Genomic DNA, 54975 nt, shown 5'->3' with positions numbered 1-54975 from the left:
TGTGGTGGTACAGCACGAAAGTGGGGGTGATCGACCTGAAGAATGAGTCGATCACCATGGGTAAAGGATGTTAAAAAGTGTTCACCATGTCTGCGAACACCTGTCTACCATGTCCCCGGACTGTACACCCCAGAGGGGCGAGGGAACCAGGACGGTGCACTCCCTCTTCTTTCGAGAAATCGAGGTAACCAGAACTCTCTCCCTTTTAGGGAAAGAACACTCCCCCTGAATTCTCCCTCTCCCTTTTAGGGAGAGGGCCGGGGTGAGGGTCAGTCCTTTATGGGCGGTAAACCTTAATATTCTTAAAGCCCTGCTCGCTCAGATACAGAGCCTGCAGGCGGCTCATCACGCCACGCTCGCACCACAGCAGGTAAGTTTTGCTCTGGTCGAGATCGCCGAACTTAGTGCTCAGCTTGTAGAACGGCAGCGCCACAACCTCAACGCCTTCCAGCGCGAAAGGTTTCTCGTCCACTTCGTCGTTGGAGCGAATATCCAGCAATACCTCGTTGGCGCCAAACGCATTAACCGTTTCGACTTCCACGACGTCCTGCTTCGTCTGGGTCGCAATATCGCGAATATCGATATTGGTCGCCTCTGCAACCACGCGGTCCAGAATCGAGAAGTCAAACTTCTGCTCTTCTTCCTCAATCTTCGCCTTCACAGCTTTCACGGTCGGGCTTTTCGAGATCACGCCGCAGTATTCTGGCATGGTGCGAGCGAAATCAGCGGTACCGATTTCACGGGCCAGATCGATAATGTGCTCTTTGTCGTGAGAGATCAGCGGACGCAGGATCAGCGTATCGGAAACGTTGTCGATCAGGCGCAGGTTGGTCAGCGTCTGGCTGGACACCTGGCCTAACGCTTCGCCGGTCACCAGTGCCTGAACGCCATAGCGCTCGGCAACCTGAGAGGCGGCGCGCACAAACATACGTTTCAGCACCACGCCCATCTGCCCGTCTTCCACTTTCTCCAGGATCTCGCCGACCACTGGCTCAAAGTTAATGGCAACAAAACGCACACGGTGAGAGCTGCCGAAGCGGTTCCACAGATAATGTGCCACCTGCTTCACGCCGATTTCATGAGCAGCGCCGCCCAGGTTGAAGAAGCAATAATGCACGCGGCAGCCGCGACGCATCAGCATGTAGCTGGACACACCGGAGTCGAAACCTCCGGAAATCAGCGACAGTACGTCTTCCTGAGTCCCGATTGGGAAACCGCCGATGCCTTCGTAACGGCCTTTAACCAGCAGCAGGCGATCGTTTTCGATCTCAAGATTAACCGTCACGTCCGGATCGTTGAGCTTAACGCGCGCGGATTCGATGTGCTGATTCAGGCCGCCGCCAACGTAGCGCTCAACTTCAATGGAGCTAAATTCGTGTTTGCCACGGCGTTTTACGCGCACGCAGAAGCTCTTACCTTCCAGCTTGTCGCGGTACAGCTCCAGCGCCTGCTCAAAGATATTGTGCATGTCGGTGTACGGCACATCTTCAACTTCAAGAATGTGGTGGATACCCGGAATGCGGGTCAGCGCTTCACGAATGGCAATACGCTGGTTTTCATCTTTGGCGCGAACTTCAATGTTGTCCCAGTGGCGAACAACCGCCAGGCTCTCATCGTAGTGTTTTAAAACGTTACGAATATTCCCGGTGAGCATCTTAATAAAGCGTATGCGCACAGATTGGCTCTTGATGGTGATTTCCGGGAACAATTTAATGATAAACTTCATGGCGGTAAGGGTTCGTTTAGTCAGCCGGGCTGGCTGCGCAGCACGCGGGCATAGAAAGAAGTACTTGCAGCGGCGTCATGCCACCTGCATCCGAGGCGCGCAAGTATATCACCATCCCACAAAGACTGCGCACCTTAACCGACTTGCACGAGCTAGCTTGATAATCACATTGACTCCGCTACCATGTCGGCGTCGAATTAAAACAGAGTCAGACATTCACCATGCCGAAAAAAACCGAATCTCCGGCCAGCTTCGAAACCGCACTGGTCGAACTGGAGCAAATAGTTACTCGTCTGGAAAGCGGCGATCTTGCCCTTGAAGAGGCGTTAAACGAATTTGAGCGCGGCGTGCAGCTGGCTCGCCAGGGACAAGTGAAACTCCAGCAGGCAGAGCAGCGCGTACAGATCTTACTGAGCGACAGCGAAGACGCCCCTCTGACTCCCTTTACCCCGGACGCCGAGTAATATGGATTTTAATCAACAGCTTCAGGCCCACGTTGTGCGGGTTAACGACGCTATTGCGCGCTTTCTGGCGCCGCTGCCGTTTCAGAACAGTCCACTGGTTGAAGCGATGCACTATGGCGCACTATTAGGCGGTAAACGCCTGCGCCCATTCCTGGTGTACGCCACCGGCGAAATGTTTGGCGTCGCCGACGAAGCGCTCGACGCGCCTGCTGCGGCAGTGGAATGCATTCACGCCTACTCCCTGATTCACGATGATTTACCGGCTATGGATAACGACGATTTACGTCGTGGGCAGCCGACCTGCCACATAAAATTTGGCGAAGAGAACGCCATTCTGGCCGGAGACGCCCTGCAAACGCTGGCGTTTTCTATACTGAGTGATGCGCCAATGCCCGGCGTTGATATTGCCGATCGCTTAGCCATGGTTTCGGAATTAGCCACCGCCAGCGGTGTGGCAGGTATGTGTGGCGGCCAGGCGCTGGATTTAGAAGCCGAAGGCAAGCAAGTTGACCTGGCTTCCCTGGAACGCATTCACCGTCATAAAACCGGGGCATTGATTCGCGCCGCCGTTCGCCTGGGCGCGCTGAGCGCCGGTGAAGCAGGCCGAAAAGCTCTGCCAATTCTGGACCGCTATGCTGCAAGCATCGGCCTCGCTTTCCAGGTTCAGGATGACATCCTGGACGTTGTCGGCGATACCGCTACGATAGGCAAACGCCAGGGTGCCGACCAGCAGTTAGGCAAAAGTACCTATCCGGCGCTGCTGGGACTTGAACAGGCGCAGGCAAAAGCGCAGGATCTCTATCAGGAAGCACTGCAGGCTCTGGCCGAACTTGCCGAGCTGTCGCTGGACACGGCGGCACTGGAAGCGTTAGCCAACTACATTATCCACCGTGATAAATAACGTATAACAACGATGAGTTTAGATTTCTGATGAGTTTTGATATCGCCAAATACCCGACCCTCGCTCTGGTGGATGCCAGCCCGGATCTGCGAGTGCTGCCTAAAGAGAGCTTACCTAAGCTTTGCGATGAGCTGCGCCGTTACCTGCTCGACAGCGTAAGCCGCTCCAGCGGGCACTTTGCCTCCGGCCTCGGCACGGTCGAACTGACCGTGGCGCTGCACTACGTCTATAACACGCCGTTCGATCAACTCATCTGGGACGTCGGCCACCAGGCCTACCCGCACAAAATTCTGACTGGGCGCCGCGATAAAATTGGCACCATTCGCCAGAAAGGCGGCCTGCATCCGTTCCCATGGCGCGCGGAAAGCGAGTACGACGTGCTGAGCGTGGGCCACTCTTCCACCTCCATTAGCGCGGGTATCGGGATCGCCGTTGCCGCTGAAAAGGAAGGGAAAGACCGGAAAACCGTTTGCGTGATTGGCGATGGCGCAATTACCGCCGGGATGGCCTTCGAAGCGATGAACCATGCCGGCGATATCCGCCCGGACATGCTGGTGGTGCTTAACGACAATGAAATGTCGATTTCCGAGAACGTCGGCGCGCTGAACAACCATCTGGCGCAGCTGCTTTCCGGCAAGCTTTATTCGACACTGCGCGAAGGTGGCAAGAAAGTCTTCTCCGGCGTGCCGCCGATTAAAGAGCTGCTGAAGCGTACCGAAGAACACATCAAAGGCATGGTGGTGCCTGGCACGCTGTTTGAAGAGCTAGGCTTTAACTACATCGGGCCAATTGATGGCCACGACGTGATTGGTCTGGTCAATACGCTGAAGAACATGCGCAGCCTGAAAGGCCCGCAGTTCCTGCATATCATGACTAAAAAAGGACGCGGCTACGCGCCAGCGGAAAAAGATCCGATCAGCTTCCACGCGGTGCCTAAGTTCGATCCGCAGAGCGGGACGCTGCCGAAAAGCACCGGAGGCCTGCCAAGTTACTCGAAGATTTTCGGCAACTGGCTGTGCGAAACCGCAGCCCACGATGACAAGCTGATGGCAATTACACCTGCCATGCGTGAAGGCTCCGGCATGGTGGAATTCTCGCGCGAGTATCCTGACCAGTACTTTGATGTGGCGATTGCCGAGCAGCACGCAGTGACCTTCGCGGCGGGCCTGGCGATTGGTGGCTATAAGCCAGTGGTTGCGATCTATTCCACCTTCCTGCAGCGCGCTTACGACCAGGTGATTCATGACGTAGCGATTCAGAAGCTACCGGTGATGTTTGCCATCGATCGCGCAGGCATTGTCGGCGCTGACGGCCAGACGCACCAGGGCGCTTTTGATATCTCCTTCCTGCGCTGCATCCCGGACATGGTTATCATGACGCCAAGCGACGAAAACGAATGCCGCCAGATGCTGCACACGGGTTACCACTACAGCGCAGGCCCAAGCGCCGTGCGTTACCCGCGTGGGACCGGAACAGGCGCAGAGCTGGAACCGCTCGTGGAGCTGCCGATAGGTAAAGGCGTTGTGAAACGCGAAGGCGAAAAAATTGCGCTGCTCAACTTCGGCACTTTGCTGCCGGAAGCCGCAGCGGTAGCCGAAGCGCTGAATGCCACGCTGGTCGATATGCGTTTTGTTAAGCCACTGGATGAAGCCCTGATTCTGGAACTTGCCGCCAGCCACGACTCTCTGGTGACGATTGAAGAGAACGCCATTATGGGCGGGGCCGGGAGCGGCGTAAACGAAGTGCTGATGGCTCACCGTAAACCGGTTCCGGTGCTTAACCTCGGCCTGCCTGATTTCTTCATTCCTCAGGGCACCCAGGAAGAAGCACGTGAGGCGATTGGCCTTGATGCGGCCGGGATCGAAGCTAAGATTCGGAGCTGGGTGGATTAACTTCATCCGTACACTAAATAATTCAACCCACAGCACAACGGCAAGTGAGCATATCCCGATGAGCTTACTCAGGTAAGCGATTCGGGTATGAGAGCGCCGCCAACAACGCAGTGGTTTGAAGGATGACGTGTACGGCCTGCTATGCTTAATAGATATTCCTACATAGCAGGAGCGATATCATGCAATACAATCCTTTAGGTACCACCGACCTTAACGTCTCCCGCCTTTGCCTCGGCTGTATGACCTTTGGCGAACCGGACCGCGGCAGCCATGCCTGGACGCTTCCCGAAGAGAGCAGCCGGGAAATAATCCGCCGCGCGCTGGTAAACGGCATCAATTTCTTCGACACCTCAAACAACTACTCCGACGGCAGCAGCGAAGAGATTTTAGGCCGCGCGCTGCGCGACTTCGCTCGCCGCCAGGACGTTGTGGTTGCCACTAAGGTTTACAACAAAGTTGGCGATCTGCCTCAGGGCCTCTCCCGCCCACAGATCCTGCGTTCGATCGACGAAAGCCTGACACGACTCGGCACCGACTACGTCGATTTGCTACAAATCCACCGCTGGGACTACAGCACGCCTATTGAAGAGACGCTAGAGGCACTTAACGACGTGGTTAAGGCCGGGAAAGCACGTTATATCGGCGCCTCTTCAATGCGCAGCGATCAGTTTGCTCAGGCCCTGGCTTTGCAGTCTCAGGCAGGCTGGGCAAGATTCGTTACCATGCAGGCTCACTACAACCTGATTTACCGTGAAGAAGAGCTGGAGATGCTCCCGCTGTGCTACAAAGAAAAAATTGCGGTGATCCCCTGGAGCCCGCTCGCACGCGGCAAACTGACTCGTCCATGGGGAGATACCACAGCAAGATCTGTCTCGGATGAAGTGGGCAAATCGCTGTACCAGACCAATAACGAAAACGACGCGCTTATCGCCGAGCGGCTGGCAAATATCGCCGCAGATAAGGGCGTTTCACGCGCGCAGGTAGCGCTGGCCTGGCTGCTTAGCAAACCGGGTATTGCCGCACCAATTATTGGCCCATCAAGGCAGGAACAGCTGGACGACCTGCTTGGTGCGGTAGATTTAACGTTGAAACCCGAGGAGATTGCCGAGCTGGAGACGCCGTATCAACGGCATCCGGTGGCGGGATATAAATAATCGCCCTCGCAGGTTCACTCTTTCGACTTTGGGTTTTGCTCCCTCTCCCTTTTAGGGAGAGGGTTGGGGTGAGGGTCATGACCAGCTACCAGGAAAAGTGATCGTAACCCTTCATCTCCAGCGTCACCGGCTTCCCTTCACGGGTAAACTGCAGCCCTTCAGAGGAAGAAACAATCTGCCCGATACAGGTATAAGGCACGCCCAGATTGCCGATAGCCACTTCCAGCGCCCCACGATTTAGCTCCGGCACGGTGAAGCACAGCTCATAGTCTTCGCCGCCGGACATCGCCCATTTCAGCGCCTGCTCTGGCTCAACGTGCTCGCGCAACGCTTCGGAATACGGCAGCAAATCGAGATCGATACGTGCCCCGCAGTCGCTGGCCTTCAGGATATGACCGAGATCGGAAATCAACCCGTCTGAAAGATCGATGGCACTGTTGGCCAGATCGCGCAGCGCCTGCCCGTGTAAAACACGCGGCGTTGGGCGCAGGTGCCGCTTAAGCAGATAATCCGCATGCTGTGTATTCGCAACATGCAGGCGCTTCTGCAGAATTGCCAGACCAGCCGCGCTGTCGCCCGGCGTGCCGGTGACATAGATCCAGTCCCCTGCTTTTGCACCGCTGCGCTTCAGCGCCCGGCCAGCCGGTATCATGCCGTGAATACCCAGCGTCAAAGAGAGCGGGCCACGGGTTGTGTCGCCGCCAATCAGCTGCATATCGTAATAATCCAGCTGTTCAAACAGGCTGTCGCTGAATGCCTCCAGCCACGCTTCATCCACTTCCGGGAGCGTGATCGCCAGCGTCAGCCAGGCCGGATCTGCGCCCATTGCGGCCAGATCGCTTAAATTCACCGCCAGCGCTTTGTAGCCCAAATCACGCGGGTCGATATCCGGCAGGAAGTGATTACCGCTCACCAGCGTATCGGTGCTGATCGCCAGCAGTTGTTTTTCGGGTACCGACAGCAACGCACAGTCGTCGCCAATACCGGCTTCCACATCACGACGAGAACTTGTAACGCGATCGAAGTAACGGGCAATCAGGGAAAACTCACCGCATGCCATGCGTGATACCTCAGGAATGTCAGTTGCAGGAAAAAAGAAGGCCGGGAAAACCCGGCCAGGAGATTACTTCTTGTGGGGACGAATAGCGGGAGCAGCTTTGTCGAGAACGCCGTTAACGAACTTATGGCTGTCTTCGGCACCGAAGGTTTTTGCCAGCTCAATCGCTTCGTTGATGGCCACTTTGTACGGCACATCATCACGTTTGGACAGTTCAAACAGCGCAATGCGCAGTACCGCTTTTTCCACCTGGCCCAGCTCTTCAAGCAGACGGGACAGGTAAGGCTTCATCAGCCCATCCAGATACGCGCTGTTGGTAGCCACGCCGCTCAGCAGCTCGCGGAAATAGACAACGTCAACGTCTTTGACGTCCTGTTCCGCCAGGAACTGGTATTCAACATCAGCGATGTCGTTTTTAGACAACTGCCAGGAGTAGAGCGCCTGGACGGCACACTCACGGGCGCGGCGACGAGCAGCAGGTTTCACGGATTTCCCCTTACAAAAATCAGGCCTTGATGGCTTTCAATACATTAATCATTTCAAGCGCGGTCAGTGCAGCTTCTGCACCTTTGTTACCGGCTTTGGTGCCAGCACGTTCGATGGCTTGTTCAATGCTTTCAGTGGTCAGCACGCCGAAGGCAACGGGAATACCGCTGTCCTGGCCTACGCTTAACAGACCGTTGCTGGCACCGCCGGCAACGTATTCGAAGTGTGCAGTGCCTCCGCGAATCACGGTACCCAGCGCGATAACAGCATCGTATTTACCGGTTTTAGCCAGTGCATCAGCGGCCAGCGGCAGCTCGTAAGCGCCCGGCACCCAAACTACGGTGATGTTTTTGTCTTTCACCTGACCAATGCGTTTCAGGGCGTCGATAGCACCTTCCAGCAGGCTGTCATTGATGAAGTTGTTAAAACGCGCGATGGTGATGGCGACGCGAGCGTCAGGAGTAGCAACAGCAGCTTCAATAATGTTCATAATCTTCCTTTACGGGTTCTGTTTAGCCCCGCAGGGGGGCGGATTTTATCATAATCTTTTCGTGACTGCTTACGTTTTACTGGCGTCCGTAAATGGGCGTCAAATGCAGGCACAAATCGGGGCCAACCTGGCGGACTTCGCTAAAACTGAACGCCGGCGCATCAGCAAGTTTTTCAAGGCCAGGAAGCTCGCACAAACCGCGGGCATCATTGCCTAATAATTTAGGTGCGACATAGACAATCAGCTCATCCACCAGGCCTGCCTGCAACAGCGCCCCGGCAAGCGTTGCCCCGGCCTCAACCCAGACAGAATTCACCTGGCGTTTGCCAAGCTGCATCATTAACACGACCAAATCAAGATGCCCATTATGTTCAGGCACCAGCAGTTGCTCGACGTCCTCCGGCCAGGATTGTTCATCCGCCTGGCTGCGGGCAAGCCAGGTTTGCCCCGGATTGGCAATAATTTGGTGCTGTGGCGTTACCCGGTTTTGACGATCCAGCACAATGCGAATCGGCTGACGTAAATCCTGTTGGGAATAAATAGCCTGGCTGGCGCTATCCAGCTCATCCCAGCGAACCGTTAATGACGGGTTATCTGCCAATACGGTCGCGTCGCTGGAAAGAATCGCGGCACTTTGCGCACGCTGGCGCTGCACATCGCGACGCGCCTGGGGAGAGGTAATCCATTTACTCTCTCCGCTTGCCATCGCGGTACGGCCGTCCAGCGAAGCACCAAGCTTAAGCTGGATAAATGGAAAACCCGTGCGCATACGCTTGAGGAACCCGCGGTTCAGCGCTTCAGCTTCGTTCATCATCAGGCCGTGGCTGACTTCAATGCCCGCCTGCTGCAAGCGGTAAAGGCCCCGGCCGGCAACCTGCGGGTTAGGATCCTGCATGGCGGCCACCACGCGAGAAACGCCTGCGGCAATCAAGGCATCACAGCACGGTGGCGTGCGGCCATGGTGGCTGCAGGGTTCGAGCGTGACATAGGCCGTTGCGCCCCGGGCCTGTTCGCCTGCCATGCGCAAAGCGTGAACTTCCGCATGAGGTTCCCCGGCGCGAAAGTGGAACCCTTCCCCCACAATATTGCCGTCTTTAACTATCACGCAGCCGACATTCGGGTTCGGTGCAGTGGTAAAACGCCCGCGCTTAGCCAGCTCAAGCGCTCGAGCCATAAACTGTTCATCAAGGGACATCGGCATTAATCCTGTAAACGGGCGATTTCTTCACCAAATTCTTTGATATCTTCAAAGCTACGGTAGACCGAAGCAAAGCGAATATAGGCGACTTTATCCAGCTTTTTGAGCTGCTCCATCACCAGGTTACCGATGAGTTTACTCGGGATTTCGCGTTCGCCGGTTGCTCGAAGGTGCGACTTAATATGGCTGATGGCCATTTCCACGTCGTCAGAATTGACCGGACGTTTTTCCAGCGCTTTCAGGATGCCGCTGCGCAGTTTGTCTTCGTTAAACGGCTCGCGCACCTCATTACTCTTCACCACTCTCGGCATCACCAGCTCCGCAACCTCGAAAGTCGTGAAGCGTTCGTGACAGACCAGACACTGGCGCCGACGGCGTACGGAGGAACCTTCACCCACCAGGCGAGAGTCAATAACTTTGGTGTCCACGGCGAAACAGAATGGGCAATGCATAGCGTTTCCTGCTGGGATTATAAAGATGAACAATAGTTTACCGCGAAGTTGCGGGAGTACAAAGACAGCGCCGACACTGCAACATCAAATATGACTTTTCAAGCGCGAAGAACTACGCTTAAATCAGCGAACCTTAGCAAGGAAAAACTAACCATGACAAAGACTTACTTAAGAATTATCCTGGTTTCAAGCCTGATAAGCCTGACCGCTTGTGCCCAGCAAACTGAAGTGCGTCAGATGCGCAGTCAAATTGGTTCGTTAAATCAGGAAATGACTAAACTTAGCCAGCAAACGGTGAAGCTGACCCAGCAGAATGCCCTGAACGCGAAGTCGACCAGCGGCGTTTATCTGCTACCGGGTTCAAACACGGCAGCGCGCCTCAACAGCCAGATAGGTAACCTGAAAATGTCGCTGACAAACGTTGCGGCTGAAGCCAACGGCACCCGCGCCACGCTGCTGATTCAGGGAGAATCCAACGATCCGCTGCCGGCATTTAGCGGCAAAGTAGAATGGGGGCAGATCCAGGGCACCACCGACAGTTTCCAGGAAGTTAACGTGCAAACGCAGTCCATAGACGCCCCGGCCAGCATTCTCGCCCCAAGCGACGTGTCGATTCCGCTTCGCCTGTCCGGCATCACGCCCGACCAATTAGGGTTTGTGCGCGTTCATGATATCCAGCCAGTTTCTTCCGCGCAGCCAGCACCCGCGCAATAATTCTTTCGCCCCCTTGTCCGGCGCTCGCTTCAACCACAGCTTCGCTTCTTACCCTCCCCCTGTCCCTCTCCCTAAAAGGGAGAGGGCATAAATCATCGGCAGTTTTCCCCCTCTCCCTCCGGGAGAGGGTCGGGGTGAGGGCTGAAGTCACCCCACTCATCCGCAAAAATGTGAAAGCAAAAGATGACTAAGAGACATTTTCCGGCGAGGCGCGCCTGTCACACTCTTTCACACCCCCCGCACAATATGTGAAGCAAACCCCCTGTTATCATCTCGTCTTTATAGTGATCCATATCACACTTACATGTAACAACTGGGCATACGTTTGCGTAATTTGTCGAAGCAGGTACAATCACGCCGTTTTTAATGTGCGCAAACGTGAACGCAATCGATTACGCATATGAGAAGAATGTGAAATAGAACATATTTTTGTGAGCAGGGATTTCTATAATAGTCGCGCTGCAAAGGTCCTTCCCTGAGACCGGCGGCCAGGGATGACATCTCACATCCGCATCGCACCAAAATTACGTAAACAGTGGCTAAAAATATGAAAAAAATTATTCTGGCAGCCGGCACCGTTCTGGCGCTTTCCAGCTCTTTCTCTGCCAGCGCAGAAGAAGCAAAAAACAGCGAATACCTCTCCGACTGGTGGCACCAGAGCGTTAACGTTGTCGGCAGCTATCACACCCGGTTCGGGCCGCAGCTGCGCAACGATACCTACCTGGAATATGAAGCGTTCGCCAAAAAAGACTGGTTCGATTTCTACGGCTATATGGATGCGCCAGTCTTCTTCGGCGGCAACACCCAGGCGAAAGGGATCTGGAACCACGGCTCCCCACTGTTTATGGAAATCGAACCTCGCTTCTCCATCGACAAGCTGACCGGGACCGATCTGAGCTTTGGTCCGTTCAAAGAGTGGTACTTCGCGAACAACTATATCTACGATATGGGCCGTAACGCGACGGGTCGCCAAAGCACCTGGTACATGGGTCTGGGTACCGACATCGATACCGGCCTGCCAATGAGCCTGTCGATGAACGTGTATGCCAAATACCAGTGGCAGAACTACAAAGCGAGCAACGAAAACGAGTGGGATGGCTACCGCTTCAAGGTGAAATACTTCGTGCCGATTACTTCCCTGTGGGGCGGTAAGCTGAGCTATATCGGTTTCACCAACGTTGACTGGGACTCTGACCTGGGCAACGAGCAGTACCGTACCAATAACTCCGTTGCGTCCAGCCACATCCTGTCGCTGAACTACGATCACCTGCACTACTCCTTCGTGGCCCGTTACTTCCATAACGGCGGCCAGTGGAAAGATGGCGAGCAGCCGTTCTTCATGAACGAACGCGTGAAGTCGACCGGCTTCGGCTACTACGTGGTTGTCGGTTACAACTTCTAATCGCCACCACTTGTAAAAAACCGGCCCGCTGGCCGGTTTTTTTATTTCTCAGGCAGGTAACCTTTGGCCTTCTGAAGGGCAATAAAAGCCTGCAGAGAACGATCGTGTCGCTCCTGAAACACATTTCCTGTTAAATGAATATCCCGGCAGCGATCCAGCCTGAAGCTACGATAATCATTCCGAGCCTCGCACCAGGCCACCAGCAGCCAGACCTCTCCCCAAAATGACAGCCCCAGAGGGTGAATATCCCGCTCCGTCAATTCCCCTTTTTCATCCTCATACAGCAAATGAACAACCTGGCATTTGTCGATGGCGGAATGAAACAGATCGAACCGGGCTTTCACCTGCGGAAACTTGTTAAAATTAGGCGAAATTATACGGCTACGTTCGGCAACCCGACGCTTTTCCGGGGTGAGCACAGCGAGAAGCTTCTCATGCACGGACTCGGCAGATTTCGCCAGCGTTTCTCCGCTCCAGGTTTGCACCATTCTTAACGCCGCAATCACCGCCTCCACCTCTCCGGTCGTCAGCATCAGCGGTGGAAGATCGTACCCGGCCAGCAGGCGATAGCCGCAGCCCGCCTCCCCTTCTATCGGCACGCCGGAGAGAGAAAGATCCTGAATGTCGCGGTAGACAGTCCGCTCTGAGACTTCCAGCCGTTCGGCAAGCTGTGCAGCCGTCGTCAGGCGCCTGCCGCGTAGGATTTGCACTATCTGAAATAATCGATCGGCTCTTCGGCTCATGGATGTTCCGGAAAAAATAAGGCCTGCCCGAGCGGCAGGCTTTAGCGTCAGTATTGAGGCTTAAACAGGCTGATGCAACCCAACGCGATTGCCTTCGCTGTCGATCATTAACGCAATCGTGCCGATATCATAGGGCAGCACCTGAGGACCAAAGTCCAGCCGGCCTCCCGCCATCTCTACCTGCTGTAATGCTTTAACAATATCGGGCGTATAAAGATAAATCACCGCGCCTGTCGCAGAAGGCACAAACCGCTCCCCTTTCACTAAAGAACCACCGGTGGCCGGTTGGTTATACGAAAATACAGCATTCTCCACGCCGGCTATCGTTTCGCGACGAAATTCAGCGTTCAGTACTCGTTGGTAAAAAGCGACCGCTCGCGCCATATCGGTAACGGGGATCTCAAACCAGTTGATGAGTGTGCTCATTGTTTTTCTCCTGTGTTGTCAGTAACCAGGAGTCTACTGGCCCCCTCCTGACACCATACTGTCAGGAGAAAAACACCGGACGAAAAAAAACCGCAGCTCGAAGGCTGCGGTTTTATCAAACGCTTAACGCTATTACGGCAGAATAGACGGCTGATCCGCCCCTTCTTTCTCTACCTTTTGCTGCAGCATGTGCTCGCGCTTCATGCCCAGTTTCAACGCCAGCGCAGAGGCGACGTAGATAGAAGACACGGTACCGATGGTGACACCGATAAGCATCGTCAGGGAGAAGCCTTTCAGCAGCGCCCCACCGAACAGATACAGCATCAGGATAACCACTAAGGTGGTACCGGATGTGATCAAGGTCCTTTGCAGCGTCTGGGTCAGGGAGACGTTAAAGATCTCGTAAGGCGTCCCGCGGCGGATCTTGCGGAAGTTTTCACGAATACGGTCCGAAACCACGATGCTGTCGTTCAGCGAGTAGCCGATAACCGACATCAACGACGCGACGATGGTCAGGTCAATCTCAATGTGGAACAGCGACAGCACGCCCATGGTAATTACCACGTCGTGCGCCAGCTTGATAACCACACCGGCAGCCAGACGCCACTCGAAGCGGAACCCAACGTACACCAGAATCGACAACAGCGCGACGAGCAGCGCCATCGCACCGTTTTGAGCCAGATCCGCACCCACGCTTGGGCCGACAAACTCAATACGCTTCACTGCCGCATTCTGACTGGTCGCTTCGTTAATCACGCTCACAACCTTGCTGCCGAGCACCTGGCCGCCGGTTTCGCCTTTAGCAGGCGGCATGCGCACCATGATGTCACGGCTGCTGCCAAAGTTCTGCACCAGCGGCTCTTCAAAGCCCGCCTTCTGCAGCGCGGCGCGCATGGTGTCCAGCTCGGCTGGTTTTTCCAGCCCGATTTCGATAACCGTACCGCCGGTAAAGTCCAGGCCCCAGTTGAAGCCTTTCACGCCGATAATCGCGACGGAAAGGATCAGCAGGATGCCGGAGATGCCGAAGGCCCAGTTGTCCCAGCGCATAAAGTCATAGACTTTACGGCCGTGGTTCAATTGTTCAACAGTATATTCCTGTGCCACAACGCACTCCTTAGATAGACAGCTTGTTGATGCGTTTGCCGCCGTACAACAGGTTCACGATGGCACGGGTGCCGACGATTGCGGTAAACATCGAGGTCGCAACGCCAATACCGGTGGTAATAGCAAACCCTTTGATCGCCCCGGTGCCCACGGCATACAGGATGATAACTTTGATAAGCGTGGTGATGTTGGCATCGAAAATGGAGCTGAACGCGCCTTTGTAGCCTTCATCAATTGCCTGCTGTACCGAACGTCCGTTTCGCAGTTCTTCTTTGATACGTTCGTTAATCAGTACGTTGGCATCCACCGCTACCGCAAGGGTTAAGACGACACCCGCAATACCCGGCATGGTCAGCGTAGCCCCCGGCAGCAGGGACATGATCCCCACAATCAGCACCAGGTTAGCCAGCAGCGCAGAGGTCGCAATCAGGCCAAACTTCTTATAGAAGAAGACCATGAAGATGATGGAGACCACCAGACCCGCCAGGCACGCTTCCAGGCCCTGCTTGATGTTTTCCAGGCCCAGGGTTGGACCGATGGTACGTTCTTCAACAATCTGAATCGGCGCAATCAGCGCACCAGCACGCAGCAGCAGAGAAAGCTGGCGAGCTTCATTCGGGTTGCTGATCCCGGTGATGCGGAAGCTGTTACCCAGGCGAGACTGAATGTTCGCCACGTTGATAACTTCTTCTTCTTTCATCAGGACGGAACGGCCATTCGCGTCTTTCTTACCGCTGTCCTTGTACTCCACAAAGAGGGTTGCCATCGGCTTGCCGATGTTGTCTTTAGTGAAGTTAGACATGATGTTACCGCCAGCGCTGTCCAGGGAAATGTTTACCTGAGGCTGGTTGTATTCATCCATGCTGGACGTGGAGTCAGTGATGTGGTCCCCGGTCAGAATCACGCGCTTGTACAGCACAACCGGCTGACCTTCGCGAGTCTGCTTCACTTCGGAGTCACCCGGCACGCGGCCAGAGGCTGCCGCAGAGGCATCCACGTTGGTGTTCACCAGGCGGAATTCCAGCGTAGCGGTTGCCCCCAGAATTTCTTTGGCACGCGCGGTGTCCTGAATACCCGGCAGCTCAACCACGATACGGTCAGCACCCTGACGCTGCACCAGTGGTTCGGCGACGCCAAGCTGGTTGACACGGTTACGCAGGATGTTGATGTTCTGCTGAACCGCGTACTCACGCGCTTCGCTCAGGCGAGCATCGCTCATCACGGCACGCAGCGTATTGCTCCCCTGGTTGGAGAACACCAGATCGCGATGGCGGGAGGAGAGGTAATCTCTTGCTGAGTCGCGCGCGCTTGAATCACGGAAGACGATGTCTACGCCGTAATTGTCGGCTTTACGCACGTTGGTGTAAGCAATGCCCTTGTCACGCAGGTCGCTGCGCAGGCCATCGATATTTTGTTCCTGGAGCTTGCCCAGCGCTGTGTCCATATCGACTTCCATCAGGAAGTGGACGCCGCCGCGCAGGTCAAGGCCGAGCTTCATCGGGTTCGCACCGATAGTCGACATCCAGCGAGGGGTAGCAGGAGCAAGGTTAAGCGCCACGACATAGTTGTCGCCCATCACGCTCATCAACGCTTCACGCGCGCGGAGCTGGGTATCGGTAGAGTCGAAGCGAGCGAGAATAGCGCCCTCTTCCAGCGCCACAGACTTAGCGGTGATATTTTCTTGTTTTAAGGTGTTTTCGACCTGGATCAGCGTTTGTTCACTGGCGGCGGCACCGCGCACGCCAGTTAACTGAACTGCCGGATCCTCACCATACAGGTTGGGAAGCGCATACAGCAGGCCAATCGCCAGTACGGCGATCAGCATGATGTACTTCCACAAAGGATAACGGTTTAACACGTGTAGTTCCCTTAGGGAAAACGAAAATTACAGCGCCTTCATGGTGCCTTTCGGCAGAACGGCAGCTACGAAATCACGTTTGATAACCACTTCGGTGGTATCGTTCAGCGCGATAGCAACATAGCCAGTTTCAGCTACTTTGGTCACGCGGCCAACCAGGCCACCGTTGGTCAGCACTTCATCACCCTTGGAGATGGAGTCCATCAGTTTTTTATGCTCTTTGGTACGCTTTTGCTGCGGACGCAGGATCATAAAATAGAAAATCAGGCCAAACACCACCAGCATAAGAATCAAAGAGTACGGGCTACCCTGCGATGGAGCACCTGTTGCAGCTACCGCATCAGAAATGAAAAAGCTCATTAAAATTCCCTCATTATTAAATTAATCAACGTTCAAAGGTGGAACCGGCTTACCTGTCCGCTCGTAAAAATCCGTCACGAAGTGGTCTAATTTACCCTCTTCAATGGCCTGACGTAAACCAGCCATTAAACGCTGGTAATAGCGCAGGTTATGAATGGTATTAAGACGCGCGCCCAGTATTTCGTTGCAACGGTCAAGATGATGCAAGTAGGCACGTGAATAATTGCGACACGTATAGCAATCACACTCGGCATCGAGCGGGGCGGTGTCATCTTTATGCTTAGCATTGCGGATTTTCACTACGCCGTCCGTCACGAACAGGTGACCGTTACGCGCATTACGAGTTGGCATGACGCAGTCGAACATATCGATACCGCGACGTACCCCTTCAACCAGGTCTTCCGGTTTACCTACGCCCATCAGGTAACGTGGTTTGTCGGCAGGGATTTGCGGGCAAACGTGCTCCAGAATACGGTGCATGTCTTCCTTCGGCTCGCCTACCGCCAGGCCGCCGACAGCGTAGCCATCAAAGCCAATCTCTACCAGACCTTTTACCGAGATATCTCGTAAATCTTCGTAAACACTGCCCTGGATAATGCCAAACAGCGCATTTTTATTTCCAAGGGAATCAAAGCGATCGCGGCTACGCTGCGCCCAACGCAGGGACATTTCCATGGAGCGTTTCGCGTAATCCCAGTCCGCCGGGTACGGCGTACATTCGTCGAAGATCATGACGATATCGGACCCCAGATCGTACTGAATTTCCATGGATTTTTCAGGATCGAGGAAAATAGGATCGCCGTTGATCGGGTTGCGGAAATGTACGCCCGCTTCGGTGATCTTACGGATATCGCCCAGGCTGAATACCTGGAAACCACCGGAGTCCGTCAGGATTGGGCCTTTCCACTGCATAAAATCATGCAGGTCGCCGTGCAGTTTCATGATTTCCTGGCCAGGACGAAGCCATAAATGGAAGGTATTGCCCAGGATAATCTGCGCGCCCGTGGCTTCAACTTCTTCCGGCGTCATCCCTTTCACGGTGCCGTAAGTACCCACCGGCATAAAGGCCGGGGTTTCGACGGTGCCACGTTCAAAGACCAGGCGACCGCGTCGTGCGCGTCCGTCGGTGGTATCTAATTCAAATTTCACATTTCCTCCAGCACCAGAGAAACAGTCTGGTGAGTCAATTAACGCCGTGGGCGGTGCTCACGGCGGAATAAGCGGGGGTGGGTTACCCTCACCCCGGCCCTCTCCCTGGAAGGGAGAGGGAGAATACTTTCTCTGTTACCCAATACTCTCACGAGGGAGAGAGGATACATCCCTTATTATCCCCTTTCCCCGCGGGGAGAGGGCCAGGGTGAGGGGCAATCACGCCCCCGGGCGTTCGTTTATCGCCTGCGGATTACAGGTAATGAACATCGCATCGCCGTAGCTAAAGAAGCGATATTCCGCTTTCACCGCTTCGTGGTAAGCGTGCATTGTGTTTTTATAACCGGCAAACGCGGAGACCAGCATAATCAGCGTAGATTCTGGCAGGTGGAAGTTCGTCACCAGCGCGTCGATCACTTTGTACTGATAGCCCGGATAGATAAAGATTTGGGTATCGCCGAAGAACGGCTCGATCAGGTCGTTCTGCGCGGCCTGAGCGGCGCTTTCCAGGGATCGTACCGACGTAGTTCCGACCGCAATAACGCGATTGCCACGCGCTTTACAGGCCAGCACTGCATCCACAACGTCCTGGGGCACTTCGGCATACTCAGAGTGCATGATGTGGTCTTCGATGCTGTCCACGCGCACCGGCTGGAACGTCCCCGCCCCGACGTGCAGCGTGACGAACGCCATATCGACACCTTTATTGCGCAGTTTTTCCAGCAGCGGCTCGTCAAAGTGCAGACCTGCTGTCGGCGCAGCAACCGCCCCCGGCTTCTGGCTATAAACCGTTTGATAAAGCTCGCGGTCGGCTTCTTCATCCGGGCGGTCGATGTACGGTGGTAGCGGCATATGGCCGATGTTATTTAAGATATCCAGTACGGCGCGCTCGTCGTTAAACTCGACCTCAAACAGCGCATCGTGGCGCGCAACCATGGTGGCGTGTACGCTTTCATCATCGCCCAACAGCAGCTCGGCGCCGGGTTTTGGCGCTTTAGAGGCGCGAATATGTGCCAGAATGCGTTTATCATCCAGCATACGCTCGACCAGTACTTCAATTTTCCCGCCGCTGGCTTTACGGCCAAACAGGCGAGCCGGGATTACGCGGGTGTTATTGAACACCAGCAGGTCGCCGGGGTTGAGCTTGTCGAGCAAATCGGTGAAAGTGCCATGCGCCAATGCGCCCGTCGGCCCGTCAAGTGACAGCAAGCGGCAGCTGCTGCGCTCGGCTTGCGGATAATGAGCAATCAGGGATTCAGGCAGTTCAAAGGAAAAATCAGCAACGCGCATGGTATAGCACTCAGACTTAAAAACAGGCGGCTTAGTCTAGTGGCAGGGGGCTTTCCCTGCAACACGTTTACCCTGCTCAGGCCGTTTTAACGCCATAAATGGAATAACTATTCGATGAATTTTCTCGCCCACCTGCATTTGGCACATCTGGCCCAAAGTTCACTGCTGGGAAATTTGCTGGCGGATTTCGTGCGCGGCAGCCCGGACGACAGCTTTTCGCCCGAGGTCGTGGCCGGCATTTATATGCACCGCAGAGTCGATGTCCTGACGGACGGACTGCCGGAGGTGGCTCTAGCCCGCGGCTGGTTCAGCCCAGAGACGCGGCGAGTTTCGCCGATTTCTCTGGATGTCATGTGGGACCACTTCCTGTCGCGCCACTGGCATAAGGTTTGCCCGGATATCGGGCTCGAGGATTTTATCGCCTATGCTCGCGGGCAGATTGTGCCCAGGCTTAACGACACGCCGCCGCGCTTCATTAATCTTAATAACTATTTATGGCGTGAACGCTGGCTGGAGCGTTATCAGGATATGGATTTTATTGCTAACGTTCTCAATGGGATGGCGAGCCGTAGACCAAAACTTGATGCCCTGCGAGCCTCCTGGCACGATCTCGACGCCCATTATGACCAGTTGGAGGAGTTGTTCTGGCAGTTCTACCCACGCATGATGGTGATGGCGGAACAAAAAAGTTTGTGATCGTTCCCGGTTCACGTTAGAACAACTTGCCCTTTTCGAAAAAAGGGCTATCTTGGTTATCGGCATCAAGATATGCGTCTTTTTGATAGCCAAAACCTATCTGATTGATTGGCAAGATGCCATTGAGCTACATGGAATGGAGCCCCTATACTCCCCCCGTTGCGTTAACATTCACTTTAACAAAATTAACAGGAGTACATATGGTCCTGGTTACTCGTCCAGCCCCTGACTTTACCGCTGCTGCCGTTCTGGGCAATGGCGAAATCGTTGAAAACTTCAACTTCAAAAAACACACCAACGGTAAAGCCACCGTTGTGTTCTTCTGGCCGATGGACTTCACCTTCGTTTGCCCGTCTGAACTGATCGCGTTCGACAAGCGTTACGAAGAATTCCAGAAACGTGGCGTAGAAGTCGTTGGTGTATCTTTTGACTCCGAGTTCGTTCACAACGCATGGCGTAAAACCCCGGTTGATAAAGGCGGCATCGGCGAAGTGAAATACGCGATGGTTGCTGATATCAAACGTGAAATCCAGCAAGCCTACGGCATCGAACACCCGGAAGCGGGCGTTGCGCTGCGCGGTTCCTTCCTGATCGACAAAGCCGGTATCGTTCGCCACCAGGTGGTTAACGATCTGCCGCTGGGTCGTAACATCGACGAAATGCTGCGTATGGTTGACGCGCTGCAGTTCCACGAAGAGCACGGCGAAGTGTGCCCGGCTCAGTGGGAAAAAGGGAAAGAAGGCATGAACGCGTCTCCGGACGGCGTTGCTAAGTACCTGAGCGAGAACGTTGCTAAGCTGTAATCGCTAAGCAAGTTCGAAGAAAAGGCCGCGATTGCGGCCTTTTTTGTTTTTGTCAGAAGGCGAAGCAGGAACAGCCCATCACGCCCCAGAACGCCGTCTCATCGCCGACGGGAATCGAGGAATTACGCGCCACATCATGCTGATGCCCGTGGACGTTACAGCTCCCGCAGCACTGATGCACCGATGCCATCATCCCCACTTTTGCCGCCGCTGGTGGCGCGGAGCGGTAATGCCCCGGCACGTTCACCACAGGCGACCAGTCAGGCACAACGGGAATGGCTGGCGGTGCCAGAGGCGTAAAGGCTCCGGTGGCATAAACCACTTTTCCATCCACCACGGTCATCACCGATTCAATACCCTTGATAGCCTCTTCCGGCACGCTGAAGTAGTCCTGAGACAGCACAACCAGGTCAGCCAGTTGCCCCGCCTGAATCCGCCCTTTCTTGCCCTGCTCGTTAGAGAACCAGGCGCTGCCTGCGGTCCATAGCTCAAGGGCGACATCGCGGGACATACGGTTACTCTCGTCGTACATCTGCATACCGCCCACAGTGCGCCCGGACACCAGCCAGTAAAGCGCCGTCCACGGGTTGTAGCTGGCCACGCGCGTGGCGTCGGTACCTAACCCCACGGGCACACCTGCCGCGAGCATTTTCGCCACTGGCGGCGTTTGTTTCACCGCCTCAATCCCGTAGCGCTCCGCATAGTATTCGCCCTGGAAAGCCATGCGGTGCTGAACCGCAATCCCACCGCCCAGCGCCTTAACCCGGTCGATATTGCGTTCGGTAATCGTCTCTGCGTGGTCAAACAGCCAGTGCAGACCGTTGAACGGAATATCGCGATTGACCTTTTCGAACACGTCCAGCATGCGGCTAATGGACTCGTTGTAGGTGGCATGCAGCCGGAACGGCCAGCGGTGTTCAACCAGATGGCGCACCACACGCTCCAGCTCCTGTTCCATGCCGTCCGGCAAATCCGGGCGTGGCTGCAGGAAGTCTTCAAAGTCTGCAGCCGAGAACACCAGCATTTCACCGGCTCCGTTGGCGCGGTAGAAGTCGGTGCCTTGCCCCGGCGTCAGCATGTCGGTCCATTTTTCAAAATCTTCCAGCTCATGCTGAGGGCGCTGGGTAAACAGGTTATAGGCAATGCGCACCGTCATCTGCTTTTTACTGTGCAGCTCGTCGATAACCTGGTAATCCTCAGGGTAGTTCTGGAAACCACCGCCCGCGTCAATCGCGCTGGTCACGCCCAGGCGGTTCAGCTCTCGCATAAACTGCCGCGTTGAGTTCACCTGCATCTCCAGCGGCAGTTTCGGCCCTTTTGCCAGCGTGGAATAAAGGATCATCGCGTTAGGCTTCGCCACCAGCATTCCGGTCGGATTCCCGTTGCCGTCACGGACAATCTCGCCACCCGGCGGGTTTGGCGTCTCTTTTGTATAGCCCACCGCTTTCAGCGCGGCGCGGTTGAGCAAAGCTCTGTCGTACAGATGCAGAACGAATACCGGCGTATCGGGCGCGGCCTCGTTAAGTTCTTCGATGGTAGGCATGCGGCGTTCGGCAAACTGGAACTCTGTCCAGCCCCCCACCACGCGTACCCACTGCGGAGACGGCGTGCGCAGCGCCTGTTCTTTTAGCATGCGCAGGGCATCGGCCAGCGAAGGCACGCCTTCCCAGCGCAGCTCAAGGTTGTAGTTCAGCCCGCCGCGAATCAGGTGCAGGTGCGAATCGTTCAGGCCGGGGATCACCGTGTGGCCTTTCAAATCGACGACCTGGCTACCTTCTCCGGCAAAGCTCATCGCATAGGCGGTGCTGCCCGCTGCCAGAATTTTACCGTCTTTAATCGCTACCGCTTCGGCAAGCGGATTCTCTTTATCCAGCGTGTGAAACTGGCCATGAGTTAAAATCAGTGAGGCATGTTGAGACATAATCAGGGACTCCTGAGAAATCATGCTTTTTTTAGCCAACCGGCAAACAGCTTCGTCACCATCGGCATCCAGAGCCAGACCACCAGCGCTACCACGCAGGCATCGTTAAGCAAGTGCCCGGGAAACGTGCCGCGTAAACCTGGGAACAACATGCCCGTCACCCACGGCACAAGGTTAGTACTGGGGAAGATAACCAGCAGCGTGATCAGGAACTGCTTCCACTGCGGCGGGCGTTTCACCGTCGCGCTTTCCGGGGTAAACCAGAAGGCCGTTTCGGTGTGCACCTGCACTTTGTCGTCATCGGCAAGAGAGGATTTGATCTCTGCCACAAGGCGATGGCGTTCAGGGGAGTCAGTCCAGGCATTGAGATGCTCGAGCGTGTCGAAGCGAATCACCACGTTATAGGTGTCGTTCCCGGCCGTGGGGCGAATCACATGCACCCCAAGGTGACCAGGGAAACGAGCGGCGGTCGGCATGATCTTTTCCAGCCATTGTTCGTAGCGAGCGGCCTCGCCTGGCCGGATTGCGTGGGTGATCACCAGAGTAACGGTATTGTTGTCGGCCATGCCGCAATTCCTGAGTCAGAATAGGGAGGAAAAACGGAGCGGCGAACCCGCCCCGAGTGTGATCCATCAGGCTTTACGTTCCGGCGCGCCGTGAACCATCGTATAAGCGTAGTCGACGCCCATGCCGTAAGCCCCGCTGTGCTCACGAACCAGGTTCATCACCGCGTCATAAGTTTCTTTGCGTGACCAGTCGCGCTGGTACTCCAGCAGAACCTGCTGCCAGGTCACCGGCACGGCACCGGCCTGCACCATCCGGTCAATGGCGCGTTCGTGGGCATCCACAGAAGTCCCGCCGGAAGTGTCGGTCACCACATACACTTCAAAGCCTTCTTCCAGCGCCATCAGCGCCGGGAAGGTCAGGCACACTTCGGTCCACAGCGCTGAAATAATCAGTTTTTTACGGCCCGTCGCCTTCACCGCCTCAACAAAGGCTTTATCTTCCCAGGAGTTCATGGAAGTACGCTCAATGGGCTTAATGTCAGGATGAACGGCTAATAATTCAGGCCAGATATAGCCGCTGAAGCTTTTGGTTTCGACGGAGGTATAAATCGTCGGCACTTTAAATATTTTGCCCGCCTTTGCCAGCGCCACGGTGTTATTTTTCAGGGTCTGGCGATCGATATTCGCCACGCCGAAAGCCATTTGCGGCTGGTGATCGATAAAAATAAGGGCGGAGTTAGTTGGATCAATCAGTTCACGAATAGACATTTTATTCCCTCAGCTATCAATGAGTTATTAAGGTATCCATCTCTGGATGACGCCTTTATTTTCTGCATACAGCCGCAGGGTTGATAGCCGGAATTTTCTAACGTCTTATTTAATTTTTTGGTGATAGACTTTTGCAAGGCCAAAGCCCGAACGGATTATCACTATGCGTGTAAATTTAGATGTGCTGCTCATTCTTGATGCCTTAGATAAGCACGGCAGTTTTGCCGCCGCCGCTGAATCGCTGTTTAAAACGCCTGCGGCGCTGAGTTATATGGTGCAGAAGCTAGAAAACGATCTGAATATTAAACTTCTGGATCGCTCAGGCCATCGGGCAAAATTTACCGACACCGGCAGGATTGTGCTGGAAAAAGGGCGGATGGTGCTCAGCGCCGCGAAGGATCTGGAAAGCCAGGCTTTGCGCTCCACCTCCGGCTGGGAAAAAACGCTGACTATTGCGCTGGACGGTTCATTTCCCTTCCACCTGCTGCTGCCGCTGATGGAGGAGTTCTACGCCCTCGACCAGCAAACCACGCTTAATTTTACCCACCATACGCTGGCAGGAGCCTGGGAAGAGCTGACCCACAACGGCGCGAACATTATTCTCGGCGCCATTAACGAGCCGCCGACGTCATCCGAATACGCCTACAAGATGCTGGGCACGCTGGACAACGTGTTTGTCGTCTCCCCCAGGCACGCGCTGGCAAAAGCGGAACATGTGCTTTCCAGCGACGAAGTTTGCCGCCATCGTGCGGCTATCATTGGCGATACGGCACGTTACTGCCAGCCAATCAACACCAATTACATTGAAGAGCAAGAACGCGTGGTGGTGTTCGACTTCCCTAGCAAGGTCGCTATTTTAGTCTCGGGCCTGGCCTGCGGATTTTTACCCCGCCACATCGCCCAGCCACTCCTGAGCAGCGGCAAATTGATTGAAAAACCGGTTGTGTCGTTCCGTCAGACGGATGTGACCTACATCGGCTGGCATAACCGGGGCGAAGGCCTGGCCGCACGCTGGTGGCGAGAAAAGATCATTGAAGGGGATTTGGTCAACGCCCTTTATCAGCCCCCGGCGGAGAGCTAAACCTCTCCCCGCCGGGTCACCGACCTAAAGACTGCGCCAGACCGCGGCGCTGACGGCAGGCAAGCTCAGCTCGCGGTTATTGAGCGCCGCCTCGCCTTCGATCTGCGTCCAGGCTCTGCCGCTCAGCAAGGCATCCCACGGGAGCGTGACCTGAACCTCGCTGCCGCGATTGATGGCCACCAGAACACGTTCGTTTTGATAAGCCCGCACGAACACGACGACGTCCTGCTCAGCGTAGATGACCCGGCAACCACCGTGACGAAGCGCCCGGCTTTGCTTGCGCAGCTTGCCGAGCCGCTGATAAAGCGCCAGCAGATCTAAATCCTGATCCTGTTTCTGCCACGGGAAAGGCTTGCGGCAGAAAGGATCGTTGTTGCCATCCAGCCCCACCTCATCGCCGTAATAGATACAGGGCACGCCGGGCCAGGCGTACAGCCAGATGACGGCCAGCGGCAAGCGGGCAACATCTTTACCAAGAATCGACTTAAAACGGGCGGTATCGTGGCTGTCGAGCTGGTTAAACATGCGCAACTGCTGCTGATGGGAAAGTGCCGAGCGGTACTCTTCCATCCATGCTATACAGGTTTGGGCGTCAATATCCTGCGGCTCGTAAGAGATATCGGTGTTTGCCAAAAATCCCCACAGCGGGAAAGTAAAACCGCGATAATTCATGGCGGCATCTTCGGCATCGGCCTGCAGCCACTGCCGGGCATCGCCAAAGTGCTCGCCGAGGACGTAAGCATTCTGTTTGGTTTCTTTTGCCGCCTGGGTAATGCCGCTGACGTGCAGAAGATTATTTTTCGCCCCGCCTTCCTCTCCCAGCATATGCACCACGTCCAGCCGCCAGCCGTCAATGCCCCAGGGCTCCCGCAGCCAGTGCCGCACAATGCTTTGCTCGCCGCGATAGATCTCATCCACCAGCGTGGCCGAGCGATAATCCAGCTTAGGCAGGCTGGAATAGCCCAACCAGTCCAGCGCCAACCCTTCGTCAGAAAAGCTGTACCAGTCGCGCCACGGAGACTGTGGGTGATGGCAGGCGCCATTCTCACCGTTCTGATGCCTGTCAAACCAGCCGTGCGTATCGCCGCTGTGGTTAAAAACGCCGTCCAGCATCAGCTTCATCCCCTGCCGGCGCGTATTTTCCCTCAGCCGCAGGAAAGCGGCATTACCGCCAAACTGCTCGTCTACCTGCCGGTAATCCTGAGTGTCGTACTTATGCACGCTGGGCGCGGTAAAAATAGGGTTCAGATAAAGTGCCGTCACGCCGAGCTTTTTCAGGTACGGCAGCTTTTCACTGATCCCGTCCAGATCGCCGCCGTAAAACGTCGATCCTCCGGCTTCCCCGGTTAAAGGCTCATGCCACTCCCGGCGGACGATATCCCGCCCGGCCGCATGATGAAAATAAACGTTATCCTGCACCGGCTGGCGATTAGCCCCGCGCGCAAAACGATCCGGGAAGATCTGATAGAACACCTGGTCCTGCACCCAATCCGGGTCGTCATCCGGCGTATCAAAAGCGAACTGTTCCAGCCGGGCCGGCGGCGTTTTTTGGAAGCCCTGAGGTGTGTACCAGCGCTGCCTGTCCTGCCAGAGTAGCTTAAAACTGTAGCGACGGCGCGGCTGCCCTTCGGCGGTATCGAGGGTGACTTTCCAGGCAACAACGCCCTCAAGGGGAGCCTGTTTCTGGCGCACCATGACCAGAGAAATCTCTTCGTTATCTTTTTCGCCACGCAGAATCACTTTTTCCGGCAGGTCGTCCCCCGCCAGCCACAGGGTAATGACAAGGCTGCGTTCCCGCGTCTGGATAAACGGCGCCACCGGCAGGTGCCAGGCATTCAACATAGTAACTTTCCCATCGCTTAAAAATGACGCCACCTTGCCACAGCATAAGGCTTTATCACTCATCATTCCGGGTTAATTTGGGGGAGGACAGGAGGGGTGGAGACGAGAGAAATTATTCCCCTCACCCCGGCCCTCTCCCCAAAGGGGCGAGGGGGAAAAACGAATGAGGAGAACACTATTTATTCCCTCTCCCTTCCAGGGAGAGGGTAAAACCAGATACCACGTTCTAACCGAATCAGCCACTACACTGGCAACGACTGCGCCTTAACCCGGCGCTTAACAACCCAGCCAATAAGCAGCAGCGCAATCCAGCCGCAGCCCACGTACAGCGAAATACGGGTATCCGGGTGGTAACCAATCAGCCCGATAATAAACACCAGGAACACCAGGCCCACGACGGTCGTCGCTACGCCACCGGGGATCGGGAATTTCAGCGCTTTCGCCTCTTCCGGCGACAGGCGGCGGCGGAAGGCAATCTGCGACAGCAGGATCATTATCCAGACCCAAACGGTGGCGAACGTTGCCAGCGACGCAATCACCAGGAAGACGTTTTCCGGCATGATGTAGTTCAGGTAAACCGCCAGCAGCAGCGCGCAGGCCATCACCACAACGGTGACCCACGGAATACCGTTGCGGGAAGTCCTGGCGAAGATTTTAGGCGCGCTACCCTGCTCGGCCATGCCGTGCAGCATGCGGCCTACGCCAAACACATCGCTGTTAATCGCCGAGAGCGAAGCCGTGATAACCACAAAGTTCAGAATACCGGCTGCAGCGGTAATGCCCATATGCTGGAAGGTCATCACAAACGGACTGCCCTCGGTGCCCACCTGGTTCCAGGGATAAATGGACATGATGACAAACAGCGTCCCCACGTAGAACACCAGAATACGCAGCGGCACGGAGTTTATCGCGCGCGGAATGGATTTCTGCGGATCTTTCGCTTCGCCTGCGGTGATGCCGATAATCTCAATCCCGCCGTAGGCAAACATCACCATCTGCAGAGACATGATCATGCCCAGCCAGCCGTTGCTGAAGAAGCCACCGTTGCTCCACAGGTTGTGGATACCGGTCGCCTGGCCGCCGTTGCCAATCCCCCACACGATAATGCCGATCCCGGCAATAATCATGATGATGATGGTGGCGACTTTAAAGAATGAGAACCAGAACTCCAGCTCGCCGAACACCTTCACGCTCATCAGATTGATGGCGCAGATAATCAGCACCACGCTCAGCACCCAGACCCAGTGCGGCACCGCCGGGAACCAGATACCCATGTAGATCCCGAACGCGGTCACGTCGGCGATGGCAACAATCAAAATCTCAAAGCAGTAGGTCCAGCCGGTAATATAGCCAGCCAGCGGCCCAAGGTTGTCCTGAGCATAGCGAGAAAACGAGCTGGCAGCAGGATTGTGCACCGACATTTCGCCCAGCGCGCGCATAATAATATAGGCCGCCACGCCGCCGATGATATACGCCAGCAGAACGCTCGGCCCCGCCATTTTGATGGCGTCCGCCGAACCGTAAAACAGCCCTGTGCCAATCGCCGACCCCAGCGCCATAAATCGAATATGCCGGGTGCTCAAACCGCGCTTGAGCTTGTTGGTGTTTTCCATGAATCCAGGTTCCACGCTTTACAATAAAAAAACCACGGAGGACGACTCCGTGGTTACTTAGCAATCAAAAAATTAGTGGGCGGCGGAGGTGACCTGACGCCCCGCTGCTTTGTCCCAGATAGCGGTGATCACCACCATCGCAACGGTCGGCAGCAGCCAGGCAAGTCCCTGATCCGCCAGCGGCAGTTTCGCCGCCCAGCCAGGCAGCATGTCGCTGATGGCCGATGCCTTAATGCCGTCAATCATACCAAACAGCAGGCTTATCAGCATCGCCGGGGCAATAACGCGGGTGGAGTTGTTCCACCACGGACGGGTGAAGCTCAGCACCACCAGGGCAATACAAGGTGGATAGATTGCCGTCAGTACCGGGATCGAAATCTGAATCAGGTGGCTCAGGCCCAGGTTAGATACCACCATCGAGAACAGGCCGAGGATAAACACCAGCGAGCGGTAAGAGAGCGGCAGATACTGGCTAAAGAACTCCGCGCAGGCACAGGTCAGGCCCACGGCGGTAACCAGACAAGCCAGGAAGATCAGCGCCGCCAGGAAGAAGCTACCGGCCCCGCCAAAGGTATGCGCCACATAAGCGTGCAGAATAGCCGCGCCGTTGGCTTTCTGATCGACCAGGTTCGCGCTATCGGAACCGAGGTGGAACAGTGCCAGGTAGATAACCGTCAGGCCGATACCGGCAATCAGGCCAGCCCAAATCGTGTAGCGGGTCAGCAGGCGAGATTCGGTCACACCGCGAGAGCGCGCGGCATTCACGATAACAATCCCGAACACCAGCGAAGCCAGCGTGTCCATCGTCAGGTAGCCGTTCACGAAGCCGTTAGAAAACGCCGCGTTCTGGTAGGCTTCAGTCGCCGTGCTCAGGCCACCGGCTGGCCACAGCACCGCCCCGGCCGCCAGGATCAGCAGCGCGATGATTTTCACCGGCGCCAGCACGTGGCCCACGGTGTCCAGCAGCTTACCCGGATAAAGAGAAATCCCGATCACCAGCGCAAAGTACACCAGGCTGTAAATAAACAGCGGCATATCGCCCATACCGGTCAGCGGAGCAATTCCCACTTCAAAGGAAACGGTGGTGGTACGCGGCGTGGCAAACAGCGGCCCTACGGCCAGGTAGCAGACGGTCGCCAGCAAAATACCGGCGCGGCGGCCAATCGGCGAGCTAAGGCTGTCAATACCGCCGCCGACGCGGGCAATCGCCACGATAGTCAGAACGGGTAAACCTACCGCTGTGACCAGGAAGCCAAGCGCCGCCGTCCAGACGTGCTCGCCAGCCTGTAAGCCAACCATAGGAGGGAAAATAATGTTGCCCGCGCCGACAAACAGCGCAAAGGTCATAAAGCCCAGAGCGATGATGTCACGAGATTTCAAATGATAGGTCATAAAATAAAGCAGCCTGTGGATGTGTGGTGTTGAAAATGCTCAAATTTTTAAACCGACGTTCAGTCCAAATAACGTTCGGTAAAAACGCGGTTATTACCGGTAACGACAGCGGAATATGCTTCTCCGGATCGGTGGCGAAGAATAGTTAGTCGAATTACCACGCAATTTCAGTCGGTCTGGTAATAACAGGGGGGCAATTAAAACGCTTATAGCGTTTGAAGACAAGAAGGGATCGGGAAACCAGAAATATATCCTTTAAAAATAGGCATAACCAGTGAATAAAGTTGATTATACGCTTTTGTTATGGCTTATCATGCGGACAAAAAAGCATCAATTCGATATTCATCGCTTAACGAGTGGTGAAAATACAAACAAAAAGGCCAGAAAACTGGCCTGTGGAAAGTGTACTTGACGGTTGCGGTGAATTAATGTGCAGCCACCGCTGACTCAGGAGCAATTAAGCGCTCGGGCAGGATGAACGAAAACGTCGAGCCCTGCCCCGGTACGCTTTCGATATCCAGCCGCGCATCATGATGGCTAAGGGCATGCTTCACGATGGCCAGCCCAAGCCCGCTGCCTCCGGTCTGCCGGGAACGCGCTTTGTCTACTCGGTAGAAACGCTCCGTCAGGCGCGGAATGTGCTCGGCGGAGATCCCCGGCCCGGTATCCTTCACGCTGAACGCTACGCCGTGAGGCAGCCTGCGCCAGGTGACGGTGATGTGCGTCCCGGCAGGCGTGTGATTCACCGCGTTATACACCAGGTTAGAGATCGCGCTGCGCAGCTGCTCTTCGTTACCGTAAACCTGCAGCCCTGGCTCAACGTTAAAAGTGAGCGTTTGCTTCTGCTGGCTCAACGTCTGCGCCTCTCGTTCCACCACGCGCAGCATCAGCGGCACGTCGATTTTCTCATTCATCGACAGCGTGGGCGCGGCTTCGATGCGCGACAGCGTTAACAATTGCCTCACCAGCCCTTCCATGCGTGAAGTTTGCTCGCGCATGGTATGCAGGGCTTTATCCCGCAACGGCCCTTCCAGAGCCTGATCCTGCATCATCTCCAGGTAACCCTGTAACACGGTCAGCGGCGTGCGCAGCTCATGGCTAACGTTGGCAAAGAAATTGCGGCGAGCGCCTTCAAGCTGGTGCATCTGCGTGACGTCTCGCGCCACCATCAGCCACTGCCCGTCGGCGTAGGGCATCACGCGGAACTCAAGATGACGGCCATTGTTGAGTATCAGCGTCAGCGGGCGACCAAACTGCTGCTTCGCCACGTATTGCGAGAATTCAGGGTAACGCAGCAGGTTGAGGATATTTTGGCCGCTGTCGTCAGGCCAGCGCAGGCCAAGCAGCTGTTGCGCCAGGCCGTTACACCAAAAAATGGTGCCTTCTTCGGTGGTCAGCACCACCGCATCGGGCAGCGATTCGGCTCCGCTTCGGAAGCGTTTGATCAGGTTGCCCAACTCTTTGCGACGCTTTTTATTACGCAGCTGCATCTGGTGCAGCCCATACAGCAGAGGTTCCCAGCTTCCCCGCCCGGGCGGCGGGGTCATGCTGCGGTCAACCCACAGCCACCAGGAAAGACGAAGTAAATTCCAGAAATGCCAGCTTAACAGGGCGGTCACCGCCGCCAGTAAAAACCACGGCAGGTGGCCAAAAATCAATCCGAGAATTGCCGCTGGCATACAACAGAGCACCAGCTCCAGTACCAGCCTTTTCCATGACAGCCGTTCCAGCACGCGTCACGCTCCTGTCAGCATATTAAAAACGGGTTGAAAAACGATAACCCGTGCCGCGAACTGTTTGCACCATTTTGTCATGACCACTTGTTTCCAACGCTTTACGCAGGCGACGAATATGCACGTCTACGGTACGGTCTTCAACGTAAACGTTCGTTCCCCACACGTTATTGAGCAGCTGTTCACGGCTGTAAACGCGCTCCGGGTGGGTCATAAAGAAGTGTAACAGCTTAAATTCAGTTGGCCCCATGTCGAGCGGATCTTCGCCGGTCATCACGCGGTGTGAGGACGGGTCCAGGCTCAGCCCCTGCATCTCAATCACTTCTTCCACCGCCATCGGGGAAATACGGCGCATCACCGCTTTAATACGCGCCACCAGCTCTTTAGGCGAGAACGGCTTAGTGATGTAATCATCGGCACCGACTTCAAGGCCACGCACGCGATCTTCTTCTTCGCCACGCGCGGTCAGCATCATCACCGGAATTTCGCGGGTCAGCGCTTCACGTTTCAGGTGCTTGATAAACTGGATCCCGGAACCGCCTGGCAGCATCCAGTCCAGCAGGATCAGGTCGGGGAAAGGTTCAATCAGCAGGTTAACCGCGCTGTCATAATCTTCCGCCTCTACCGACTGGAAGCCATTTTGCTCGAGCACAAAGCTCACCATTTCACGAATCGGAGCTTCATCTTCTACGACTAAAATGCGTCTCGCCATGATTTACCCTGTTGAAAAGAGACCATCTCTTATTAATTGTGCGCCAGTATGCGTCAGATTTGTGACAGATTTATGAAAAAGATGACGGCAAGATATTTCACCTTTTTGAATTATGACAGCCATGGATTTTTACTGGCGGTTACGCTGCCAGCTCAATAGCTTATAATCGGTAATTCGCCTCTTTGCCATGGGACAGGTTATGCGCATTCTCCACACATCAGACTGGCACCTCGGCCAAAACTTCTATACCAAAAGTCGGGCCTCTGAACATCAGGCCTTTCTCGACTGGCTATTAAACGCCGCGGTCGAGCATCAGGTGGATGCGATCCTCGTCGCGGGAGATATCTTTGATACCGGCTCGCCGCCGAGCTACGCCCGTGAAATGTATAACCGTTTTGTCGTGCAGCTGCAGGGCACCGGCTGCCAGCTCGTGGTGCTGGCGGGGAATCACGATTCCGTAGCTACCCTGAATGAATCCCGGGAGCTGCTGGCCTGCCTGAACACCCGCGTCATTGCCAGCGCCCGCCATAACAAAGACGAACAGGCGCTGCTGCTCAATCAAAAAGACGGCACGCCGGGGGCGATTCTCTGCCCTATCCCTTTCCTGCGTCCTCGCGACATTCAAAGTAGCCAGGCGGGGCTGTCCGGCCATGAAAAACAGCGCTCTTTAATGGAAGCCATCAGCGAACATTACCAGCAATGCTATGCCGCCGCCGTGGCGCTACGCGGTGACCAGCCGCTGCCGATTATCGCCACCGGGCACCTGACCACGGTAGGCGTCACGAAATCCGATGCGGTGCGTGATATTTATATTGGCACGCTGGATGCCTTCCCGGCGCAGCACTTCCCGCCCGCCGACTACATTGCGCTCGGGCACATCCATCGCGCGCAGAAAATTGGCGGCACGGAGCATATTCGCTACAGCGGCTCGCCGATTCCGCTGAGTTTCGACGAAACCGGCAAAGCAAAAACCGTTTTTCTGGTGACATTCAGCGGCGGAGCGCTAACCAGCGTCGAGCCCCTGGAAGTCCCCATCAGCCAGCCGCTGGCCATCGTGAAAGGGTCGCTGAGTGAAATCGAGCGGCAGCTAGAGCAGTGGCGAAACGCGCCTGCTGAACCCAAAGTCTGGCTGGATATCGAAATCGCCACCGACGAATATCTGCACGACATGCAGCGCCAGGTGCAGGCGCTCACAGACGATTTGCCGGTTGAAGTTGTTCTGCTGCGCCGCAGCCGCGAACAGCGCGAACGGGTGATTGCCAGCCAGCATAAAGAGACGCTGAGCGAGTTAAGCGTTGAAGAAGTTTTTGAGCGGCGGCTGAGTCAGGAAGAAACCAGCGAGGAGCGCGCCGCCAGGCTAAGAACGCTGTTTGCCCAAACCCTTTCAGATTTGCACCAGCGGGAGGAACAGGCATGAAGATCCTCAGCCTGCGGTTAAAAAACATTAACTCCCTGAAAGGCGAGTGGAAAATTGATTTCACCCAGGAGCCTTTCGCCAGCAACGGGCTGTTTGCCATCACCGGCCCCACGGGCGCGGGCAAAACCACCCTGCTGGATGCCATTTGCCTCGCGCTGTACCACAAGACACCGCGCCTCAGCACCGTGTCGCAGTCGCAAAATGACTTGATGACCCGCGACACCGCAGAATGCCTGGCCGAAGTCGAGTTTGAGGTAAAAGGTACGGGCTATCGCGCCTTCTGGAGCCAGAACCGCGCCCGCAACGCGGCAAACGGCAACCTTCAGGCGCCGCGCGTGGAGCTGGCTCAAATCAGCGACGGCAAAATCCTGGCGGATAAAATCAAAGACAAGCTGGAGATTATCGCCGCGCTCACCGGGCTGGACTACGACCGTTTCACCCGCTCAATGATGCTCTCCCAGGGGCAGTTCGCCGCCTTTTTAAACGCCGATGCCAACGACCGCGCCTCGCTGCTTGAAGAACTGACCGGCACGGAGATTTACGGCACCGTTTCCGCCGCGGTGTTTGAAAATCATAAGCAAATCAAAAGCCGCCTTGAAAACCTGCTGGCTCAGGCTTCCGGCGTCGCGCTACTAACCGCTGAGCAGCAACAGCAGCTTACCGAGAGTTTGCAGGCGCTCACTCTGGAAGAGAAAAAGCTTTCCGTGGAGCACCAACAGCAGCAGCAGCACCAGCAATGGCTCGCTCAGCTAACCCGGCTTTCTGCCGACAAAGCCCAAAAGCAGCAGGCGCTGGGCACAGCCAGTCAGGCGGTCAAAGACGCAGAGCCCATGCTGGCGAAACTGACCCGAGCTTTGCCCGCCGAAAAACTTCGCCCTGACTGGCAGCGGCTGCAGGAAAAGCAGCAGTCGCTGAAGCAAAACAGCGAGGCGGCGGAGAAAGTGAATACCCGCTTACAGCAGCTTTCCGTCCGCCGGCAGCAAACCCGAATGCTGGCCGCCGAACAGGCTCAGCGGCTGAAGAGAGAAGCTCAGCAGGTCGAAGACTGGCTCGCGGCGAATGACCGTTATCGACTTTGGTCTGCCGAACTGACGGGCTGGCGCATGGCATTCACGCAGCAGCAGCGCGACGAAAAACAGCTTACTGAGCTAAAGCAGGCGCTCGAGGCCAGTCGGCAAAAGCTGCAGGCGCTGCCGGAGCCAAAGCTTAGCCTTTCTCCTGATGAAGTGAGCGCTCATTTACAGCGGATGCTGGCAACCCGGCCTGCTCGCCAACTGTTGGCTACTTTGCAGCCGCAGTTTGCCACGCTGGAGAAACGCAAAACCGAGCAACAGCGCGAGCTTGTCGAGCTGGAGAAACAGATTGCCGAGCGAGACGTTGACCTGGGGCAAAAGCGCCAGCAGTACAAAGACAAACGCCAGCACGAAGCGGATCTGGAAAAAGTCGTCGAACAGGAAAAGCGCATCCAAAGCCTTGAAGCCGAGCGCGCACGCCTGCAGCCTGACTCGCCGTGTCCGCTTTGCGGCTCAACCCAACACCCGGCTGTAGAGGCGTATAAGGCTCTCGAACCAGGGGAGAACCAACAGCGCCTGGCCGCCCTTAAGCAAGAAGTGGCTAAACTCGCAGAGCTTGGCTTTGCCCTTAAAGGTCAGCTTGATACCCAGCGCCAGCAGCGCGAAAAACTGGCGCAGGCCAGCACCGCCATTGAGGCAGAGGAAACGTCGCTCTCGGCCCGCTGGCAGCAGCAGTGTGCCGAACTTGCCATCGCTTTAACGCCTCAGGACGATCTCAGCGCCTGGCTTGACGAGCAGGAACAGCGCGAGCTGCAGCTGCGCCAGCTTGGCGAGCGGCAGGCGCTGGAGGCGCAATATCAACGCGACAGCCAGCAGCATGAAAAACTGAAAGCAGACTACCTGGCACAGCGCGCGTCGCTGCAAGCGGGGCTGGAGCAGGCCGGTCTCCAGCATCCTGAGCCTGGCGAAGAGCAAACCTGGCTGGAGGCTCGCCAAAGGGAATCTCAGCAATGGCAGCACCAGCAGGACAAACTGCCGCAGCTTCGCCAGCAGCTCTCCGCTCTCGACATGTTGCTCTCAACCCTTGCGGACGATGGCTCCGCCCCGCAGCCGCTGGATGAACACGAGCATCAGGCGGCGCTGCAAAACTGGCAAACGCTGCATAACGATTGCAACCTGCTGGAAGGGCAGCGCCAGTCCCTGCAACAGCAGCTGAAGCAAAGCGAAGAAGAAACCACGGAGGCGCAGACACAGTTCAGGAATGCGCTTTCGGCCAGCCAGTTCAGCGACGAAGCCGATTTCCGCCGCGCTCTGCTGGAAGAGACCGAGCGCCTTGAGCTGGAACAGCGTAAACAGCTTCTGGAGCGCCAGCATCAGCAGCAAGTCACTCTGCTGGAACAGGCGGAAAGTGCGTTGACTCAACACTTATCGGCGCGGCCAGACAATCTGCACGAAGAAACAGATCCTGGCGCACTGGAGGCGCAAATCTCGGCGCTTGCCCTCCAGCTGCGTGAGAATGCTTCACAACAGGGTCAAATTACCCAGCAGCTGCGGCACGACGAGGAAAACCGGGTTCGCCAGCAAACGCTGATGCAGGAAATAAAAGCCTGTGAAGCACAGGCGGAAGACTGGGGCTACCTCAACGCGCTTATCGGCTCCAAAGAAGGGGATAAATTCCGCAAATTTGCGCAAGGTCTGACGCTGGATAACCTCGTCTGGCTGGCAAACAATCAGCTCAATCGCCTGCACGGGCGCTACTTGCTACAGCGTAAAGACAGCGAAGCGCTTGAATTACAGGTGGTCGATACCTGGCAGGCCGATGCGGTACGTGACACCCGCACGCTTTCCGGCGGCGAAAGCTTCCTGGTAAGCCTGGCGCTGGCGCTGGCGTTATCCGATCTGGTCAGCCATAAAACCCGCATTGACTCTCTGTTCCTGGATGAAGGTTTTGGCACTCTGGACGCGCAGACGCTGGATACCGCACTCGACGCGCTGGATACGCTGAACGCCAGCGGCAAAACCATCGGCGTGATCAGTCACGTTGAGGCGATGAAGGAGCGGATCCCGGTGCAGATTAAGGTGAAGAAGATTAACGGGTTAGGTGTCAGCCGGCTGGATAAGGCTTTCGCGGTGGAGTGATCCTTGCCAGGCTCTCACCAGAGGGAACGCTCTTTAAGTCACAAGTACGCTTATGAAGGAACGGTTAAGGTTCCGTTCACTTCCAGTTCGGTTTCATATGTCACCACCGCATCGGTGAACGTCTCAGGGGAATCACCGTCATTCCCCTGAGAACCCGGACTCCCGGCGAAATAAATCGACCGCTGAAGCGGCAGACCTCCGTTTTATCTCCCAGTCCTGGGCCGGCTGAGATGCGTTCCCGACGCTCTCAGCCTCCGGCCGTTCCCGACGTCCGGACCCTGGCCAGTCGGAGAGAAAACGAAGGCGATTTAAGCCTGAACCGTGTTTCGCTTTAAACCCGGTACTAACTTCAACTACGCTGTCGCTTCTGGTTTTTCCCTTCCCCCCTACTCCTCTCCCAGAGGCATAGGGAAAAAACCACGTTTCCGGCATCTGTTTTCCGCCTCTCCCCTTTGGGGAGAGGGCTGGGGTGAGGGGCGATTTACTTCTCTATCGGCCACAGCCACGCCGCACCGCGAACGCCGCTGGAATCCCCGTGCACCGCTTTGCGAACGGGCGTTTCACACTCGCCGCCAAACACCCACGGTTTGATCAGCTGCGGCACCGTCCGGTATAAACGCTCCACGTTGCTCATCCCGCCGCCCAGCACGATCACGTCCGGATCGAGAATGTTGACGATATGCGCCAGCGACTTCGCCAGACGCGTCTCATAGCGGCTGATAGCCAGCTCTGCCAATGGATCCTGCTGCTCTGCCAGACTGATGATTTCGTGCCCTTTCAGCGTTTTCCCGCTCAGGCGCTGGTAGTCCGTGCCGAATCCGGTACCGGAAATAAAAGTCTCAATACAGCCCTGTTTGCCGCAGTAGCACGGCACCTCTTTCCGAAAACGCAGTTCGTCTTCATCCATCCACGGCAGCGGGTTATGCCCCCACTCGCCCGCGGTGCCGTTGCCACCGATCAGACTTCGGCCATTGATCGCCACGCCCGCGCCGCAGCCGGTGCCGATGATCACCGCGAAGACGATCGGCGCCCCTGCGGCAGCGCCGTCAATCGCTTCCGACACCGCCAGGCAGTTAGCATCGTTCGCCAGCCTGACTTCGCGCTTGAGCGCCACGCTAAGATCCTTGTCAAACGGCTGCCCGTTCAGCCAGGTTGAGTTCGCATTTTTCACCACTCGGGTATAAGGGGAGATCGATCCCGGGATCCCAAGCCCTACCGTACCGGTCTCGCCCGTGGCTTCTTCCGCCAGCCGCACCAGCTCAACAATGTTTTTGATGGTGGCCTGGTAGTCGTTTTTTGGCGTGGGCAAACGGTGGCGATAAAGTTGTTTACCGTCGTCTGCCAGCGCGATCACTTCTGTTTTAGTTCCACCGAGATCGATACCTATGCGCACAAGAACTTCCTCATTTGGTGATAATTATCAACTACCTAAAATGCAGGCCAAGCAAAGACAATGAAACGAGGCCGTCAATTCGTTATCATGCCCGCTGCGTTTAACTGACAACCTGGGACAGAATCATGCTGTGGTTTAAAAATTTAATGGTTTACCGTTTAAGCCGTGACATCACGCTGACGGCGGATGCAATGGAAAAACAGTTAGCCGCCTTCACCTTCACCCCTTGCGGCAGCCAGGACATGGCCAAAACCGGCTGGGTGTCGCCGATGGGCTCGCACAGCGATGCATTAACCCATGTTGCCAACGGCCAGATTGTGATTTGCGCCCGTAAAGAAGAAAAAATTCTGCCCGCTCCGGTCATCAAACAGGCTCTTGAAGCCAAAATCAATAAGCTCGAAGCGGAACAGGCCCGCAAGCTGAAGAAGACCGAGAAAGATTCCCTCAAAGACGAAGTGCTGCACTCCCTGCTGCCGCGCGCTTTCAGCCGCTTTAGCCAGACTATGATGTGGATAGACACCGTCAACGGCCTGATCATGGTTGACTGCGCCAGCGCCAAAAAAGCGGAAGATACGCTGGCTCTGCTGCGTAAAAGCCTGGGTTCTCTGCCGGTGGTCCCGCTGGCGCTGGAAAACCCTATCGAACTGACGCTGACCGAGTGGGTACGTTCAGGGGATGTTCCGGCAGGCTTTGCGCTGATGGACGAAGCTGAGCTCAAGGCAATCCTTGAAGGCGGCGGCGTGATCCGCTGCAAGCAGCAAGAGCTGGTGTGCGATGAAATCGCCGCGCACATTGAAACCGGCAAAGTGGTCACCAAGCTGGCGCTGGACTGGCAGGAGCGTATTCAGTTCGTGCTGGCGGACGATGGCTCAGTCAAACGCCTGAAGTTTGCCGATATCCTGCGCGAACAGAACGACGATATCGACCGGGAAGATTTTGGCGGACGTTTCGACGCCGATTTTATTCTGATGACCGGCGAGCTGTCGGCGCTGATTACCAACCTGGTGGAAGCTCTCGGCGGAGAAGCACAGCGTTAATTGCCGTGGCTGACGCATAAAAAAAGCCCCTCGCGGTGAAACGAGGGGCCTGAAAGTCAGTTATTTATCGGCCAGGTAGCGGCAAAGGTAGGACGTTGGCTCAGCAACCTGCAGATGAAACTCGCTGTGGCCCGGAACGTTAAAGACTTCGCCCGCAGCATAGGTTTTCCACTCTGTTTCCCCCGGCAGCAAAACGTGCAAAGCGCCGCTCACTACGGTCATCTCTTCCGGCTGGGCGGTCCCGAAGGTGTATTCCCCCTCCGCCATCACCCCAACGCTCGCACGGCCAGTGCTGCTGCTGGTAAAACCGATGGATTTTACTTTCCCGGAGAAGTACTCGTTACTCTGAAGCATGGACAGGCCCTTTATCGACATTAGTGAAAAAACCACTATAGAGGCGAACTCTCCGGCCTGTCACGCAAATTGTTAATTCCGTTCAGATAAGCAATTCTGCGGCTAATCTGGCAACCAGTACGTTGGATAAGAGCACCGGCACATCCAGCTGCTTTTGCAGTAAATCCCGGTGTTTTTGATGGTAGCCAAGGCAGTCGAGGACCAGAACATCCGCCCCTTCAGCCATCAGTTTTTTTCCGGCCTCCAGCAGCTCGGCTTCACTACCGTGGATCGGGTTCGCAAGCGAATAAAGCGGCGGATGGGTCAGCTTGCGCCACTTCAGCTCCTGAAACTTAATCATTTCTGCAACCGGCAGAATGATCCCTACCTGATGACCATCCACAATCGACGCTACCAGCGGAGGAATGATGCGCTCAGGCTCCAGCAGAATCGCATTGCGGGCGCTTAACCCCGTCAGCGGCATCGTGCTCATCAGCAGGATAACTTCGTAGCCCTGATTATCCAGCTGTTCGATGATGCCCTGCATCGCAATGGAGATTTTGTCCCGCCCGACTGACGTAATGGTGTTATCCGCCAATAGCGTGAGCAGCGTTTCTTCACCGGGGGACGGGGAAAACTGACGGCGAACCTCATCGGGGGAGAGATTGCCCAACAGGCTGACCTGAGAGATTTGTTGTTCAGAGATATGTTCAGTTAAAAAAGGTAAAACCTCACTGACTGACACTTTGCCGACGGTGAGAATGGCTACAGTTGGTTTCATGCTTCGCTCCGCTATTACTCAGTTACCGCCCTCTTCGCTGCATTGCTCCACGTCCGCTATGAAATAACTCCGCCGGGTCGATCGTTTTTTGATCGCCACAATCCGCAGCATACAACCAGAGCGACATCGAAATCCTTAACGAAACATCAACTACTGAGCAACATCTCTAAGGAATATATTTTAGCTAAATGAATGAGATAAAAGTTTCTCTTAGGAAGAAGGTCGCACGCGCGGCGTACGCCTGATCCTGCCGGTCAGGCTCTCGACGAAAAGTGGCTCAATGGCCATCGCTCGTCCTTAATTTCTTATGGATGAGCGTTAAGTATAGGCTAACTGGCGCGGGCCATTTGTAACGCGCTGAGGATTGCTTCCACTACCGCATCAGGAGAGCGAGTGGCGTCCACAATGTGGCGGGCAACCTGCCGGTAGAGCCCTTCGCGAGCGGCGAGCACGTCAACGATTTCATCGGTAACGCCTTTCCCTGTGAGCGTTGGGCGTTGCCCTTCTTCCGGAGAGGCGGTCAGGCGTGAAGCCAGAACCTGCGCCGGGGCATGTAACCAAACGGGGATGCCGTTTTCCTGCATAAACTGCCGATTGCCCTCTGCCAGCACCATGCCACCACCGGTTGCCACCACGGTCGCCGGGGCCGTCACGCGCTGCAGCGCATCGGATTCACGAGCCCGAAACCCTTCCCAACCCTCTTCGGCCACAATCTCCGCCACGCTCTTGCCGGTGTGGTTCAGCAGAAAACTATCGGTATCGACAAAGGCGTAACCCAGCGTTCTCGCCAATGCCTGACCGACGGTCGTCTTACCACAGCCGCGAGCGCCGACTAAGAATAGGGGTTGAGTCATCAAAGATAATCCTCGGAAATGCGGGCCTGAGGCCACAAGGGGTAAAAGCAGGAAAACAGAATGCGATAATACCACTAAACTAGTACGCGACAAGTGTAAACCTATGATTACAAAAAATGAAACCTGTCGCTTAAAGCCCAGCTATAACGGCATTAACTGATGCGTAACAAGTGTAAACTAAATCCACCACCTGCTAACTGCGCCACAATACTTTAAACGCCAGGCCAATGACAACCCTTAATCTGAGATTCGGTAACACATTTATGGTTAGCTTTACGATTAAGGCGTTTCACCTACGCTGAATGTGATCCAGACTCGTTTTAAGATTTCATCATGACAGAGGTATGAACCATGCAAGCTGAAGAGCAGCGTCTTATTGACGGGCTTTTTGACCGTCTGAAACAGGCCGAAAGCCAAAGTGCCACCCGCGATGCGGCCGCCGAACAGCGGATTGCGCAACACCTCAGCCAGCAGCCGGGTGCCGCCTACTACATGACGCAGACGATCCTTATCCAGGAAGCGGCCATGAAGCAGCTGAATGGCAAAATTCAGGCCCTGGAAGCGCAGGTGAGCGAGCTGGAGCAGAAATCTCGCCAGCAGCAAAGCAGCGGCGGTTTCCTTGCCGGGTTGTTCGGCGGCGGCAGCAGCAGTAATAATACTGCGCGTGGCTCCGATCCGATTCCGGGTAGCCAGAACTATGGCACCTCTTCTGCGCCAGGCTACGGCGCGCCACAACAGGGCGGATATGGTGCACCACAGCAACAGGCTGCCCCGGCCAGCGCCCCACGTGCCGGAGGCGGGTTCTTATCTGGCGCGCTGCAAACCGCAGCGGGCGTAGCCGGTGGTGTCGTGGTGGCAGAAATGCTGACCAGCATGTTCCACCGCAGCCAGCCGGAAGAGATCGTCAATATTATCAATGAACCGGCGCCGACCTTCGACAACAGCTCATTCGACTCGGTCAACGACTACAGCCAGGTCGATGACCGTCAGTTCCAGAACCAGGGCGGCTGGCAGTCGCAGGACAATACCGATTACGGTAACGATGATTTTGGCGGCGACGATTACGGCGACGATTACGGCGACGACGACGACAGCTTTATCTAAGACTTTTGCGCCCGCGCGACCTTCAGCAGCCACTTTTCCAGCTCATTGGCAAACTGCTGGCGGTCGCGCTGGCTCAGGCTGTCCGGCCCGCCGGTTTGCACGCCGCTGGCGCGCAGAGTATCCATAAAGTCACGCATCGTCAGGCGTTCACGAATGGTTGCAGGGGTATAAAGCTCGCCCCGGGGATTCAGCGCCACCGCCCCTTTCTCCAGCACGTCTGCCGCCAGCGGAATATCGGCGGTGATAACCAAATCGTCTTTCTCGCAGCGACGCACTATTTCGTTATCCGCCACGTCAAATCCAGAGGCAACCTGCAGGCTGCGAATAAACCGCGACGGCGGCGTTTTCATCCCCTGATTAGCCACCAGCGTGACCATAACCTGAGCGCGATCTGCCGCGCGAAACAGCACCTCTTTGATGACTTTTGGACACGCATCGGCATCCACCCAAATTTGCATTATGGCTCCTGACTTTCGGTGGGAATGGGGGCGATTTTGCCGTGCTTTTGCCGAATGACAAAATTTATCTGTTTCCACCCCGGCCGTTCGCCGTTGCGTGCAAACATAGCCTAAGCGGTAAAAAGCGCGTTAAGAGATTGCTGACAAAGAGGGAAAAAGCGTGGTTTTTCCCTCTTTGTGGTTATCAGCCGAAAATCAATGAATTGATTTTCCAGTTTATTTTTATGGCGACACATTGCAGAATTTTATCCCCATTAGATTTGTCAGAAGTCTGGTTAAGCTATTACCATCAAATAACAAAACACATCACCATGGAGTCATGCTATGGACAAGAAAATAGGGTTTATTGGCTGCGGTAACATGGGCAAAGCCATACTCGGCGGCCTGATTTCCAGCGGCCTTGTGCCTGCCGGCAATATCTGGATCTACACCCCGTCGCCGGACAAAGTTCAGGCCCTGTGCGAAGAATACGGCATTAACCCGGCGCAGAGCGCGCAGGAAGTTGCGCAGATAGCCGACATCGTCTTTGGTGCCGTGAAGCCAAACATCATGCTTAAGGTGCTGAGTGAAGTTAACTCCGACCTGAACAAAGACACCGTGATTATCTCCATTGCCGCGGGTATCACTCTGGAAACCCTGGCCAAAGTGCTGGGCCATGACCGGAAAATTATCCGTGCAATGCCGAATACCCCTGCACTGGTGAACGCGGGCATGACGTCGGTCACGCCAAACGCGCTAGTCACGCCGGAAGACATTGCCGATGCGGTGAGCATTTTCCGCAGCTTTGGCCAGGCCGAAGTCGTAAGCGAAGCGATGATCCACCCGGTCGTGGGCGTCAGCGGATCTGCCCCGGCTTATGTATTTATGTTTATCGAAGCCATGGCCGATGCCGCCGTGCTGGGCGGTATGCCGCGCAAACAGGCCTATCAGTTTGCCGCTCAGGCGGTGATGGGCTCGGCGAAGATGGTGCTGGAAACCGGTACCCATCCGGGTGAGCTGAAAGACATGGTTTGTTCCCCTGCCGGCACCACCATTGAAGCGGTCAAAGTGCTGGAAGAGAAAGGTTTCCGCGCTGCCGTGATGGAAGCGATGGTGAAGTGTATGGCGAAGTCAGAGCTGCTCGGGAAGTCCTGATTTTGATATAGCCCCTCACCCTAACCCTTTCCCCGCGGGGGAGAGGGGATTAGATCGAGCATAAATCCCCTCATTAAAACCCAAAATAAAAGCCCTCTGCCGAGGGGAGAGGGCTCTGAATCGAGCATAAATCGACCGCCCCCCCCTCTCCCTCTCAGGAAGAGGGCCGGGGTGAGGGTCATTCAAAACAACTTATTTTTTCTTCAGGCAATTACTCATAAAGGTTTTTCTGGCGTCGCCCTTCAGCGATTGCTTCGCCGCGTCCGCATTACAGTCCTTCATTTTTTGTTGCTGAGGCGTCAGGGTTTTCCCCGCCGCGGCAGGCGCTTCCCCTTTGAGACAGCTGCTCATGTAGCTCTTACGCTGGTCCCCTTTCAGAGACTGCGAAGCCGCCTGCTGATTACAGGTCGTCATACGCTGCTGCTGCGGCGTCATCGTTTTATCCGCCGCCGTTGCTGACCCAACCAGCCCTACCAGTAACACCGCTAATAATGAAAATTTCATACCTTATTCCTTTTTTATTGTGACGTTTAAAGTCTGGCCTAAGGCAAAAAAAATGCGACGTTTCCGCCGCATTTTTTTCTTACCTGTTACGCAAGCTCACCTTTACTCCAGCGCCATCGCTGATTTCATGGTATAGAACAGGTCGGTCTGATCGGTCAGCCCCACCACATTGGCTGCATGTGGGCCATAGGCCGCCACGCGTAGCTGGGTGCCGGTGTGCTCCTGAGATTCACCCTCGGAGTTGCCGTAGCTGATGACCATCACCGCGCCATCTTTGGTGTTCAGCGCCTGAGTCAGTCCTGGGGCTTTGGTGTCCGGCGCCACAATCTGGCTGGAATGGGCGTGGTCTGCGGTGACAACAACCAGGGTATTGCCGTCTTTACGGGCAAACTCCAGCGCTTTTTGCACGGCTTCATCGAGATCGACCGTCTCGCCAATCTGCCCGCATGGGTTAGCGGCGTGATCCTGTTTATCAATAGAAGCGCCTTCGACCTGAAGGAAGAAGCCTTTCTCGTTTCCTTTCAGCAGGTCGATAGCTTTTTCGGTCATCTGCGCCAGGGTCGGCACGCTGCTGTCGCGCTTCGGATTAGGCGTACAGGTCACGGCTGGCTGATCGATATTCCCGTGGTAAGTGGCCTTCGGGCCTTCCCAACGCACAGGCATATTGCCGTCGGCGAACATACCGATCAGCGGTTTTTGCTGGTTAGCTTCTGTCACCGACGCAAGGCCGGCGGCGTTATCCACCCACTGATAGCCACGGGCATCGGCCTGCTCGCGCAGCGTTTTCCCGTTCCATTCACCGGCTTTTGCCGTTTCACTAAAGGTTTTTGCCCCACCACCAAGCGTCACGTCGGCGCGGGTATTCAGCAGTTGCTCGGTAATGGAGCCTTTGCCCCCGTTTTCCAGCGCGTTAGTGGCACATTTTTCGCTGGTGGCGCTTGGGCCATAGCATTTACGCCCCGTCACGTGGGAAACCAGCGCCGCTGGCGTGGCATCCTGAATTTCCGCCGTGGATACGTTGCCCGTCGCCTTACCGGCCGCCTTCGCCAGTTCGAGGATGGTGACGTGATCTTTCCCGTCAACGTCCACGCCCAGCGCACCGTTATAGGTTTTCACGCCGGTGCTCCACGCCGTGGCGGAAGCAGCAGAATCGGTGACGTAATCCGGCTTTTTCGTTTTCTTGTCTAAAGAATAATGGGTGTATTGCCCGGTCAGCGGTAAGGTATCAATTCCTTTAAAGAAACCACCAGCCCCTTCGGCATAGTTTCTGGCGGCGGTAATTTCCGAATCACCCATTCCGTCGCCAATCAGCAGAATAATGTTCTTCGCTGTTTTATTGTTGAGCGAGGCACGGATCGCTTCAGTTTGATCGCCTGTAATACGGCGAGCACCACCCGGCTGAGTTAAATCTCCCTGAGCGGCGCGATTTTCCAGAGGGGAAGAGGATGTTTCTTGTGATTTTGATGGGGCGCTGGCAAGCAGCAAAGGCAGCAGGCTGGCGATAATTACGCTCTGTTTCACTTTATTTTCTCCATGTAGTAACTACTGAATATAAATAAAAACAGAGCGAGTATAAAAATGACTTATGACACTAATATGACAGTAAATTTTGATTCAACTACGGGGATGGATAAGGAGCTTTTTTAAATATTGTCGGAGTAATTCGGTATCCTGGACCGGCACTGCCGTCTTTGGGGAGGCATCATCTAACGCCCCTTCAATGCTGGCAACCAGCGCCGAACGTTCTCCCTGTTCAAGGCGTCTCAATAAGGCTGTGACCACTATTTCCAGCGCTTCAACCTGAGCAACCAACTCTTTCGATTCTTCTTCCTTTTCGGCGAGCTTAACCAATAACTCAGCAATAAGATTTTTCATTTTCTCAGTCCCTGCGGGGTTAAGGCATGACGTTAACACTCAGATCCACCTGAGAGCAATATCTCAGGTTAAATATGTGCGTCACAGCAAATAGCAGCAATATTAAAATGATTCCGTCTGATAATAATCCCGACAACGAATTTTTTGCACCACAAAAAAAGAATAATGGAATATTATTCTCTAAATCTGTGGTAGCGACTAAATGAATAATAAGTCGAAATCAATCTTCATATTTTGCTCAATAATATCCCACACAGAGAAACTGGCTGGCGGCTAAGTGCTTTTACTGGCCAGCGCCTGGCGGGCATTCTTGCGCTTAAAAGCCACCGCCAGCTGCCAGACATTGAACAGCACAACCACGGCGGTTGCCGCAAAAACGTAACGAAAACCGGCCATTGCGGAAACCCCTGCCCCCATTAAAGGCCCGGCGACATTCCCCAAATACATAAACGACTGGTTATAACCGAAGATACGCCCGGTGACCTGGTCGCTGCAGTATTTGAGCAACAGCGTTTGCACCGCCGGTAACATTGCCCCGTCGGCAAAACCCAGCAAAAAGCGCAAGATGCCAAGCTGCATCGGCGAGGTGACAAAGGACATGGCAAGGAATAACACCACGGCGCAGCACAGCGTCGCCATCAAAATACGTTCAGTGCCAATCCGGTCGCCCAGTTTGCCCAATTTAGGTGCGGCAAAGAGCGCGGATATGCCCGGCAAGGCGGCGATAAACCCGCTCATAAACGCAATATTGTTGCTGTCCGGGGCCAGCTGTTTAATAAACAGCGCCAGAATCGGGCCAATCGAGCCGTTACAGAGCTGGATCACCAGCGTGGTGATAAACAGACTGAGGATCAGCCAGGGGTAAGGCAGCGTGGCGAAAACTTCTTTCCCGGTCAGGCGCTCATCTTTGCTGATTTTCGGGCGAGCGCCCTCTTTTATCAGCAGCAGCGTCACCAGGAAACTGACCATCAGCAGCCCCGCGGTGGCAAAGAATACCGGCCTTAGCCCAAGATGATCCGCCATAAAACCGCCGAGCAGCGGGCCCACAATCACACCGCTGATTTGCCCGGTTGAGAGCGTACTGATAGCCCAGCCACTGCGCTCGCGTGGCACCTGAGAGGCAATCAGCGCCATTGCATTAGGAATATAACCCGACGTTAACCCCATTACCGCGCGCAACAGGAACAGCTGCCAGACGTTGGTGGCAAAGGCCTGGAGAAGAATCGCCACCGCCATACCAAACGAGGCGCGAAGCAACATCAGCTTGCGCCCTTTGCGGTCGGCCAGGCTGCCCCACATCGGCGAAACGATAGCCGAAACCAAAAACGTGACGCTGAACGTCAGGCCGGACCAAAGGGAAAGGGCTTCGTGGGAAGTGACGCCAAGCTGCTCAACGTAGAGCGGAAGAAAAGGCAAAATTTGGCTGATCGCAAGGCCGGTAAAAAAACAGCCGAACCAGACCGAAATGAGATTGACCTTCCAGGACTCCATAGCGCGCTTTTTCAAAGGGGATGCAACCAGAATAGAACGATTTCTGGAAAGCTTATCACACTAATGAATATTGCCGTCAGCGCCCCGGCGCTGTCATTACGATCCAGACATGATTGCTTACTAAAGCACATATCCTGCCCGACCGGACAGGTTGTTGCAGGAACCACATGAATCCCCGGAATGAGCGTGCTATGTTGTCCTCTTTCGTAAAGTTTATGGGTGGATTAAAGGCATGGCAAAACTGCGGGTTGGTATCGTGTTTGGTGGAAAATCGGCAGAACACGAGGTGTCGCTGCAGTCGGCAAAAAATATCGTCGACGCCATTGATAAGTCGAAGTTTGATGTTGTGCTGCTGGGGATTGATAAACAGGGCCAGTGGCATATCAACGATGCGTCCAGCTACCTGCTGAACGCCAACAATCCGGCGCTTATCGCCCTGAACCGGTCAGAGAAAAACGTGGCGCTGGTCCCCGGCCAGACCGAACACCAGCTGATTGAAACCAGCACCGCAGAACAGCTTTCCCAAATTGACGTGATTTTCCCGATTGTGCACGGCACGCTGGGCGAAGACGGTTCCCTGCAGGGCATGCTCCGCGTCGCCAATCTGCCGTTCGTCGGCTCCGGCGTGCTGGGCTCAGCGGTCAGCATGGATAAAGACGTCGCCAAACGCCTGCTGCGCGATGCGGGCCTAAACGTGGCTCCGTTCATCACGCTAACCCGCGCTAACCGCGCCAAAATCAGCTTCGCCGAGGTTGAAAAACAGCTGGGTCTGCCGCTGTTTGTCAAGCCAGCCAACCAGGGTTCCTCCGTCGGCGTCAGCAAAGCCAGCACCGAAGAGCAATATCACGCGGCGGTGGCGTTAGCCTTTGAGTTTGACCATAAAGTGGTGGTTGAAACGGGCATTAAAGGCCGTGAAATCGAGTGCGCCGTGCTGGGGAATGATTACCCGCAGGCCAGCACCTGCGGCGAGATCGTGGTGAACAGCGAGTTCTATTCGTACGACACCAAGTACATTGATGAGCAGGCGGCACAGGTTGTCGTTCCGGCGGCGCTCGACGCCGACGTTAACGACAAAATCCGTAAAATTGCGGTTCGTGCCTATCAGGCGCTGGAGTGCAGCGGCATGGCCCGCGTCGACGTGTTCCTGACGGAAACTAACGACGTGATCATCAATGAGATCAACACGCTGCCGGGCTTTACCAACATCAGCATGTATCCCAAGCTGTGGCAGGCCAGCGGTATCAGCTACCAGGAGTTGATAACCCGCCTGATTGAGCTTGCCCTTGAGCGCCACCAGCAGGATTGCGCGCTGAAAAGCTCGATCACTTCGTAATCCTTAAGGCTCCGCCGTGTCCGACTCTTCCCGGGGACGGCGGATAATAAAGCCCGCAAGCCAAAAACCGATCGCCCAGCTCACCAGCCCCACCGCATAGCTCTGCCAGCCCTTCGTTTCCAGGCCCAGCAGGCCGACCACGCCATTCAGAATAAAAATCAACCCAATCGCCACCGCATAGTAGTGCCAGTCCCGACGCATTTTCAGGGTTAACATAGCCGCCTCACGCATTCAAAAATAAGCCTGCTGGCATTGTCGCACATCGGCGGCAGAGAAACGCGCGGTTGCCACGCACTCCGCTAGCATAATGTTAACGAGATTTACCTTAGGTTACGAAAATGTGAACTTGAGCAAAAAATGCAAATCCAGGAGGATTCTGGCCTCCAAATTACCAGCAATCTGATATTGACAACGCTTATCACCTGCCAAAATTCACGCCATGAGATGCCACACATTCGGTTCAGATTGCGTTTTTACGGGAGGTCGTGATGCCTGATATTTCATTGTCGAAAGCCGTTATTCCGGCTACTCGGGTCATAATGACAGCAAAATCAGAAAGATCGGTGCCGGGCAATATCGCCTATGCGCTGTTCGTTCTCTTTTGCTTCTGGGTGGCCACCCAAATGCTGAATCTTATTGTGCAGGCGCCCGGCCTGCTGGAATACCTGGCGCAAGGCAACGATGCCAGCCGCCCGCGCATTGAGATGGGCCTGGCAGTCAGCACCGTGTTCGGGCTGATTCCCTTCCTGCTTGGCGCTGTCGCTATCGGCATTGTCGCCCTGACGATACGCCTGAGAAACCGCCGTCACTCCGCCTGGTATTACTGATCAAAAAGGCGGAAGCTTTGCCGCTTCCGCCCGCCATCGTCACCTCTGCATACAGCTTGCCCGCCTGTCGTCCACGCGTTTTGCAAACCAGGCCGTGGTCAAATTACGGGTGATTTTAGGGCTTTCAAGCACGATCCCCGGCAGCACTTCTCTGGCCAGCGGCTGCCCCGCTTTTTTCTCCGCTATCGCAAAGACCTGCTTGTAAAGACTGGTTTTTTCAAACCCAATGCTGTCGCCTTTTTGTAGCGCCCGGCGGATTTCGCTGTCGCTCATATCCAGCTGTTTCGACAGCTTACGTACCGCCATTTCGGTGCTGCTCGGTTTATCGCTGGTGTAAAGGATCAGATCCCCGTCCAGCGCCAGCTTCACGCCCGTCGCCTTACTCACTGCGCTCTGGAAAGCCGCATTGCGGCTGGCGTACCAGCCCGCGTTGTAGTCGGCGAAGCGATAAAGCGGTTTCGTATAGTTAGCCGGGTAATTCAGCAAGTGGTAAGTCCCGAACCAAAGCCCACCGCGGCGGGTGAAAACTTCCTGCCTCACCGTCCCCTCTATTTTCCACGGGTAGCCATCGGTATGTTTCTCGGCAAACGCCACGCTGACCTGCATCGTGCCGCCGGTGCGTACCGGGTTAAAGCTGCCGAACAGCTTTTGCCCCATCGGCACCATCGTCAGGAAATCATCGAAAATAGCGCTGAGCTGCCCTTCGGTTTTGACGTTATCCAGCCGCTCGCTATAGCTTTTGCCGTTGGGGGAGTTAATGCGCAGCGCGGTGTGCACCAGCAGCGGCGGGATGTGCATTTTTTCCGCGCGGCGGTCGATCTCTTTCCAGGCAATTTTATTCAACCCCGGCACCGCCGGATCGGCCTGCAAATTAGACTCCTGCAGCGCCACCGCCAGCACCGAACAGATATTCTCTTCGCTCTGCTCGAGGTTCTGGCTTTTCAGGGTCGTCAGCAGATCTTTTGCCAGCCCCGCGCGATCCTTCACCCCGTCAGGGATTTTGCGCTGGGCCAGGGTTTCGATATCTACCGGTTTTGCCGCCGTTGTCGTGGTACCCGGCGTTGTGGTTTTAGTTGTACAGCCGGCCAGCACAAGCAGCGCCAGCAGCCCCGGCACGGCAAGCCGCCGGGCCGGAGAGAGATAACCCACCATGTTAATATCCTTTCCCTTTCATCATCAACCGCACCACCCTGCCTGTTTTTCAGTTTGTGCGCTACTGGAAATCACCGATTGACAACTAGATGCCTGGTCAGTAATTTCATTTGCAACTACTGACCAGGCAAATACCATGAGTAATACTACGGGTAATCCCTATTCCAAACTGCACCTTGGCCTGCTGATTCACCTGTCGAACCAGTTCAAAGACCAGCTCATCACCCAGTACTTTTCGCCGATGGGCATCACCGGTGCGCAATTTAAAGTCTTGATAAGCATCTTTAAGGGCTTTAACAGCCCGGTAGAAGTCAGCAAAAACCTGGTGATGGATACCGGCGCCATGAGCCGCATGCTTGAACGAATGGTGAAGCGAGATCTGATCGTGCGAAACGTGAATCCCGAAGATAAACGCCAGGTCATTCTGGCGCTGACTGAGAAAGGGCAAGAGCTGTGCGAAGCTTTCCATAACGATGCGCTGGCGTCGATCATCGGCACCCTTACCGAGCGCCTGACGCCTGAAGAAGCAAAGCAGCTCAATGAACTGCTGATCAAAATGCTGCCGGATGAGATCACCGAGCGCCACCTCTAAGCTTTCTGATTAAGGCCACATAAAAATGCAAACCTCTACCGAGCAGGTTGAACGCGCGCCGAGCAAGCGCAAGCGTAACTTCGCCATTTTTCTCATTATCCTGCTGCTGATAGGCGCCGGCTGCGTGGCGTGGTACATGCTTTACGCGCGCTACTACGAAACCACCGACGACGCCTACGTCAACGGCAACCAGGTCACGCTGACGCCGCAAATCGGCGGCACGGTAACGCAGGTCAGCGTCGATGAAGGAGACTACGTCGAAAAAGGGCAGCCGCTGGTACAGCTCGACCCAAGCGACACCGAAATCGCGCTCCAGCAGGCAGAAGCCAACCTTGCGAATACCGTGCGTCAGGTACGTGGACTTTACAGCACCGCGGATAACTACCGGGCTCAGGTCGCCGCGAAGCAGGTGGCACTGCAAACGGCACAGAGCGACTACGCTCGCCGCCAGAAGATTTTTGCCACCGGGGCTATCGCCGCTGAAGACCTGTCCCATTACCGCGATGCCGTGACCAGCGCGCAAAGCGATCTCACCGCTGCCCAGCAGGCATTGCGTACTAATTTAGCGATGGTGGATGACACGGTTATCGACAGCCATCCGGAAATTAAAAGCGCCGTAGCCACGCTGCGCCAGCGCTTCCTCGATAACGCCCGCAGCACCATCGTTGCGCCGGTGAGCGGCTTTGTCGCTAAACGCGCCGTTCAGCTGGGAATGCGCGTTGATTCCGGCACCACCCTGCTGGCGATTGTGCCGCTGGACCAGGTCTGGGTTGACGCCAACTTCAAAGAGAGCCAGATGCAGGACATGCGCCTGGGGCAGAAGGTAACGCTCACCGCCGATCTCTATGGGGACGACGTGGAGTATCACGGCACCATTGAAAGCCTCGGCATCGGCACCGGCAGCGCCTTCTCGCTGTTACCGGCCCAGAACGCCAGCGGGAACTGGATCAAAATCGTTCAGCGTCTGCCGGTGCGCATCACGCTTGATCCGCACGACATGCAGAAACACCCGCTGCGGGTAGGCCTGTCGATGTTCGCTCGCGTTGATATTCGCAATGCAGACGGCCACCTGCTGCCGCAAAAAACCGTCGCCGCGCCGCGCTTCACCACCGACGTTTACCAGAACGCGCTGGACGAAGCCGACCAACTTGTCACCAAAATCCTTCATGACAACAGCCAGCCGGTAGCGTCAGCCAACCGCTAAGAGAGACGTTATGCAAGATAAGGCGGCGTTTACGCCCCCCAGCCTGCTGCTGGCGACGATCGCGCTGTCGCTGGCGACGTTTATGCAGGTGCTGGACTCCACCATCGCTAACGTGGCGCTGCCGACGATCGCCGGTAACCTCGGCGTCAGCGCCGACCAGGGCACCTGGGTTATCACCTCGTTCGCGGTGTGTAACGCCATTGCCCTGCCGCTGACCGGCTGGTTTACCCGCCGGTTCGGGCAGCTCAAGCTGTTTGTGGGTTCTGTGGCGCTGTTCACCCTCACCTCGTTCCTGTGCGGCTTTGCCCACAGCATGACCGAGCTGATTATCTTCCGCGCGCTGCAGGGCTTTTTCGCCGGGCCAATGTTCCCGATGTGTCAGACGCTGTTGCTGATTATCTTCCCGTCCAGCAAGCGAAGTATGGCGCTGGCGCTGCTGTCGATGGTGACGGTTGTCGCGCCGATTGTCGGGCCGATCACCGGCGGCTGGATCACCGATAACTATTCCTGGCCGTGGATCTTCTACATCAACGTGCCGATCGGGATCTTTGCCGCCATCGTGGTCTGGACGCAGCTGCGCGAGCGTGAAGAAACGACCACTATAGCCCCTATCGACTACATCGGGATTGCGCTGCTGGTGCTGGGCGTGGGGCTGCTTCAGGTGGTGCTGGATAAGGGGAACGATCTCGACTGGTTCGCCTCGCCGGAGATCATCACCATGTCGGTTATCTCCGCGGTTTCACTGGTGTCGTTTGTCATTTGGGAGCTTGGCGAGCGTCACCCAATAGTCAACCTGAGGCTGTTCGCCGACCGCAACTTCGCCATCGGCACGCTGTCGCTGACGCTGGGCTACGCGGCGTTCTTCGCCATCAACATTATTCTGCCGCAGTGGCTGCAAACCCAGATGGGCTACACCGCCATCTGGGCCGGGCTGGCCGCCGCGCCGATGGGTGTGTTACCGCTGTTGCTGACGCCGATTGTCGGGCGCTACGCCAATAAGGTTGATATGCGCCTGCTGGCCACGCTGTCGTTCCTGACCATGGGCGCTTCGTGCCTGCTACGCGCGCAGTTTAATACCAACGTGGATTTCCGCACCATCGCCGAAGTGCAGCTGTTTATGGGGATTGGCGTGGCGTTCTTCTTCATGCCGATCACCACCATTGTGCTGTCGAACCTGCACGGCGTTGAGGTCGCGGAAGGCTCCGGGCTGGCAACCTTCTTCCGCGTGCTTGGCGGGTCGTTTGCTTCGTCCCTGACCACCTGGATTTGGTCGCGCCGCGAAGTTTATCATCATGCCAACCTGACGGAGAGCGTCTCAGCCTACAATCCGTCGGCGGTGGATTACCTGCACAAAATGGGCGGCGCCACGCAGCAGCACCTGGCCGTGGTGGATAAAACCATTGAGCAGCAGGCCTATATGATGTCGACCATCGACTACTTCTGGCTGCTGGGCTGGGGCTTTATGGCGCTGATTGTCGTGATTTGGTTTGCCCGTCCGCCGTTTATAAGGGCTGGAGCGCCGGGTGCCCCTTCCGCAGGGCATTGATCAGAAAGAACCAGTAAAAAGGGATGGCATTACGCCATCCCTTTACGGTTGCTGACGAAGAGGGAAAAAGCGTGGTTTTTCCCTCTTCGTGGTTATCAGCCGAAAATCAATGAATTGATTTTCCTGATTTTTTAAAAAGCTGCCTGGTATTTCTTCTGCCCACAGTGCTTACCACCAGTCTGAAAGGGATGGCATTACGCCATCCCTTTTCTTTTCGCCTCAGACGGCTTCTTCGGTGCCCGGCACCGGCACATCCTGCAGCGTTCGCTCGAAGCTGCGCAGACGTTTGTAGATAGACATCAATTCAACCAGCGTAGTCCAGGAACTGATCAAGTACTGGAACGAGCCGCGCACCTGGCCAAAAGCGTTGGTGATCTGCTGCATCAGCCCCAGGGTAATCGCGCCTGCGGCAATAGAAGGGAACAGCAGGAAAAGACCAAACACGTTGTCTATCTGCAGATAAAGAATCCGCACAATATTAAAGTAGGTGTAGTGGAAGTAGAGACGGAAATAGTTATGCCGCACGTCGCCAAACAGCGCTTTAACCGTTGGCGGCGTAGCACGGCTGCCGTCGTCTTCCCCGTAAACCAGCTCTTTACGGTAGGCGGCCTCAACTTTTTGGTTATTAAACTGCAGCCCCGGCAGCTTTATCCCGACCGCGGCCAGCAGGCCGGTGCCCATTAGCGACCAGATAATCGCCGCAATCACCAGGCCATAAGGCACCGCCCCGACAATCGGCAATTCTTTCACGTGTGGAGACAGCGCGACAAGAATCGGCAGGAAAGCAATCAGCGTCATCACCGACTGCAGCAGGCTCACGCCCATATCCTCAAGCGTTGAGGCAAAGCGCATGGT

52 protein-coding genes (1 of these 52 running past the window's edge) are annotated in these 54975 nt (G+C 55.6%); 19 read left to right on the top strand and 33 right to left on the bottom strand.

Annotated elements, in window-relative coordinates; translation table 11 throughout:
* Positions 1-277: 277 nt before the first annotated feature.
* On the bottom strand, positions 278-1726 hold the full coding sequence (gene thiI, locus WFK85_RS16520) for a tRNA uracil 4-sulfurtransferase ThiI (RefSeq protein WP_008454575.1): 1449 nt from the start codon (positions 1724-1726) through the stop codon (positions 278-280).
* Between the two features lie 221 nt (positions 1727-1947).
* Here thiI and xseB point away from each other — a divergent pair, with 221 nt between their 5' ends.
* From xseB to WFK85_RS16500, 4 genes are all read left to right on the top strand, one after another.
* Positions 1948-2190: an exodeoxyribonuclease VII small subunit gene (gene xseB / locus WFK85_RS16515; RefSeq protein ID WP_039290760.1), complete on the top strand. Its 243-nt coding sequence runs from the start codon at positions 1948-1950 to the stop codon at positions 2188-2190.
* A gap of 1 nt (position 2191) precedes the next feature.
* A complete protein-coding gene (gene ispA / locus WFK85_RS16510) occupies positions 2192-3091 on the top strand; it encodes a (2E,6E)-farnesyl diphosphate synthase (RefSeq protein WP_166994408.1) in 900 nt (299 codons plus the stop codon).
* 29 nt (positions 3092-3120) lie between these two features.
* Complete coding sequence (dxs, locus tag WFK85_RS16505; protein ID WP_336708940.1) at positions 3121-4983, top strand: 1-deoxy-D-xylulose-5-phosphate synthase; 1863 nt, start codon at positions 3121-3123, stop codon at positions 4981-4983.
* A gap of 179 nt (positions 4984-5162) precedes the next feature.
* Positions 5163-6137, top strand: a complete 975-nt coding sequence (locus WFK85_RS16500) for an aldo/keto reductase (protein WP_336708939.1) — start codon at positions 5163-5165, stop codon at positions 6135-6137.
* 85 nt (positions 6138-6222) lie between these two features.
* Here WFK85_RS16500 and thiL read toward each other — a convergent pair whose 3' ends face one another.
* From thiL to nrdR, 5 genes are all read right to left on the bottom strand, one after another.
* Complete coding sequence (gene thiL / locus WFK85_RS16495; RefSeq protein ID WP_336708938.1) at positions 6223-7197, bottom strand: thiamine-phosphate kinase; 975 nt, start codon at positions 7195-7197, stop codon at positions 6223-6225.
* A gap of 63 nt (positions 7198-7260) precedes the next feature.
* On the bottom strand, positions 7261-7680 hold the full coding sequence (nusB, locus tag WFK85_RS16490; RefSeq protein ID WP_008454563.1) for a transcription antitermination factor NusB: 420 nt from the start codon (positions 7678-7680) through the stop codon (positions 7261-7263).
* A gap of 19 nt (positions 7681-7699) precedes the next feature.
* Positions 7700-8170 (bottom strand): 6,7-dimethyl-8-ribityllumazine synthase, encoded by a 471-nt coding sequence (gene ribH, locus WFK85_RS16485; RefSeq protein WP_008454557.1) that lies wholly within the window; start codon positions 8168-8170, stop codon positions 7700-7702.
* A 76-nt stretch (positions 8171-8246) separates the two neighbouring features.
* Entirely contained in the window at positions 8247-9365 is a 1119-nt protein-coding gene (gene ribD / locus WFK85_RS16480) for a bifunctional diaminohydroxyphosphoribosylaminopyrimidine deaminase/5-amino-6-(5-phosphoribosylamino)uracil reductase RibD (protein ID WP_008454555.1), read from the bottom strand.
* Positions 9366-9370: 5 nt separating this feature from the next.
* The gene (nrdR, locus tag WFK85_RS16475) at positions 9371-9820 is read right to left on the bottom strand and encodes a transcriptional regulator NrdR (protein ID WP_008454553.1); all 450 of its coding nucleotides are present in this window, start codon (positions 9818-9820) and stop codon (positions 9371-9373) included.
* Positions 9821-9973: 153 nt separating this feature from the next.
* Between nrdR and WFK85_RS16470 the strand changes: the two genes are divergently transcribed.
* A complete protein-coding gene (locus tag WFK85_RS16470) occupies positions 9974-10534 on the top strand; it encodes a DUF3251 domain-containing protein (RefSeq protein WP_008454551.1) in 561 nt (186 codons plus the stop codon).
* A 547-nt stretch (positions 10535-11081) separates the two neighbouring features.
* On the top strand, positions 11082-11936 hold the full coding sequence (locus tag WFK85_RS16465; protein WP_166994396.1) for a nucleoside-specific channel-forming protein Tsx: 855 nt from the start codon (positions 11082-11084) through the stop codon (positions 11934-11936).
* 41 nt (positions 11937-11977) lie between these two features.
* Here WFK85_RS16465 and WFK85_RS16460 read toward each other — a convergent pair whose 3' ends face one another.
* The 7 genes from WFK85_RS16460 to queA form a co-directional block, all read right to left on the bottom strand.
* Positions 11978-12679, bottom strand: a complete 702-nt coding sequence (locus WFK85_RS16460; protein ID WP_034807592.1) for a helix-turn-helix transcriptional regulator — start codon at positions 12677-12679, stop codon at positions 11978-11980.
* Between the two features lie 60 nt (positions 12680-12739).
* Entirely contained in the window at positions 12740-13105 is a 366-nt protein-coding gene (locus WFK85_RS16455) for a VOC family protein (RefSeq protein ID WP_166994395.1), read from the bottom strand.
* 132 nt (positions 13106-13237) lie between these two features.
* The gene (secF, locus tag WFK85_RS16450) at positions 13238-14209 is read right to left on the bottom strand and encodes a protein translocase subunit SecF (protein ID WP_008454542.1); all 972 of its coding nucleotides are present in this window, start codon (positions 14207-14209) and stop codon (positions 13238-13240) included.
* Between the two features lie 10 nt (positions 14210-14219).
* Entirely contained in the window at positions 14220-16067 is a 1848-nt protein-coding gene (gene secD / locus WFK85_RS16445; RefSeq protein ID WP_071842707.1) for a protein translocase subunit SecD, read from the bottom strand.
* Between the two features lie 27 nt (positions 16068-16094).
* On the bottom strand, positions 16095-16427 hold the full coding sequence (gene yajC / locus WFK85_RS16440) for a preprotein translocase subunit YajC (RefSeq protein ID WP_166866388.1): 333 nt from the start codon (positions 16425-16427) through the stop codon (positions 16095-16097).
* A 21-nt stretch (positions 16428-16448) separates the two neighbouring features.
* Positions 16449-17576, bottom strand: a complete 1128-nt coding sequence (tgt, locus tag WFK85_RS16435) for a tRNA guanosine(34) transglycosylase Tgt (protein ID WP_039290735.1) — start codon at positions 17574-17576, stop codon at positions 16449-16451.
* 219 nt (positions 17577-17795) lie between these two features.
* A complete protein-coding gene (queA, locus tag WFK85_RS16430; RefSeq protein ID WP_008454534.1) occupies positions 17796-18866 on the bottom strand; it encodes a tRNA preQ1(34) S-adenosylmethionine ribosyltransferase-isomerase QueA in 1071 nt (356 codons plus the stop codon).
* 114 nt (positions 18867-18980) lie between these two features.
* Here queA and acpH point away from each other — a divergent pair, with 114 nt between their 5' ends.
* Positions 18981-19562: an ACP phosphodiesterase gene (gene acpH / locus WFK85_RS16425; RefSeq protein WP_166994392.1), complete on the top strand. Its 582-nt coding sequence runs from the start codon at positions 18981-18983 to the stop codon at positions 19560-19562.
* A gap of 200 nt (positions 19563-19762) precedes the next feature.
* Complete coding sequence (locus WFK85_RS16420) at positions 19763-20365, top strand: peroxiredoxin C (protein ID WP_008454530.1); 603 nt, start codon at positions 19763-19765, stop codon at positions 20363-20365.
* A gap of 52 nt (positions 20366-20417) precedes the next feature.
* Here the strand turns inward: WFK85_RS16420 and WFK85_RS16415 are convergent, their stop codons facing one another.
* The 3 genes from WFK85_RS16415 to WFK85_RS16405 form a co-directional block, all read right to left on the bottom strand.
* A complete protein-coding gene (locus WFK85_RS16415) occupies positions 20418-22286 on the bottom strand; it encodes an amidohydrolase (RefSeq protein ID WP_336708937.1) in 1869 nt (622 codons plus the stop codon).
* Between the two features lie 20 nt (positions 22287-22306).
* The gene (locus tag WFK85_RS16410) at positions 22307-22852 is read right to left on the bottom strand and encodes an antibiotic biosynthesis monooxygenase (protein WP_336708936.1); all 546 of its coding nucleotides are present in this window, start codon (positions 22850-22852) and stop codon (positions 22307-22309) included.
* 66 nt (positions 22853-22918) lie between these two features.
* Complete coding sequence (locus WFK85_RS16405; RefSeq protein ID WP_008454522.1) at positions 22919-23560, bottom strand: hydrolase; 642 nt, start codon at positions 23558-23560, stop codon at positions 22919-22921.
* A gap of 163 nt (positions 23561-23723) precedes the next feature.
* On the opposite strand from WFK85_RS16405, the gene WFK85_RS16400 reads away from it, so the two are divergent.
* Positions 23724-24641, top strand: coding sequence for a LysR family transcriptional regulator (locus tag WFK85_RS16400; protein WP_336708935.1), 918 nt, complete (start codon positions 23724-23726; stop codon positions 24639-24641).
* Positions 24642-24665: 24 nt separating this feature from the next.
* Here WFK85_RS16400 and malZ read toward each other — a convergent pair whose 3' ends face one another.
* From malZ to phoB, 5 genes are all read right to left on the bottom strand, one after another.
* Positions 24666-26483, bottom strand: a complete 1818-nt coding sequence (gene malZ, locus WFK85_RS16395; protein ID WP_336708934.1) for a maltodextrin glucosidase — start codon at positions 26481-26483, stop codon at positions 24666-24668.
* Between the two features lie 242 nt (positions 26484-26725).
* Positions 26726-28096, bottom strand: coding sequence for a proline-specific permease ProY (proY, locus tag WFK85_RS16390; protein ID WP_166994385.1), 1371 nt, complete (start codon positions 28094-28096; stop codon positions 26726-26728).
* A 72-nt stretch (positions 28097-28168) separates the two neighbouring features.
* Positions 28169-29488: a branched-chain amino acid transporter carrier protein BrnQ gene (gene brnQ / locus WFK85_RS16385; RefSeq protein WP_008454510.1), complete on the bottom strand. Its 1320-nt coding sequence runs from the start codon at positions 29486-29488 to the stop codon at positions 28169-28171.
* Positions 29489-29913: 425 nt separating this feature from the next.
* Positions 29914-31221 carry a phosphate regulon sensor histidine kinase PhoR gene (phoR, locus tag WFK85_RS16380; RefSeq protein WP_008454508.1) on the bottom strand — a complete coding sequence of 436 codons (1308 nt, stop codon included), beginning with the start codon at positions 31219-31221 and terminating at the stop codon, positions 29914-29916.
* Between the two features lie 22 nt (positions 31222-31243).
* Positions 31244-31933 carry a phosphate response regulator transcription factor PhoB gene (gene phoB / locus WFK85_RS16375; protein WP_008454506.1) on the bottom strand — a complete coding sequence of 230 codons (690 nt, stop codon included), beginning with the start codon at positions 31931-31933 and terminating at the stop codon, positions 31244-31246.
* Between the two features lie 199 nt (positions 31934-32132).
* On the opposite strand from phoB, the gene sbcD reads away from it, so the two are divergent.
* Both sbcD and sbcC read left to right on the top strand, forming a co-directional pair.
* The gene (gene sbcD / locus WFK85_RS16370) at positions 32133-33350 is read left to right on the top strand and encodes an exonuclease subunit SbcD (RefSeq protein WP_336708933.1); all 1218 of its coding nucleotides are present in this window, start codon (positions 32133-32135) and stop codon (positions 33348-33350) included.
* Complete coding sequence (gene sbcC / locus WFK85_RS16365) at positions 33347-36502, top strand: exonuclease subunit SbcC (RefSeq protein ID WP_336708932.1); 3156 nt, start codon at positions 33347-33349, stop codon at positions 36500-36502. The genes sbcD and sbcC overlap by 4 nt, the downstream gene beginning before the upstream one ends.
* 481 nt (positions 36503-36983) lie before the next feature.
* Here the strand turns inward: sbcC and mak are convergent, their stop codons facing one another.
* The gene (gene mak, locus WFK85_RS16360; RefSeq protein WP_166994379.1) at positions 36984-37895 is read right to left on the bottom strand and encodes a fructokinase; all 912 of its coding nucleotides are present in this window, start codon (positions 37893-37895) and stop codon (positions 36984-36986) included.
* A 125-nt stretch (positions 37896-38020) separates the two neighbouring features.
* On the opposite strand from mak, the gene rdgC reads away from it, so the two are divergent.
* Positions 38021-38932 (top strand): recombination-associated protein RdgC, encoded by a 912-nt coding sequence (rdgC, locus tag WFK85_RS16355; protein WP_008454497.1) that lies wholly within the window; start codon positions 38021-38023, stop codon positions 38930-38932.
* A 60-nt stretch (positions 38933-38992) separates the two neighbouring features.
* On the opposite strand, the gene ppnP is transcribed toward rdgC, so the two are convergent.
* From ppnP to aroL, 3 genes are all read right to left on the bottom strand, one after another.
* Positions 38993-39286, bottom strand: coding sequence for a pyrimidine/purine nucleoside phosphorylase (gene ppnP, locus WFK85_RS16350; RefSeq protein ID WP_008454495.1), 294 nt, complete (start codon positions 39284-39286; stop codon positions 38993-38995).
* Positions 39287-39368: 82 nt separating this feature from the next.
* Complete coding sequence (locus WFK85_RS16345) at positions 39369-40046, bottom strand: AroM family protein (protein WP_008454484.1); 678 nt, start codon at positions 40044-40046, stop codon at positions 39369-39371.
* A 329-nt stretch (positions 40047-40375) separates the two neighbouring features.
* The gene (gene aroL / locus WFK85_RS16340) at positions 40376-40900 is read right to left on the bottom strand and encodes a shikimate kinase AroL (RefSeq protein WP_008454483.1); all 525 of its coding nucleotides are present in this window, start codon (positions 40898-40900) and stop codon (positions 40376-40378) included.
* A gap of 351 nt (positions 40901-41251) precedes the next feature.
* Between aroL and WFK85_RS16335 the strand changes: the two genes are divergently transcribed.
* Positions 41252-42004 (top strand): DUF2076 family protein, encoded by a 753-nt coding sequence (locus tag WFK85_RS16335; protein WP_166994377.1) that lies wholly within the window; start codon positions 41252-41254, stop codon positions 42002-42004.
* Here the strand turns inward: WFK85_RS16335 and WFK85_RS16330 are convergent.
* Positions 42001-42462, bottom strand: coding sequence for a YaiI/YqxD family protein (locus tag WFK85_RS16330; protein ID WP_008454481.1), 462 nt, complete (start codon positions 42460-42462; stop codon positions 42001-42003). The two genes, WFK85_RS16335 and WFK85_RS16330, sit on opposite strands and share 4 nt — an antisense overlap.
* A gap of 324 nt (positions 42463-42786) precedes the next feature.
* Between WFK85_RS16330 and proC the strand changes: the two genes are divergently transcribed.
* Entirely contained in the window at positions 42787-43596 is an 810-nt protein-coding gene (gene proC / locus WFK85_RS16325) for a pyrroline-5-carboxylate reductase (RefSeq protein WP_336708931.1), read from the top strand.
* A 192-nt stretch (positions 43597-43788) separates the two neighbouring features.
* Here the strand turns inward: proC and WFK85_RS16320 are convergent, their stop codons facing one another.
* From WFK85_RS16320 to WFK85_RS16305, 4 genes are all read right to left on the bottom strand, one after another.
* On the bottom strand, positions 43789-44100 hold the full coding sequence (locus WFK85_RS16320; protein ID WP_008454479.1) for a PsiF family protein: 312 nt from the start codon (positions 44098-44100) through the stop codon (positions 43789-43791).
* Between the two features lie 102 nt (positions 44101-44202).
* Entirely contained in the window at positions 44203-45621 is a 1419-nt protein-coding gene (gene phoA / locus WFK85_RS16315) for an alkaline phosphatase (protein WP_336708930.1), read from the bottom strand.
* Positions 45622-45714: 93 nt separating this feature from the next.
* A complete protein-coding gene (iraP, locus tag WFK85_RS16310; protein WP_038475168.1) occupies positions 45715-45975 on the bottom strand; it encodes an anti-adapter protein IraP in 261 nt (86 codons plus the stop codon).
* Positions 45976-46248: 273 nt separating this feature from the next.
* Positions 46249-47466, bottom strand: coding sequence for an MFS transporter (locus WFK85_RS16305; RefSeq protein WP_166994373.1), 1218 nt, complete (start codon positions 47464-47466; stop codon positions 46249-46251).
* Positions 47467-47698: 232 nt separating this feature from the next.
* Here WFK85_RS16305 and ddlA point away from each other — a divergent pair, with 232 nt between their 5' ends.
* Positions 47699-48799 (top strand): D-alanine--D-alanine ligase, encoded by a 1101-nt coding sequence (gene ddlA / locus WFK85_RS16300; RefSeq protein ID WP_008454473.1) that lies wholly within the window; start codon positions 47699-47701, stop codon positions 48797-48799.
* A 3-nt stretch (positions 48800-48802) separates the two neighbouring features.
* On the opposite strand, the gene WFK85_RS16295 is transcribed toward ddlA, so the two are convergent.
* Entirely contained in the window at positions 48803-49015 is a 213-nt protein-coding gene (locus WFK85_RS16295; protein ID WP_336708929.1) for a DUF2754 family protein, read from the bottom strand.
* 272 nt (positions 49016-49287) lie between these two features.
* Between WFK85_RS16295 and WFK85_RS16290 the strand changes: the two genes are divergently transcribed.
* Positions 49288-49626 carry a DUF2755 family protein gene (locus WFK85_RS16290; protein WP_039296508.1) on the top strand — a complete coding sequence of 113 codons (339 nt, stop codon included), beginning with the start codon at positions 49288-49290 and terminating at the stop codon, positions 49624-49626.
* 39 nt (positions 49627-49665) lie between these two features.
* Here WFK85_RS16290 and WFK85_RS16285 read toward each other — a convergent pair whose 3' ends face one another.
* On the bottom strand, positions 49666-50778 hold the full coding sequence (locus WFK85_RS16285) for a DUF1615 family protein (RefSeq protein ID WP_166994371.1): 1113 nt from the start codon (positions 50776-50778) through the stop codon (positions 49666-49668).
* 136 nt (positions 50779-50914) lie between these two features.
* Between WFK85_RS16285 and WFK85_RS16280 the strand changes: the two genes are divergently transcribed.
* The 3 genes from WFK85_RS16280 to WFK85_RS16270 are packed head-to-tail and all read left to right on the top strand — an operon-like array spanning position 50915 to position 54120.
* Positions 50915-51370 (top strand): transcriptional regulator, SarA/Rot family, encoded by a 456-nt coding sequence (locus WFK85_RS16280; protein WP_336708928.1) that lies wholly within the window; start codon positions 50915-50917, stop codon positions 51368-51370.
* A 25-nt stretch (positions 51371-51395) separates the two neighbouring features.
* The gene (locus tag WFK85_RS16275; RefSeq protein ID WP_008454462.1) at positions 51396-52574 is read left to right on the top strand and encodes an HlyD family efflux transporter periplasmic adaptor subunit; all 1179 of its coding nucleotides are present in this window, start codon (positions 51396-51398) and stop codon (positions 52572-52574) included.
* Positions 52575-52584: 10 nt separating this feature from the next.
* Complete coding sequence (locus WFK85_RS16270) at positions 52585-54120, top strand: DHA2 family efflux MFS transporter permease subunit (protein ID WP_008454459.1); 1536 nt, start codon at positions 52585-52587, stop codon at positions 54118-54120.
* A 219-nt stretch (positions 54121-54339) separates the two neighbouring features.
* Here the strand turns inward: WFK85_RS16270 and sbmA are convergent, their stop codons facing one another.
* Positions 54340-54975, bottom strand: the 3' portion of a protein-coding gene (gene sbmA, locus WFK85_RS16265) for a peptide antibiotic transporter SbmA (protein ID WP_008454456.1). 582 nt of this gene lie beyond the right edge of the window; 636 of the gene's 1218 nt are visible here — the last part of the coding sequence; its start codon lies off the right edge, out of view; it ends in the stop codon at positions 54340-54342.

This window comes from Cedecea sp. VD22 (assembly GCF_037150195.1).
GTDB lineage: Bacteria > Pseudomonadota > Gammaproteobacteria > Enterobacterales > Enterobacteriaceae > Cedecea.
Note: the sequence above shows the minus strand (reverse complement) of the source record. Positions and strands in the feature narration are given on the sequence as shown.

Bases quoted from the DNA above. Each gene is read 5' to 3' on its own strand.
- xseB (WP_039290760.1), top strand. From the start codon at position 1,948: ATGCCGAAAAAAACCGAATCTCCGGCCAGCTTCGAAACCGCACTGGTC.
- ribD (WP_008454555.1), bottom strand. From the start codon at position 9,365: ATGTCCCTTGATGAACAGTTTATGGCTCGAGCGCTTGAGCTGGCTAAG.
- WFK85_RS16330 (WP_008454481.1), bottom strand. From the start codon at position 42,462: ATGCAAATTTGGGTGGATGCCGATGCGTGTCCAAAAGTCATCAAAGAG.
- WFK85_RS16460 (WP_034807592.1), bottom strand. From the start codon at position 12,679: ATGAGCCGAAGAGCCGATCGATTATTTCAGATAGTGCAAATCCTACGC.
- rdgC (WP_008454497.1), top strand. From the start codon at position 38,021: ATGCTGTGGTTTAAAAATTTAATGGTTTACCGTTTAAGCCGTGACATC.
- nrdR (WP_008454553.1), bottom strand. From the start codon at position 9,820: ATGCATTGCCCATTCTGTTTCGCCGTGGACACCAAAGTTATTGACTCT.
- WFK85_RS16285 (WP_166994371.1), bottom strand. From the start codon at position 50,778: ATGGTGGGTTATCTCTCTCCGGCCCGGCGGCTTGCCGTGCCGGGGCTG.
- sbcC (WP_336708932.1), top strand. From the start codon at position 33,347: ATGAAGATCCTCAGCCTGCGGTTAAAAAACATTAACTCCCTGAAAGGC.
- WFK85_RS16455 (WP_166994395.1), bottom strand. From the start codon at position 13,105: ATGAGCACACTCATCAACTGGTTTGAGATCCCCGTTACCGATATGGCG.
- dxs (WP_336708940.1), top strand. From the start codon at position 3,121: ATGAGTTTTGATATCGCCAAATACCCGACCCTCGCTCTGGTGGATGCC.
- WFK85_RS16320 (WP_008454479.1), bottom strand. From the start codon at position 44,100: ATGAAATTTTCATTATTAGCGGTGTTACTGGTAGGGCTGGTTGGGTCA.
- WFK85_RS16415 (WP_336708937.1), bottom strand. From the start codon at position 22,286: ATGTCTCAACATGCCTCACTGATTTTAACTCATGGCCAGTTTCACACG.
- proC (WP_336708931.1), top strand. From the start codon at position 42,787: ATGGACAAGAAAATAGGGTTTATTGGCTGCGGTAACATGGGCAAAGCC.
- WFK85_RS16275 (WP_008454462.1), top strand. From the start codon at position 51,396: ATGCAAACCTCTACCGAGCAGGTTGAACGCGCGCCGAGCAAGCGCAAG.
- queA (WP_008454534.1), bottom strand. From the start codon at position 18,866: ATGCGCGTTGCTGATTTTTCCTTTGAACTGCCTGAATCCCTGATTGCT.
- WFK85_RS16410 (WP_336708936.1), bottom strand. From the start codon at position 22,852: ATGGCCGACAACAATACCGTTACTCTGGTGATCACCCACGCAATCCGG.
- acpH (WP_166994392.1), top strand. From the start codon at position 18,981: ATGAATTTTCTCGCCCACCTGCATTTGGCACATCTGGCCCAAAGTTCA.
- ribH (WP_008454557.1), bottom strand. From the start codon at position 8,170: ATGAACATTATTGAAGCTGCTGTTGCTACTCCTGACGCTCGCGTCGCC.
- WFK85_RS16405 (WP_008454522.1), bottom strand. From the start codon at position 23,560: ATGTCTATTCGTGAACTGATTGATCCAACTAACTCCGCCCTTATTTTT.
- proY (WP_166994385.1), bottom strand. From the start codon at position 28,096: ATGGAAAACACCAACAAGCTCAAGCGCGGTTTGAGCACCCGGCATATT.
- sbcD (WP_336708933.1), top strand. From the start codon at position 32,133: ATGCGCATTCTCCACACATCAGACTGGCACCTCGGCCAAAACTTCTAT.
- WFK85_RS16420 (WP_008454530.1), top strand. From the start codon at position 19,763: ATGGTCCTGGTTACTCGTCCAGCCCCTGACTTTACCGCTGCTGCCGTT.
- phoB (WP_008454506.1), bottom strand. From the start codon at position 31,933: ATGGCGAGACGCATTTTAGTCGTAGAAGATGAAGCTCCGATTCGTGAA.
- thiI (WP_008454575.1), bottom strand. From the start codon at position 1,726: ATGAAGTTTATCATTAAATTGTTCCCGGAAATCACCATCAAGAGCCAA.
- malZ (WP_336708934.1), bottom strand. From the start codon at position 26,483: ATGTTGAATGCCTGGCACCTGCCGGTGGCGCCGTTTATCCAGACGCGG.
- ppnP (WP_008454495.1), bottom strand. From the start codon at position 39,286: ATGCTTCAGAGTAACGAGTACTTCTCCGGGAAAGTAAAATCCATCGGT.
- ispA (WP_166994408.1), top strand. From the start codon at position 2,192: ATGGATTTTAATCAACAGCTTCAGGCCCACGTTGTGCGGGTTAACGAC.
- WFK85_RS16470 (WP_008454551.1), top strand. From the start codon at position 9,974: ATGACAAAGACTTACTTAAGAATTATCCTGGTTTCAAGCCTGATAAGC.
- WFK85_RS16400 (WP_336708935.1), top strand. From the start codon at position 23,724: ATGCGTGTAAATTTAGATGTGCTGCTCATTCTTGATGCCTTAGATAAG.
- WFK85_RS16335 (WP_166994377.1), top strand. From the start codon at position 41,252: ATGCAAGCTGAAGAGCAGCGTCTTATTGACGGGCTTTTTGACCGTCTG.
- WFK85_RS16270 (WP_008454459.1), top strand. From the start codon at position 52,585: ATGCAAGATAAGGCGGCGTTTACGCCCCCCAGCCTGCTGCTGGCGACG.
- WFK85_RS16500 (WP_336708939.1), top strand. From the start codon at position 5,163: ATGCAATACAATCCTTTAGGTACCACCGACCTTAACGTCTCCCGCCTT.
- WFK85_RS16290 (WP_039296508.1), top strand. From the start codon at position 49,288: ATGCCTGATATTTCATTGTCGAAAGCCGTTATTCCGGCTACTCGGGTC.
- yajC (WP_166866388.1), bottom strand. From the start codon at position 16,427: ATGAGCTTTTTCATTTCTGATGCGGTAGCTGCAACAGGTGCTCCATCG.
- WFK85_RS16295 (WP_336708929.1), bottom strand. From the start codon at position 49,015: ATGTTAACCCTGAAAATGCGTCGGGACTGGCACTACTATGCGGTGGCG.
- WFK85_RS16345 (WP_008454484.1), bottom strand. From the start codon at position 40,046: ATGAAACCAACTGTAGCCATTCTCACCGTCGGCAAAGTGTCAGTCAGT.
- iraP (WP_038475168.1), bottom strand. From the start codon at position 45,975: ATGAAAAATCTTATTGCTGAGTTATTGGTTAAGCTCGCCGAAAAGGAA.
- brnQ (WP_008454510.1), bottom strand. From the start codon at position 29,488: ATGACCTATCATTTGAAATCTCGTGACATCATCGCTCTGGGCTTTATG.
- WFK85_RS16280 (WP_336708928.1), top strand. From the start codon at position 50,915: ATGAGTAATACTACGGGTAATCCCTATTCCAAACTGCACCTTGGCCTG.
- WFK85_RS16465 (WP_166994396.1), top strand. From the start codon at position 11,082: ATGAAAAAAATTATTCTGGCAGCCGGCACCGTTCTGGCGCTTTCCAGC.
- thiL (WP_336708938.1), bottom strand. From the start codon at position 7,197: ATGGCATGCGGTGAGTTTTCCCTGATTGCCCGTTACTTCGATCGCGTT.
- WFK85_RS16305 (WP_166994373.1), bottom strand. From the start codon at position 47,466: ATGGAGTCCTGGAAGGTCAATCTCATTTCGGTCTGGTTCGGCTGTTTT.
- aroL (WP_008454483.1), bottom strand. From the start codon at position 40,900: ATGACTCAACCCCTATTCTTAGTCGGCGCTCGCGGCTGTGGTAAGACG.
- ddlA (WP_008454473.1), top strand. From the start codon at position 47,699: ATGGCAAAACTGCGGGTTGGTATCGTGTTTGGTGGAAAATCGGCAGAA.